We start from the raw sequence: 56613 nt of genomic DNA, 5'->3' as shown, positions 1-56613 counted from the left end.
TGCGGCATCGCCCGTGCCCGGCACCAGTTGCTCGATGGCGGCGAAGTCTTTTCCGACCCGCTGGCCCTCGACATCCTGGGCCCCGAACTGGCAGCGCAGGTGCACCAATGGGCCCACGACCACGGGCCAGAGGGCCGCCTCAGCGACCGGGGCAGTTTCTCCGAGGCCATGCGCGGCGCCCTGGCCGCCCGCAGCCGCATCGCGGAAGACACCTTGCGCGCAGCCGTGGCCGATGGTGCCACCCAGTATGTGGTGCTGGGCGCCGGCCTGGACACCTTTGCCCTGCGCCGCAGCCAGTGGCCGCAAGGCCTCGCGCGGGTGTTCGAGGTCGATCACCCGGCCACCCAGGCGTGGAAGCAGCAGTTGGCCGGCGCGGCCGGGCTGGGCATGCCTGCGGGCGCCAGCCATGTGCCGGTGGACTTCGAACGGCAGGACTTCATGGAGCAGCTGCTGTCCTGCGGCCTCGACCCGCGCGAGCGCACGGTGTTCGCCTGGCTGGGCGTCAGCATGTACCTGGCGCCTGCGGCGGTGCGTGCCACCTTCGCGCGCATCGGGGCGCGCATGGCGCCGGGCAGCGTGCTGGTCTTTGACTATGTGCGGCGCCCGGCCCCCTGGGAGCTGGGGCGCCGGCTGGCCCTGGGCCTGATGGCGCGCCGCTTTCGCCGCATGGGCGAGCCCTGGCACTGCTTTCTGGCCGATGCCGAGCTGCAGGCCCTGCTCGCGGAGTGCGGCTTTGCGCCGGCCGACGTCATCAGCGCACAGGACATCATGCGCACCCTGCTCGCGGCCCGCCCCGCCTCACGGCTGCAAAAGGCCATGGGCGGATTGCTGGGCGGGGTGGTGCGCGCCCGGGTCGCTGCCCGGTCCGGGACCGTCAGTCCTCCTTGAGGTACTTGCGGAAGGTCTTGCGGAATTTCTCCACCTTGGGGCCCACCACGAAGGCGCAATAGCCCTGCCCCGGGTGCTTGGCAAAGTAATCCTGGTGGTAGTCCTCGGCCGTGCTGTAGTTGGCCAGGGGCTTCACCTCGGTGGTGATGGGCGCGCCGAACAGCTTGTCCTGCCCCATCTGGCGCACCATGGCCTGGGCCAGCTCGCCATGGGCCGGGTCCTCGTAGTAGATGCCGCTGCGGTACTGCGTGCCCACGTCGTTGCCCTGGCGGTTGAGCGTGGTCGGGTCGTGCGTGTGGAAGAAGATCTCCAGGATCTCTTCGAGGCTGATCTCGTCGGCATCGAAGGTCAGGCGCACCACCTCGGCATGGCCGGTGTCACCCCCGCAGATCTGTTCGTAGGTCGGCTGCACGGTATGGCCGTTGGTGTAGCCGCTTTCCACGTCGGTGATGCCGCGCACGCGGTCGAACACGGCCTCGGTGCACCAGAAGCAGCCGCCGCCCAGGGTGATGGTTTGCAGTTTCTCTGCCATGAAGGTCTCCATGCGATGAAAGTTTCCATGGCATGGTACGCGGCCCCGGGTGCCGCAGTGCGGGCGGGGCTATTCGTACTTGCGGCCCTGCTCCATCAACTCAGGCGTCCCAATCAACGCATTGAGCCCGTCGAAGTCCAGCATCCGCTCTCTGTACGGCGCCGTGGTCTGGTGCGTGTGCAGGCTGGCGTAGTAGCCCTGCAGCGTGTGGGCCACGGCCCGCGCCGTGCCGCCGGGGAAGATGGCGATGCGAAAGCCGCGCCCGCCCAGCTCCTGCGCGTTCTGCACGGGGGTTTTGCCGCCCTCGACCATGTTGGCCAGCAGGGGAATGCGGTGGGCGAAGCGCTGGCAGGCGGCGTCCATCTGCCCGGGCGTGCGCAGGGCCTCGATGAACAGTGCGTCCACCCCGCATTCGAGGTAGCGCTCGGCGCGCTCGAAGGCGGCCTCGATGCCCTCGACCGCGATCGCATCGGTGCGCGCCAGGATGAGGGTGCGGGCATCGCGCCGCGCGTCGAGTGCGGCGCGCAGCTTGCCGCACATCTCGGCAACGGGCACCACGGTCTTGCCGTCCAGGTGGCCGCAGCGCTTGGGAAAGCCCTGGTCCTCGATCTGCACCATGGCGGCGCCTGCGCGCTCGAAGCCGCGCACGGTGCGCTGCACGTTCAGGGCGTTGCCGAAGCCGGTGTCGGCATCCACGATGACATGTGTGCGCACGCGCTCGGTGATGCGCGCCAGCGTGTCCTCCACCTCGGTGTAGGTGGTCAGGCCCACGTCGGAGCGGCCCAGCCGGGTGTAGGCGATGGAAGCGCCCGAGAGATACAGCGCCTCGAAGCCCGCCTGCTCGGCCACCAGGGCGCTCAGCGCGTCGTAGATGCCAGGGGCCAGAAGGATGTTCGGCTGCTGCAGCCGTTCGTTCAAGGAGGTCGCGGTCATGGAGTGGTGCCGTTGGTGGGTAGCAGTTGGCGGGCGGCGGTGTGGGCGGCAATGAAGCCGCCGGCCACGGCGCTCAACAGGCCGTTGCCGGAGAGATAACCCCAGACGGCATCGCCCGAGACGCCGCGCGCCGCACCGCCGGCAGCCAGCAGGTTGGGAAACGGCCGGCCCATCGCGTCGAGCACCCGGCATTTCGCATCGATGTCGAGCCCGCCCTGGGTATGGAACAAGGCACCCGTGACCTTGACGGCGCAGAACGGCGCCTGCAGCGGCCGTGCCGCCGCACGCGGCTGCGGGTCCTGCCCCGCCAGCGTGGCCGCCAGCGCCGACTCGTCGCAGCCGATCACGGCGGCCAAGGCCGTCACGCTGTCGCAATGCTTGACGGCACCAGCCGCCTCGGCATCCACGAAATCCGGAAAGCCGCGCGCCAGCGCCAGGATGGGCCCATCGAACACATTCCAGGCCACGCCACCGGGCTGGGCCAGGACATGGACCGAGGCCTCGGAATAGCCCTGTGTCTCGTCATGGAAGCGCCGGCCCAGGGCATTGACCTGGATCCCGCCTTCCATCATCAGCGCCCAGGAAATCAGCGCTCCCTGGGGGATGGCCCAGGAACCATGGCCCTGGTAGCCGCCCAGGTCGGCCAGGCGGGCACCCAGCGCACGGCCCCAGGCGATCGCGCTGCCGTCGTTGCCCGTATGGCCTGCGAACAGGGCGTCGCGCATTTCGGGCAGCAGTTCGCGCACCATGGCGGCATTGCCGCCAAATCCGTTGCAGGCCAGGATGGCAGCGTCGCACGACAGATGCTCCAGCGTGCCATCGGGCCGCTCGTAGCCCACGCCGATCACCAGGCCCGTGTCATCGGCCCACAGCTCGCGCACGGTGGCGTCGGTCACCAGGGGAATGTCGGCCGCCGCCGCGGCATTGGCCAGGCGGCCCATCAGGCCTACGCCGGTCTTCTCGGGCACGGCATGCATGCGCCGCACGCTGTGGCCGGGGTACAGAAAACCATCGAGCACCTGCCATTGCAGGCCATGGCGCTGCTGCAGCGCGTCCAGCGCCGGGCCGATGGCCCGGGCATAGGCCTGCACCAGGTGCGGCGCCGCCCTGCCCTTGGCCTTGGCACCGATGTCGGCGGCAAAGCGCTCGGGACTGTCGTCAATGCCCAGCTCCCGCTGCACCTGCGTGGCCGGTGCGGGGATGAAGCCCGAGGACAGAGCCGAGGAGCCGGTGGGCGTGGCATCGCGCTCCAGCACGGCGCAGTCCACCCCCAGGTCGTGCAGCACCAGCGCGGCCGTGAGGCCGCAGGCCCCGCCGCCGATGATGGCCACGGGCACATGGTTGTCCTGCGCGGCCGCAGGCATGCGGTCGGCGCGGCGGATGGTGGGCGACAGGCCCGTCATGGTGTGCCGGCCGCCAGGGCCGCAATGAAGTCCGCGCAGCTCAGCACCTGCGCCACGTTGGCCATGTCGGCCAGCGCGGTGTCGTGCACCTCCTGGCGGAAGGCGGCGCAGCCGTCCGACAGCACCAGCGTGCGGTAGTCGCGCATGTGGGCGTCGCGCACCGTGCTGGCCACGCCACCATTGGTGACGATGCCGCACACGGCCACGGTGTCGATGCCCGCGCGGCGCAGCACCCAGTCGAGCTGGGTGTTGAAGAACGCCGAATACGCCACCTTGCAGACCGAAACGTCCACCCAGGGCGCGATCTCGGGCACATGGGCCTGGCCCGTGCCGCCGGGGGCGAAGTCGCCGCGGCGCAGAAAGGGCCGCAGTTCCTTGAGGTGGGGCGAGACCATGGGCTCGCCCTCAGCGTCCGGCCACAGCGTGAACTGGCTGCCCGCCACCAGGCCGCCGCCCGACTTGACGGCCTGGGCCACCTGGGCCACGCGCGGCGGCAGCAGCTGCGCGGCCGGGCTCACGGCGCCACCGCGCGCATAGGCGCCATCGGGCGCGAGAAAGTCGTTTTGCAGGTCGATCACTACCAGCGCCACGCGCCGGGGGTGCAGGGGAGCGGCGGCGCTGCTCATGCTGCACGCACCAGCAGGTTGCCCAGCGTGTCCACCGTGGCGTGAAAGCCCGGCTCCAGCCACACCGTGGTGTCGGGTTGCTCCAGGATGGCCGGTCCTTCGATGCGGGTGCCCACGGGCAGGTCCAGCCGCGCGTGGCGCACGGCGTCCCACCACTGGCCGGCATGGAACACGCGCTGCACGCCCAGCGGCGGGTTCAGCGTGGTCGATTGCGGGGCGAGCACCGTGAGGTCGAATTTGGGGCGCACACCCACGCGTGCGTAGCGCAGGTTCATCACCCGCACGGCGATACCGGCCAGCACGCGGCCGAAGGCGGCGCGGTAGGCGGCCTCGAACGCTGCCTGGATGCCCTCGCGGTGGAGTGCCTCTGCGGCGAGCGGCACCTGCACCGTGTGCGTCTGCCCGGCGTAGAGCATGTCCAGCGCAATGATCTCCTGCACCTGCACGAACTGCACGCCCGCCGAATCCAGGCGCTGCTGGCAGGCCTCGGACAGGGCCTGCACGCGCTGGCGCAGGTCGGCCACGTCCAGCTCGGCCAGGGGCTTGTTCAGGGTCTGCACGGCGTCGTGGCGCATGTCGGCCATCACGCAGCCCAGGGCCGAGGTGACGCCCGGGTAGCGCGGCACGATGCCCGTGCCCACGCCCACCTCGCGCATCATGGCGCACACATGCAGGGCGCCACCGCCTCCAAAAGGCATGTAGGCGAACTGGCGCGGGTCGTGCCCCCGCTCGATGGAGACCACGCGCACGGCGCCGGCCATCTTGGCATTGGCCACGGTGAGGATGGCCTCGGCAGCGGCCATCACGTCCAGGCCCAGGGGAAGTGCCACATGGGTCTCGATGGCATCGCGCGATTTGGCAGCATCCATGGCGGCCAACAGGCCGCCACCCAGCGGCCGGTCGGCCGCGATGCGGCCCAGCAGCACGTTGGCATCGGTCACCGTGGGCCGGGTGTTGCCGCGCCCGTAGCAGGCGGGGCCGGGCACGCTGCCGGCCGACTCAGGGCCCACCTGCAGCATCCCGCTGGCGTCCACCGAGGCGATGGAGCCGCCGCCCGCGCCAATGGTCTCGATCTGGATCATGGGCGAGCGCACCACCATGCCGAATTCGATGGAGGTCTGCGCCGCCAGGGCCGCCTCGCCGCCCGTCACCAGCGACACGTCGAACGAAGTGCCCCCCATGTCGCCCGTGATCGCATCGGGGAAGCCCGCCGCCCGCGCGATGGCCGCGCAGGCGATCACTCCCGCCGCCGGGCCCGACAGCGCCGTGCGCACCGGCACGTCGCAGGCCGTCTGGCGCGACATCACACCGCCGTTGCTCTGCACGATGAGCAGCTCGCCATCAAAGCCCTGGGCGCGCAGGTCACCCTCCAGCCGCTCCAGGTAGCTGCCCACCACGGGCTGCAAGGCGGCATTGAGCGTGGCGGTGGAGCAGCGCTCGAACTCGCGGATCTCGGGCAGCACCTCGCTGGCCGCGGTCACGTGGGCATTGGGCCAGAGGCTGCGCACGGCGGCCACGGCTGCCTGCTCGTTGGCCGGGTTGGCATAGGTGTTGATGAAGAACACGCAGACGGCTTCGCAACCAGCATCGAGCAATGCCTGGGCCTGGGCTTTCACCTGGTCCAGGTCGACCGGTGTGTGCACCGTGCCGTCGGCCAGCACGCGCTCGTCCACCTCCAGGCGCAGGTCGCGCGGCACGATGGGCTCGAAGCTGCCGCGCAGGCCCCAGGTCTGCGGGCGGTCGCGGCGGCGCATCTCCAGCACGTCGCGAAAGCCGCGCGTGGTGATGATGCCGGTGCGCGCCACCTTGCGCTCCAGCAGCGCATTGGTGCCCACCGTGGTGCCGTGCACGATGGTGGCGATTGCGCCCGCCGAATCTGCCACGCGCGCCACGCCGTTCATGAAGCCGCGCGCCTCTTCCCCGCGGGTGGAGGGCACCTTGACGATGCGGGCGCTGCCGTCCGCCTCGTCGAGCACGAAAAGATCGGTGAAGGTGCCACCCACGTCCACCCCCACCACAAAGGAAGCCTTGCCGCTCATGCTGCGCCTTTCACTGCTGCTGCGCTATCGCCCACCACATAACCCATCGCCGCGTCGCTCTGGCGCGCCATCGCTGCCCGCGCCGCCGGTGCACCATAGCCGCCCCCGCCCGGGGTCTCCAGGCGCACGCGCTCGCCCTGTTTCAGCTTGATGCCGATCATCTTGGAGCGCATGGGCGGGGTCTTCCACTCGCCCGCGTTCTCGTAGCTGAAGACGTTCAGGGCACCCTCCCCGCCCCCGGCAATGCCCTGGGGCGCGGCTTTGCCGCGCTCGCCGAAGATGAAGACCTCGGCATCCTGCTCCAGCAGCTCGATCTCGTAGATGGCCCCCAGGCCGCCCCGGTGCTGGCCGTCGCCGCCCGAGCCCGGGCGCAGCGCCCACTGGGTGAAGCGCACCGGGTAGGCCGCCTCCAAAATCTCCAGCGGCGGAATCGTCGCGGTAGAGATGGGCGCATTGCCGTGGCTCATGCCGTCGCCATCCGAATGGCCGCCGTGGCCGCCGCCGAAGAAGCTGAACATCACCCAGCGCTGGCCCTTGCGCGCTGGGTCTGTTCGGTGCCCGGCGATGGACAGGGCGTTGATGGTGCCGTAGGCCTGGGCCATGGCGCGCTCGGGCGCGGCCAGGGCCGTGGCGCTGAAGATCACGTCGATCATGCGCAAGATGGTCTCGGTGTAGCCACCCACCGGGCGCGGGCGCGCGGCGCTGATCAACAGGCCGTCGGGCAGCACGAAGTCCACCGCGTCGAGCACGCCGGCATTGGCCGGCACATCGGGAAACAGGTGCTTGAGCGCCACGTAGCAGGCCGCGATGGCCGTGGCGCGCGAGATATTGACCGGCCCGGCGCACTGGGGCGATGTGCGCGAGAAGTCGAGCGTGAGCCGGTCGCCGTGCACCGTCATGTCCAGGGCGATGGTCAGCGCCTCGTCCTTCACGCCGTCGTTGTCCAGCATGTCGCTGAAGCTGTAACGCCCGTCGGGCAGCGCCGCGATGTGCGAGCGCATGAGCCTGACGGCGCGCGTGCGCAGCTCGCCCATGGCCTGCAGCACCACGCCGTCGCCGTACTGGTCGAGCAAGTCATGCAGGCGCCGCTCGCCCAGGTCCAGGGCCGAGAGCTGGCCGTTGAGGTCGCCCCACAGGCTGTCGGGCAGCCGGGTGTTGGCCTTGAGGATGGCCAGCACGTCCTCGTCGAGCGCGCCGCCGCGCACGATGCGCACGGGCGGTATCTGCACCGCCTCCTGCCAGCACTCCGTGGCGGCGGGGTTGTAGTTGCCGGGCACGTTGCCGCCCACGTCGTGCCAGTGCGCGGCCGAGGCGAGAAAGCAGTACAGCCTGCCGCCACGGAAGAACGGCCGCACCAGCTTGAAGTCGTTGGCGTGCGTGCCGCCCTCGTAGGGGTCGTTGAACAGCCAGGTATCGCCCTCCACCATGCCACCCCGCCCGCTGGCGGCCTGCATGGCCGCACGCACGGCAAAGGCCATGGCCCCCACGAAGACCGGCAGGCCCGACTTGCCCTGCACCAGGGTGTCGCCGCTGGTGGCGTCGTACAGGCCGTGGCAGGCGTCGTGCGCCTCGGCGATGATGGGGTTGAACGCGCTGCGGTAGAGCGTGGCGTCCATTTCGTCGGCGATCTGTTCGAGCCGCCCGCGCAGCACCGCGAGGGTGACGGGGTCCATGCTGCTGGTAGTGGTTGTGTGTTCAGCCATTCACGGCCTCCTTGCCAAATCGGGCGCGCAGCTGGTTCATCAGCCCGCCAGCGCGCACCATGTCCATGAGAAACGGGGGAATCGGGTCGCACGCCAGACGCGTGCCGTCTGCGGTGAGCGCCGCCGGGGCCTGCCAGTCCAGTGCGATCCGCTCGCCCTCGGCCACGCGGCCCGCCTCGGGGCAGGTCAGCAGCAGCAGGCCCAGGTTGAAGGCGTTGCGAAAGTACAGGCCGCTGAACGAGGGCGCGACGACCGCCACGATGCCCAGGCGCACCAGCACGGCGGCGGCCTGCTCGCGCGAGGAGCCGATGCCGAAATTGGGTCCGGCCACGATCACGTCGCCCTGGCGCACGCCGCCCACGAAGTCCGGGCGCACCGACTCCAGGCAATGGCGCGCCAGCACCTCGATGCCATGCTTCATCGCGTGGCCCGGGGCCAGCACGTCGGTGTCGATGTCGGCACCGAGCTTCCAGACCCTGTGCAACGGTGCGCCGCTCATGCCAGCACCTCGCGCGGGTCGGCAATCCGGCCCCTGAGGGCCGATGCGGCCACCGTGTAGGGCGAGGCCAGGTACACCTGGGCCGTGGCCGAGCCCATGCGCCCCTTGAAGTTGCGCGCCGTGCTGGAGATCACGGTGGTGCCGTCGCCCACCGTGTCGCCATAGCCGGCGCAGGCGCCGCAGGTGGTCGGGAACAGCTCGGCCCCGGCGTCCTGCAGCACCTGCAGCACACCCTCATCGCGGGCCGCAGCCTGGTCCTGCTGGCTGGCGGGCGCCACCATCAGCCGCACACCGCTGGCCACGCGCTGGCCGCGCAGCACACTGGCTGCGGCGCGCAGGTCGTCGAGCTTGGCGCCCGTGCAGGCGCCGATGTAGGCCACGTCGATGTGCGTGCCCGCATGCTGGCCCACCGCAGCGGTATTGGCGGGACTGTGGGGCGCCGCCACCTGGGGTGCCAGGGTATCGGCGTCGAAATCGTGGCGGGTGAGCGGCGCGCCGGGGTCGGTCCTCCAGGCGTCCAGGCCTTGTAGGTCCGACGGGGGCACGCCATGGGCCGCCAGCCAGTCGCGCGTGGTCGCGTCGGGGGCGATCAGGCCAGCCTGCGCGCCCAGCTCGGCGCTCATGTTGGAGAGCGTCATGCGCTCCTGCATCGACAAGGCCTGCACGGCCGGGCCGGCAAACTCCACCGCCTGGTACTGGCCGCCGTTCATGCCGAAGCGGCCGATCATGTGCAGCATCATGTCCTTGGCGGTCACGCCGGGGGCCAGGTGCCCGCCCCAGTGCATCTGCAGGGTGTGCGGCACGCGCAGCCAGATCTCGCCGGTGACCACCACGCCCAGCATCTCGGTGCTGCCGATGCCGAACATGTAGGCGCCAAAGGCCCCGCCCGTGGGCGAATGCGAATCCCCGCCCACGCAGAACATGCCGGGGCGAATGTGGCCGTGCTGCGGCACCACCACGTGGCAGATGCCCTGGCCGTCGTAGACGTGGGGCAAGGCCTGCTCCTGTGCCCAGTCGCGTGCGATGCGCACGATGCGGCGCGACTCCTCGTCGCGCTCGGGCAGGTAGTGGTCCATGACCAGCACCACGCGCGACTTGTCCCAGATACGGGCCCCGAGCTCGTCGAGCATGGGCTTGAGCCGGCGCGGGCCGGACGAATCGTGGAACATGGCCAGGTCCACGCTGCAGTTCACGATCTCACCCGGCGTGACGCCAGTGCGCCCGCTCGCGCGGGCCACCAGCTTCTGTGCCAGGGTGCTGGGCGGGGAGCTCATTCGGGCTTGGCTCCGGCAAAGCGCACGACCTTGGCCCAGCGCGGAATCTCGGCCTGCACGAAGCGCGCGAATTCCTCGGGGCTGTTGCCCACGGGCACGGCCCCCTCAGTCTCCAGGCGCTTCTTCACCTCGGGCGTGGCGATGGCCTGGCGGGCCGCGTCGCTCAGGCGCTTGGCCAACTCGGGGGCCATGTTCCCCGGCCCGAACAGGCCGAACCAGGCGCTCGACTCGTATCCCGGCAGCACCTCGGAAATCGCGGGCACGTCCGGGAAGGCCGGCAGGCGCCTGGCGCTGGTGACGCCGAGCGCCCGGAGCTTGCCCGCCCGCACCTGGGCCTGGGCATTGCCCACCGCGGCGAACATCAGCTCCACCTGCCCTGCCAGCACATCTTGCAGCGCCGGGGCCGTGCCGCGGTAGGGAATGTTGACGATGTAGGCGCCCGACTGCATCTTGAAGGCATCGCCCGCCAGGTGCAGAGAGGAGCCCACGGCGCCGATCGCGAAGTTGAGCTTGCCCGGCCGCGCCTTGGCCAACGCGATCAGCTCGCGCACGTCCCTGGCCGGCACCGAGGGGTTGGCCACCAGGATCGAGGGCGAGGTGGCCACACAGGTGAGTGGCGTGAAGTCCTTGATCGGATCGAAGGGCAGCGAGGGGTACAGGCTGGCGTTGATGGCATGGCTCGTGAAGCTCATCAGCAGCGTGTTGCCGTCGGGCGCGGCCTTGGCCACGGCCTCGGCGGCGATGTTGCCGCCCGCGCCGGGGCGGTTCTCCACCACCACGGTGCGGCCGAGCTGGCGGCCCATCTCATTGGCCAGGTTGCGCGCCAGGGTGTCGGTGGAGCCGCCGGCGGGCGCGCCCACCAGGATGCGGATGGGCGCGTTGCTCTGGGCCAGGGCGTGGCTGAAGGGGAGCACTGCGGGCAAGGCCAGCAGCAGGTTGCGGCGTGGAATGGTCATGTGGTTGTCTCCTTTTTGTCAGAGGCCCAGGTAGGCCCGGCGCAGTTCGTCGCTGCGCAGCAGTTCGTCAGGGGCGCCGGCAAAGCGGATGCTCCCGTTTTCCATCACATAGGCGCGGTCGGCGATCTCCAGCGACTGGCCGACGTTCTGCTCGACCAGCAGCACGGCCAGGCCGGTTGCGCGCAGCTGGCGTATCAGGCCGAACATCTCTTCGACCAGCAGGGGCGACAGGCCCAGCGAGGGCTCGTCCAGGATCAAGAGGCGCGGCTCGGCCATGAGGCCGCGGCCGATGGCCAGCATCTGCTGCTCGCCGCCGCTCATGGTGCCGGCCAACTGGCCGGTGCGCTCCTTCAGGCGCGGGAAGGTCGCGAACACCTTGTCGATGTTCTCGGCCCGGCGTTCGCGGGCGCGGGTGAAGCTGCCCAGCGAGAGGTTCTCCAGCACGCTGAGATTGGGGAAGATCTTGCGCCCCTCGGGCACCTGGATCAGCCCGGCCTTGACGACCTCGGTGTAGTGCGCGCCGCTCAGGTCCGTGCCGCCGAAGGCGACCGTGCCGGCCCAGGCCTTGTAGATGCCGCAGACCACGTTGTTGAGGGTGGACTTGCCGGCGCCATTGCTGCCCAGCAGGGCCACGGTTTCGCCAGGGTTGACCGTGAGGTCGACACCGCGCAGCACCTCGACGCGGCCATAGCCGCCGCGCAGGCCGGTGATGCCGAGCAAGGGAGCCGTGTTCATGCGGCCTCCTTCGCGGCGGCGGCGCGCAGGCGCGCGGCCGTGCCATGGCCCAGGTAGGCCTCGATCACGCGTTCGTCGGAGGTCACGGCCGCGGGGCTGCCCTCTGCGATCAACTGGCCCTGGGCCAGCACCCACACGTGCTCGGCCAGGTTCATCACGGCCTGCATGACGTGCTCGATCATCAGCACCGTCACGCCGCCCTCTGCAATGCCGCGCACCACGGGAATCATCTCGGCAATCTCCTGCGGGTTGAGTCCGGCCAGCACCTCGTCGAGCAGCAAGAGGCGCGGCCGGGTGGCCAGGGCTCGCGCCAGCTCCAGCCGCTTGCGCCCGGCCACGGTGAGGTCCGAGGCGGGCTTGTCCAGTTGCGCGGCCAGGCCCACACGTGCGGCCACGTCGGTGGCCAGTGCCAGGGCGGCGGCGCGGCGCGGCTCGTGCAGGTGGGCGCCCACGGCGATGTTCTCGCGCACGGTCTGGGCAGCGAAGGGCTGCACGATCTGGAAGGTGCGCGCCATGCCCAGCCGGGCATTCAGGTACGGGGCCTGGCCGGTGATGCCCTGCCCGGCCAGGCGCACGCTGCCCGTGTCGGGCCGCACGAAGCCGCTCATCAGCGCGAACAAGGTGGTCTTGCCGGCGCCGTTGGGGCCGATCAGCGCCGTCAGCGTGCCTTCGGGCACGGCGAGGCTCACGTTCTGCACGGCCTTGAGGCCGCCGAAGGACTTGCCCACGCCGCTAAGGGTCAACAGTTCATTGGCCATGGCGGCCTCCCGATCGTTTCCACAGGTCCACCACCGACTGGCCCAGCCCCGCGATGCCGCGCGGCAGGAACATGACGATGAGCACCAGCACCGTGCCGTAGATCACCATGTTGATCCCGGGCAGTTGGCCGAACAGGTTGCGCGTGAGGTCCGCCAGCACGTGCAATACCAGGGCGCCGAGAACCGGACCCCAGACGGTACCGATGCCGCCCACGATGGCCGCCACCAAGGCCTCCACCGACGTGGCCGAGCCGTAGGCGATGCCCGGGTCGATGTACTGGAACACCTGCACATAGAACGCCCCGGCCGCGCCCATGAAGCCGCCCGACAGCGCGATGGCACCCAGTTTGACGCGGAAGGGGTTGACGCCCACGGCGCGGGCCGCATCCTCGTTGTCGCGCACGGCCTGCAGCCAGGCGCCGAAGCGCGAGTTGCGCAGCCACCAGCTGGCCAACAGCGCCAGGGTGACCAGCGCCAGGATCAGGAAGACATAGCCCTTGCGCGAGCCGAACTGCATGTTGGAGAGCGATTCCTTGAGCGGCAGCATCAGCCCCACGCCCGCGCCGGTGAACGGCACCGACAGCGCCAGGATGCGGAACACCTCGGCGAACGCCAGCGTGACCAGCGCGAAGTACGAGCCCTTGAGCCCATAGCGGAACGACAGCCCGCCCACGAACAGCCCCACCAGCGCGCTGCCACCCACCGCCATGGGCAGGGCCAGCCAGGGGTTGATGCCGCCCTGCATCTGCGCGATGGCCTGGATGTAGGCCCCCGTGCCGAAGAACAGCGCGTGGCCGAACGAGAACTGCCCGCCGAAGCCGCCCAGGATGTTCCAGGCCTGTGCCAGCAGCGCCGCGTACAGGGACATCATGACGAAGTTGAGCAGCACGCCCGAATCGGACGCCAGGGTGATGGCCGAGACGGCCAGCACGAAGACTGCGATGGATGCGAGCTGTTTCATTGCCGGGCTCCGAACAGGCCCTGCGGGCGGAACAGCAACACGGCAATGAAGATGGCGAAGATGCCGATCTGTCCCAGCGACTCGCCCAGGTACAGGCCACCGAGCGACTCCACCACCCCGATCAACAGCCCACCCACCAGCGCACCGGCAAAGCTGCCCATGCCGCCGAGCACGACGATGGTGAAGGCCACCAGCACGAAGCCGCTGCCCACCTGCGGGTTGACGTAGTAGGCCGGCAGCAGAAAGCATGCGGCCGCGCCCAGGCAGGCCAGGCCGATGCCGAAGCTCATGGCGTAGACATGGTCCACATGGATGCCCATGAGCTTGGCGCCGTGCTTCTCGCGCGCCACGGCGCGGATGGCGCGGCCCAGGTCGGTGCGCCCCACGATCCACAGCAGCAGGCCCGAGACCACCAGCGCCCCGGCGAAGGACACCAGCTTGGGCAGCGCGATCATGGCCGGGCCGATGGCCACGGTGGTCAGGGTGTAGGCCGTCTCGATGGTGCGCGTGTCGGACTTGAAGAACAGCAGGGCCAGGTTCTCCATCACGATGGAGATGCCCAGCGTGACCAGCAGGATGTTCTCGTCCTTGCCGTGGCTGGCGCGGTTGATGACCACGCGCTGCAGCCCATAGCCCAGCACGAACATGCCGGGCACGAGGATGGGCAGCGCCAAGTAGGGGTCGATCCCCCAGTGCTGCTTGAGCAGGTAGACGGCGTACAGCGCCAGCATCAGCGACGCGCCGTGCGCGAAGTTGATGATGTGCAGCACGCCGTAGATCAAGGTGAGGCCCAGTGCGATCAGCGCGTAGACCGCGCCGGTCGTCAGCCCATTGAGGACCGAGGGGAAGAGAATGCTGAGATCGAACATGGAGGTGGTGTGCGCGGCATTCAGGCGAAGGCGCGGCCGGGCACCAGCGATTTCTGGTGCCTCGCGAGCCTGTGCATGGCCGAAAAGTGGGAGTTCTCAGGCTTTCAGCGGGAAGAGCGGGTCCGCTTCGCGGTAGTCGCGCGGGATGATGACCTTGATGTCCTTGTTCAGCACCTGGGTCATCAGCGGCTGGGCGCCCTGGTTCTGCCCGGCCACGAACTTCGTGGGGCCGTAGGGCATGATGTGCTCGGCAAACGTGCTCTTTTCCAGCGCGTCGATGATGGCGGCGCGGTCCGCGGACTTGGCGCGCTCCAGCGCATCGGCCAGCAGCCACATGCTGGTGTAGGTCATGAACAGCTCGTAGCTGAAGAACAGGCCCTTGGCCTCCACGCGCTTCTTGAGGTCCTGGGCGCGCTTGTCCTTGGGGTTGAACCAGTGGTTGCAGTCGATGATGCCGTTGGCTGCCTCCGGGAACTCCTTGACGAACTTGTAACTCGACGCGGCACCACCCAGCACCGAGTAGATGGCCTTGGGCGTGACCTTCTGCTGCTGCATGGTGCGCACCAGCAGCGCGTACTCGTTGTAGTAGTTGGCGGGGATCACGATGTCGGGGTTCACCGCCTTCATGCGCAGCACGATGTTGTTGAAGTCGCGCGTGGGGTTGGCGTGCTTGACCACCTCCTTGACCTCGTAGCCATAGCCCGGCAGCTCGCGCGACAGCAGCTGCGCCGTGCCCGAGCCGAACAGCGACTCCTCGTGGATCACCATCACCGTCTTGGCGGGCTTGCCGGCCGCGGTGTTGAGCACGTGCAGGTTGGCCATGGCGGTCTCGGTGCACTTCTTGTAGCCGGGGCCGAAGCGGAAGGTGTTCTTCAGGCCGCGCTCCACGATCTGGTCGGCCACGCCCACGTCCACGATGTGCGGCAGGTTGTACTTGGCGGCGGCCTGCGTGGTCGCCAGGCAGATGGCGGAGGCAAAGGCGCCCACCACGGCGGACACGCCGGCCTCGTTCATCTTCTCGACCTCGGCCGCACCGGCCTGGGGCTGCGACTGCGCGTCGCCCAGCAGGGCCTCGAGCTTGGCACCGCCCAGGGACTTGATGCCGCCGGCCTTGTTGATGTCCTCGATGGCCATCACCGCGCCCTCTCGGCACTGCTGGCCCGAATAGGCCAGCGCGCCCGTCACCGGGTGCAGTACGCCCACCTTGACGGCCTTGGCCTGCGCGCCGCCCACCAGGGGGAAGGCCAGGGCCGATGCGGCGGCGGCCGACTGGGACAGGAAATGGCGGCGATTGCTCATGGGCGTACTCCTTGGATGGTGGGTCGGGGTGGTTGTTGTGTTCTTCAGTGGAACTGGGCCGACAGCTCTTTGCTGACCCAGACCTTGGCATCGATGCTGCCCACGCGGGACAGCTGCATTTCGTATTCGTAGCGGTCCGGCCGGTACAGGCCGTGCAGCCATTGCACGGGGCGCTCCTGGTCGTCGTAGATCAGGCGGCGCACGGCCAGCAGGGCCGAGCCCACCGCCACGTCGAGGTGGCGCGCCACCACGGCGTCGGCCAGCTTGGCGGAAATGGTCTGGTGGGCACGCCCCACCCTGACGCCCGATTCCTCCAGCAGCACCAGGATGGGCTTGCGCGCCAGCTCGCGCCGGCCGAACTGGCGGGCGATGTCGGCCGGCACATAGGTGGTGATGTGCGAGAGCGGGCCTTCGCGCGTGCTGCGCACCCGCACCGCCTTCTGCACGGCATCGCCCACGGCGATCTGCAGGGCACCGGCCACGGCGCGCGAGGCGGTCACGGTCTCCACGTCGAGCACCTTGACCGAGGTGCGCAGGCCCATGCTGACCAGGTTTTCCAGCAGGCCGGTGAGCTGGGCGCGGTTGCTGTGCAGGCTGCCCTGGGGCAGGCCCTGCTCTGCAGCGGACGCGACCACGGGGCGGGTGCCCCGGCCGGGTTCGCGCGAGATCAGGCCCTCGCCCTGCAGCAGTTCCAAAGCGCGGCGCACTGTGACACGGGCCACCGAGAACTGCTGCATCAGCGCCAGTTCGCCCGGCAGGCCGGCGGCGAAGTGGCCCTCCTGCAGCTGCTCGCGCAGCACCAGGTAGATCTGGTGGTACTTGGGCAGCGGCAGCTTGGACGACGAGGACATGGCCCGCATGGTGGTACATGCCTAATGTCCTGTCAATAAGACATTTAAGCCTGATTGGTCCTGTTTTAAGGACATTTGCGCAAGAGAGTGGCAAGGCCCAAGGCGCTCCCTTTTTTGGAGCATGATTGCGCACACGGATAGGGCTTTTCGAGACCTGCTGCACTGTCTTGGGGCGGGCTGCTGCCGGGCCCACAAGCGGCCTTGCGGGCAGCTTGGGTGGATGGCCCGGGGTTTACCCGAACCCGTGCGCCCTCAATGCTTTCTGCATGGGCGATGGCATCGCTCAATTGACGCGCCCGGCGGTGCTTGCTATATTACTAACCAGTCAGTCATTAATTTAGAAGGCCCTTTGAGCACCGCCCCCACCACCCCTTCTGCCGGCACCAAACGCGAGCGCCGCAAGGAAGCCCGCCCCGGCGAACTGCTGGAAGCGGCGCTCGACCTGTTCGTCGAGAAAGGCTTTGCCGCGACCCGGGTGGACGACGTGGCTGCGCGCGCCGGGGTGTCCAAGGGCACCCTGTTCCTCTACTTTCCGAGCAAGGAAGAGCTGTTCAAGGCCGTGGTGCGCCAGAACATCGCCGGCCGTTTCGAGGAATGGAGCCACGAACTCGAAACCTTCGAGGGCACGACCGGCGAGCTGCTGCGCTACTGCTACCAGGTCTGGTGGGAGCGCATCGGCGCCACCAAGGCGTCGGGCATCACCAAGCTGATGTTCAGCGAATCGCAGAATTTTCCCGAGATCACGCTCTTCTACCAGCAGGAGGTGATACGGCCGGGCCAGGACCTGGTGCGACGCATCCTGCGCCGTGGCGTGGAACGGGGAGAGTTCCGCCCGGTGGACCTCGACCACGCCGTGCACGTGGTGCTGGCGCCCATGATCTTTCTCATGCTCTGGAAGCACACCATGGCGGCCTGCATGCCCGATGCCCTGGATCTCGCGCCCGAGAAGTTCATCGATGCGCAGGTCGACAACGTGCTCTACGGCCTGTGCGCCCGACCGGAAACAGGGCCTTTCGCGCCCGCGTACTCCTCCCCTCCCCCCTCCTCTTCCTCTGCGGCCTGACCATGAAACGCTGGATTCCCTGGCTGGCTGCGGCCGCCGTTGTCGTGCTGGTGGGCGGTGGCGCATGGCGCGCCATGGCCGCACGCCAGGCCCAGCAAAAGGCCCTGGCGCAGGCCGCCAGCCAGCGCGCCGAGGCGCCCATGCAGCTGGCCGCCAGCGAACTGGTGGGCGTGGTGCGCAGGAACCTGGTGCTGGGCATCCCGGTGTCCGGCTCGCTGCGCGCCACCGAATCGGCCATGGTCAAGGCGCGCGTGGCCGGTGAATTGCAGGGCCTCACGGTGCGCGAAGGCGACAGCGTGCGCGCCGGCCAGGTGCTGGCCCGCATCGAGGCCACCGAATCCCAGGCCCGCCTGCGCCAGGCGCAGCAGCAGGCCGATGCGGCCCGGGCGCAGGTGGACATCAACCAGCGCACGGTCACCAACAACCAGGCGCTGGTGAACCAGGGCTTCATCTCGGCCACGGCGCTGGTCACCTCGCAGGCCAGCCTGGAGTCGGCCCAATCGACCTACCGCGCCGCGCTGGCCGCCGCCGACGTGGCCAAGAAGTCGCTGGACGACACCGTGCTGCGCAGCCCCATCACGGGACAGGTGTCGCAGCGCCTGGCCCAGCCCGGCGAGCGCATGCCCATCGATGGCCGCGTGCTGGAGGTGGTCGACCTGTCACGCCTGGAACTCGAAGCCCTGCTGAGCCCGGCCGACTCGCTGGCCGTGCGCGTGGGCCAGAAGGCGCAGTTGCAGATCGAAGGCAGCACCGAGCCCGTGGTGGCCACGGTGGCCCGCATCAACCCCAGCGCCCAGGCCGGCAGCCGCACGGTGCCGGTGTACCTGGCCATCGCGCAGAACCGCGGCGCACCCGTGCTGCGCCAGGGCCTGTTCGTGCAGGGCCTGCTGGACACCGGCCGCGCCGAGGTGCTGACCGTGCCGCTGGACGCAGTGCGCACCGACAAGCCCGCGCCCTACATCCAGGCCGTGCGGGACGGCAAGGTGTCCTACCTGCCGGTCAAGGCCGGCGCTCGCGCCGTGGTCGATGGCCAGACCGTGGTGGCCATCGAAGGCGCGCCCGAAGGCACGGTGGTGGTCTCGGGCCGCATGGGCCAGTTGCGCGAAGGCACGGCCGTCACCACGGCGGCGGCCCCCGCTGCAGCGGCCTCCGCCGCGACCGCCGCATCGCGCCCCGCGCCCTGATCCGCCATGTGGTTCACCAAGGTCAGTCTCAAGAACCCGGTGTTCGCCACCATGGTGATGCTCGCCATCGTCGTGCTGGGCCTCTTTTCGTACCAGCGCCTGAAGGTGGATCAGTTCCCCAACATCGACTTCCCGGTGGTGGTGGTCACGGTGGACTACCCGGGCGCCTCGCCCGAGATCGTCGAGAGCGAGGTCACCAAGAAGATCGAGGAAGGCGTCAACTCGATCGCCGGCATCAACGCCCTGACCTCGCGCAGCTACGAGGGCACGGCCGTCGTCATCATCGAGTTCCAGTTGCACATCGATGGCCGCAAGGCCGCCGAGGACGTGCGCGAGAAGGTGGCCACGGTGCGCCCCCTGCTGCGCACCGAGGTCAAGGAGCCACGCGTGCTGCGCTTCGACCCCGCCAGCCGTGCCGTGTGGTCGCTGGCCGTGCTGCCGGACGAGAAGGCAGGCACCACGCGCAGCGCGGTGGAACTGACCACCTGGGCCGAGCAGATCCTCAAGAAGCGCCTGGAGAACGTGCGCGGCGTGGGCGCCGTGAACCTGGTGGGCGCCACCAAGCGCGAGATCAACATCTACCTGAACCCGCAGGCGCTCGAAGCCTTCGGCGTGACGCCGGACCAGGTGGCCAGTGCCGTGCGCAACGAGAACCAGGACCTGCCCGTGGGCGCCATCCGCTCGCTGGCGCAGGAGCGTGTGGTGCAGATCGACGCGCGCATGCAGCGGCCCGAGGATTTCGGCCGCATCATCGTGGCGCGTAAGAACGGCGCGCCCGTGCGCCTGGACCAGGTGGCGCGCGTCAACGATGGCGCGCAGGAGGTGGAGAGCCTGGCCCTGTACAACGGCCAGCGCACGCTGCTGCTGTCGGTGCAGAAGTCGCAGGGCGAGAACACCATCGAGGTGGTGGACGGCCTGAACGCCGCGGTGGTGGAGCTGCGCAACCAGTTGCCACCCGGCGTGCGGCTGGAGACCATCGGCGACAGCGCCCGTCCGATCCGCGTGGCGGTGAACAACGTGCGCCAGACGCTGATCGAGGGCGCCATCCTCACGGTGCTGATCGTCTTCCTGTTCCTGAACTCCTGGCGCTCCACCGTCATCACCGGGCTGACGCTGCCGATCGCGCTGATCGGCACCTTCCTGTTCATGAACATGTTCGGCTTCACCATCAACATGATCACGCTGATGGCGCTGAGCCTGTGCGTGGGCCTCTTGATCGACGATGCCATCGTGGTGCGCGAGAACATCGTGCGCCACGTGCAGATGGGCAAAGGCGCCTACGACGCGGCCATGGACGGCACGCAGGAGATTGGCCTGGCGGTGCTGGCCACCACCCTGTCCATCGTGGCGGTGTTCATGCCCATCGGTTTCATGGGCGGCATCATCGGCAAGTTTTTCCACGAGTTCGGCATCACCATCGTCGCGGCGGTGATGATCTCGATGTTCGTGAGCTTCACGCTCGATCCGATGCTGTCGAGCATCTGGCACGACCCGAGCATCCACAGCCATGGCCAGAAGACCGAGCCCGTCACCTTCTACGACAAGTCCATCGGCCGGGTCACGGGCTGGTTCGACCGCGCCACCGATGCGCTGGCCGAGGGCTACCAGCACATTTTGCGCTGGTCGCTGGTGCACAAGCTGACCACCATGGCGATCGCCGTGGGCATCTTCGTGCTGAGCATCTTCATGGTGCCGCTCTTGGGCACCGAGTTCGTGCCCAAGGCGGATTTCTCCGAGACCTCGATCAACTTCTACACGCCCGTGGGCTCGTCGCTGGAGGCCACCGAGGCCAAGGCGGCCCAGGTGGAGGCCATACTGCACGAGATGCCCGAGGTGCGCTACACGCTGTCCACCATCAACACCGGCAATGCCCAGGGCAAGATCTACGCCAGCATCTACGTGCGCCTGGTGGACCGCAAGGACCGCGAGCGCAGCGTGGACGCCATGTCCGACGTGCTGCGCGAGCGCCTGAAGACCGTGCCGGGCATCACCGTCACGCACGTGGGCCTGCTCGACGCCGTGGGCGGGCAAAAGCAGGTGGAGTTCTCGCTGCAGGGCCCCGACCTGCAGGAGCTGGAGCGCCTGACGCGCGCCGTGACCGAGAAGATCCGCACCATCCCCGGCCTGGTGGACCTCGATACCAGCGCCAAGCCCAACAAGCCGGTGATCGCCCTGGACATCAAGCGCGACGCGGCCTCGGACCTGGGCCTGTCGGTGGCGCAGATGGCGGCATCGCTGCGCACCCTGGTTGCCGGCACCACGGTGGGCAACTGGCGCGCGCCCGATGACCAGACCTACGACGTGAACGTGCGCCTGGCACCCGAGGCCCGCACCGCCCCGCAGGACCTGGAGCGCCTGCCCTTTGCCATGGCCTCGGCCGCCGATGGCAGCTCGCGCGTCGTGCGCCTGAACCAGGTGGCCGCGGTGAGGGAGTCCACCGGAGCCAACCAGATCAACCGCCGCGACCTGACGCGCGAGGTCGCCATCAACGCCAACGTGTCGCAGCGCTCGGCCGGCGAGGTGTCGGCCGACATCAAGAAGGCGCTGGACGAGGTGCACTTCCCGCCCGGCTACCGCTACCAGTTCGGCGGCTCCACCAAGAACATGGCCGAATCCTTCGGCTACGCCATCTCGGCCCTGGTGCTGGCCATCGTCTTCATCTACATGATCCTGGCCAGCCAGTTCAGGAGCTTTCTGCAGCCGCTGGCGCTCATGACCTCGCTGCCGCTCACGCTGATCGGCGTGGTGCTGGCGCTCATGATGTTCCGCTCCACCCTGTCGATGTTCTCCATCATCGGCGTGGTGATGCTCATGGGCCTGGTGACCAAGAACGCCATCCTGCTGGTGGACTTCGCCATCCGCGCCCGCGAGGAGCATGTGGACGACAGCGGCGCCACCGTGCCCGGCCTGCCCCGGGCCGAGGCCCTGCTGCTTGCCGCCCGCGTGCGCCTGCGCCCCATCCTCATGACCACGCTGGCCATGATCTTCGGCATGGTGCCGCTGGCCTTCGCTTTGTCGGAGGGTTCCGAGCAGCGCGCGCCCATGGGCCAGGCCGTGATCGGGGGGGTCATCACCTCCTCGCTGCTCACTTTGGTGGTCGTGCCGGTGGTGTATTGCTACATGGACGATCTGGCGCGCTGGGCCCTGGCGCGCATGGGTCGCGGCCAACCGACCCCGGAGGCCCGTAAAATCGAGGGTTTGTCCTGACACCCGCCCCACGGAGAACTTCCATGACCTTGCCCCTGAACACCTCGGCCAACCCCAACGATCCCATCGTCCAGGCCCGCTACAACATGATCGAGCAGCAGATCCGCCCCTGGAACGTGCTCGATGCCGACGTGCTCGACCTGCTGGCCGTGGTGCGCCGCGAAGACTTCGTGCCGCCGGCTTACCGCAGCATGGCCTTCATGGACATCGAGGTGCCTCTGCAGGGCAGCGATGCCGAGGACGCCGTGCGCGCCGGCCACAGCATGCTGCAGCCGCGCGTGGAAGCCCGCATGCTGCAGGACCTGGCCATCAAGCCGACCGACCGCGTGCTGGAGATCGGCGCCGGCTCCGGCTACATGGCCGCCCTGCTGGCCGCCCGCGCCCAGAGCGTGGTGTCGCTGGAAATCGTGCCCGAACTGGCCGAGATGGCCCGTGAGAACCTGCTTGGCGCTGAAGTGCGCAATGTCGAAGTGCGCCTGGCCGACGGCTCGCAAGGCGCCACCGATGGCCCCTTCGACGTGATCGTGCTCAGCGGCTCCGTGGCCGAAGTGCCCCAAGCCCTGCTCTCGCAACTGCGCGATGGCGGCCGCCTGGGCGCCATCGTGGGCAGCGATCCCGTGATGCGCTTCACCCTGACCCGCCGCAGCGGCGACCGCTTCGAGACCACGTCGCCCTGGGACACCATCGCGCCGCGCCTGGTGAACTTCCCCGAACCCTCCGGCTTCACTTTCTGACCTGCCTTTTCTGGAGTTTTTTGCATGATCGAGCACATCCGCCCCGCCCAACTCGCCGCCTGGTTCGCCACCGCCCCCGCTGGCAGCCGGCCCGTGGTGCTGGATGTGCGCGAGCCCTGGGAACTGCAGACGGCCAGCGTGCGCGCTGACGGGTTCGAGCTGGTGGCCATCCCCATGGGCCAGCTCACCGGCCGCCTGGCCGAACTCGATGCCGCCCGCGATGCGGGCACGCCCATCGCCTGCCTGTGCCACCACGGTGCGCGCAGCCTGCGCGTGGCGGCGTTCCTGGAGCAACAGGGTTTCGAGCGCCTGGCCAACATCAGTGGCGGCATCGACGCGTGGTCGCACGAGCGCGACCCGGCCGTGCCCCGCTACTGAGATGCGCGCCCGCTTTCGCACCCCTTCGACATGCAGACTCTCCTGAAAGGCACCCATGACACCGTTGTTTCGGTTACTTCCCCTGTCCCTTGCGCTGGGCATGGCCTTGTGCGCTCCCGCACAGGCCCAGAGCCTGATGGAACTGCTGGAGTCCGCGCGCACCTATGACACCTCCTGGCAATCGGCCCGGCTGCAGCTCGATGCGGCCGCGCGCCGCGCCGACCAGGCCCGCGCCGGCCTGCTGCCCAGCGCCGGCCTCTCGGCCGGCCTCTCGCGCGCCAACACCGATGTGAGCCGCCCGCCGGTGGAGAAGACCGCCACCACCCAGACCCTGGGCGTGAACGCTTCGCAGCCCCTGTACCGCCCGGCCAACCGCATCAACCTGGAACAGGCCCAGCGCGGCGTGGACGTGGCCCAGGCCCAGCTCGATGCCGCCAGCCAGGACCTGCTGGTGCGCGTGAGCCAGGCCTACTTCGACGTGCTGGCCGCGCAGGACACGCTGACCTTCGTACAGGCGCAGAAGGCCGCCGTGTCGGAGCAGCTGGCCTCGGCCAAGCGCAATTTCGAAGTCGGCACCTCCACGGTGACCGACTCGCGCGAGGCCCAGGCCCGCTACGACCTGGTGATCGCCCAGGAGATCGCGGCCGAGAACGACCTGCGTGTGAAAAAGCTGGCGCTGGACCAACTGGTGGGCATTACCGGCACCCAGCCCAAGCCGCTGGCACTGCCCCTGCAACTGCCGCCCGTGCAGCCCGACAACGTGGTGACCTGGGTGGACACGGCGCGCGAACTGCAGCCCGGCGTGCGCCAGGCCCAGATCGCCCTCGATATCGCGCGCCTGGAAACGAAGAAGGCCGAGACCGGCCACCTGCCCACCGTGGACCTGCAGGCCGGCTACAACATCCAGCGCAACCCCACCGGCACCATCACCACCCCGGGCATCAACAGCCGCACCAACAACGCCAGCGTGGGCCTGGCCCTGAACCTGCCGCTGTTCGCCGGCTTCTCGGTGCAGAACCGCATCAAGGAAACCCTGGCGCTGGAAGAAAAGGCCAGCGCCGACCTGGAGACCACGCGCCGCAACGTCGCCCAGGCCACGCGCGCCGCCTTCTTCGGCGTTCAATCGGGCCAGGGCCAGGTGCAGGCCCTGCAGGCCGCCGAGGCATCGAGCCAGAGCGCGCTCGACGCCAACAAGCTCGGCTACCAGGTGGGTGTGCGCATCAACATCGACGTGCTCAACGCCCAGAGCCAGCTGTTCCAGACCAAGCGCGACCTGGCCCAGGCGCGCTACAACGTGCTCTTGGGCACGCTCAAGCTGCGCCAGGCCGCCGGCACGCTCACGCTCGAAGACGTGCAGGCCATCAATGCGCTGCTGACGCCCTGAGCGTACGTAGATTTCAGATCCGGCGAAAACGGGGCGGCTCGCCGATATTGGCGAGCGCCTTCTTCGTCGCCTTGACCACCCCCTCGCGGCGCGCCGCCAGCCAGCCGACGCTGAACCAGGCCTGGGGATCGCTGGCGGCCATCTCGCGGTAGATGCCGCTGGCCACCTGCTCGTCGTTGAGCCGCCCCAGCGCCGACAGCGCCGGCTGCAGGCTTTCCAGGAACTTGCCCCCCTCCCCTTCGAGCACGGGCGCCACGAATTCGGCCAGGAAGCGCAGGCGCTTCAAGCGCTTGCGCACGCTGTGCTGCTCCTCGGCCGAGAGCGATGCGAAGCGCCTGGTGTCCTTGTGGATCTTGCCGTGCAGCGCATGCAGCCGCTTGTCCAGGCATTTGCGGGCCTGTCCCGGGCCCAGCGCCTCGTCTTCCTGCGGACCCGAACCCTGGGCCGTGAATCCCATCAACGCAACCAGCGCGGCCTGCAGGGCCGGTGCGCTGACGATATCGAACGGGGATGCGCTGGCTGCCCTGGCGGCTTGTTCTCCCACGGGCGGTGCGCCCGCCTCGCGAAGTTCGGCACCGATCGCGTCCAGCGCCTGGTCGCGGTCGCGCAACTCGCCCAGGCCCCGGAAGGCATCCACCAGGGGCGCCTCCCAGGCAGGGGCGAAACGGCCCGGGGCCAGGGCGTCGAGCTCGCGCAAGGCCGTGCGCAGGCGGCGGATGCCGATGCGCAACTGGTGCACATGGGTGGCGTCGCCCGAACCCTCCACGATCTCGCTGGCATTGGCCAGGATCTGCGCCAGGCAGTTGGCCACCGCAGCACGCTGCAAGTTCGGGCCCTGGAGAAACTGCTTGCGGCTTTTGGCTGACGCCATGGGGCGTGCCTTGGCGGCCGGCCTGGCCCAGTGTTCGGCCATGAGCCGCTCGCCGCGTTCGGCTTTGGACACCGTGTTCAGCACCAGCCCATACTGGGCCGCCCACTGCGTCGCCACCTCCACCAGGCCCGCCACCGGGCCCTCCTTGAGCTCCAGCTCGAGCTCGCAGACCGGTGTCTCTTTTTCCTGTGGCGAGCCGCCGTGGGCGACGATGCGGCCCAGGTCGAAAGCCAGTTCGACCACGCCGCCCCGGAAGGCCAGATCGCGCGTGGTGCGGTCGATCTCGGTGCGGTAGGTTTCCACCAGGGGGCCGTCCGCGCTGTCGAGCGCGGCGCGCAGGCGTTCGCCCGCCCTGGTCCCAGCATGCAGCGCGGGGCGCGCCAGCGGCGACGGGGCATCGAGCGTGACGTTGTGCTCCTCCCGGTCCAGCGGGCCATCGCCCATGGCTTTGACGGTCTGCACCCATTGCTCGCCCTCCTTGCGCAGGCGCAGCGCGATGCCGCGCGAGGACAGCGCCTTCTCCGCCGTGTCGAAATAGCGCGCCTCGAGGCGGATGGCCGAGGAGCCGCCGCGCCGCGCCGCCGCCTTCACAGCCGCCAGGCGCTTGGGCGGGATGCTGAACTTGAATTCGATTTCCATGGGCCTATTGTCCCCCTGGCGCAACAGGCCCGCCTGTCATCAATCTGCCATTTTCGTATCCTAAGCTGGCGGCTCCAGGTATGCCCTGTGCCGTGATATCTCGCGCCTGCGGCCCCGTGGACACCGCGAGAGAAACCGGCAATGAGAATATCGGAGGGGTCGCCGCTGAAAAGAAGGGCCGTCCTGCGCTCGGTTGCGGGTGCCTGCGGCATCCTGTCATTGCCTTGGCGGGCGGCCACCGCCTGGGCGCAGACCGCACCGCAGGCCCAGCGCCCCACCCTGGCCAAGGGGGTCATGAGCGGCGACGTGGTTCCCGGCCGCGCCATGGTCTGGAGCGCTACCGACCGGCCCGCGCGCATGCAGGTGCAATGGGACACGACGCCGCGCTTTGCCGACGCCCGCACCGTCAGGGGCCCGCTGGCCCTGGACGTGAGCGATTGGACAGCCCGGGTGGACCTCACGGGCCTGCCTCCCGGCCAGACCATCTTCTACCGCGTCCAGTTCCAGGATGCCGGGCAGCCCACCCTGGCCAGCGAATGGGTGGCAGGCCACTTTCAAAGCGCGCCCGCCATGCGCCGCAACGTCCGCATCATCTGGTCGGCCGACACGGGCGGCCAGGGCTTCGGCACCCACCCCGACATGGGCGGCATGGCGCTGTACGAGACCATGCGCCGCGCCGAGCCCGACCTGTTCCTGCATGCGGGGGACACGATCTACGCCACCACGCCGCTGGCGGCGCAAAAGGTGGTCGAAGACGGCCGGGTCTGGAAGAACATCGTCACGCCGGCACGGTCCCGGCCCGCACAGACCCTGGCCGAGTTCCGCGGCTGCCACAGCTACAACCTGATGGACGAGCACCTGCGCCGTTTCAATGCCGAAGTGGCGCAGGTCTGGAACTGGAGCGACCACGAGGTGACCAACAACTGGTCCCCATCCAAGGATCTGGGGCCCTGGCAGGACTACACCGAAAAGCAGTTCGGCATCCTGCAGGCCTACGGGACCCGGGCCTTCCTGGAATACGCGCCCATGCGCTGGCATGCGCAGGATGAGGCCGAACGCATCTACCGGCGCATTCCCTACGGTCCCCTGCTCGACGTGTTCGTGACGGACATGCGCAGCTACCGGGGTGGCAACAGCAGCAACCTGCAGCCGCAGGAGAGCGCGGACACGGCCTACTTCGGCAACACCCAGGTGGACTGGCTGCTGCGTGAACTCAAGGCCTCGCGTGCACTGTGGAAGGTGATTTCGCTGGACATGCCCCTGGGCACCCTGGTGCGTGACGGCCAGTTGAAGGACGCGCAGGGCAGCCAGGTCATGGAAAACAATGCCAACGGAGACGGTCCGCCCCTGGGCCGCGAACTGGAAATCGCCCGCCTGCTGCGCCAACTGGCGCGCGGGCGGGTGCGCAACGTGGTCTTCACCGCAGGTGATGTGCACTACGCGGCAGCACATTACTACGACCCGGCGCGCGCGCAGTTCCGTGACTTCGAGCCTTTCTGGGAGTTCGTGGCCGGCCCCATCCACGCCGGCACGGCGGCGCCGCTGCCCATGGACAACACCTTCGGCCCGCAGGTCGTCTTCAGCAAAGGCGCTCCGCCCGGCCAGACGCTGTCGCCGCTGGCGGGCCTGCAGTTCTTCGGCCAGATCGACGTCGATGCCCGGAGCCAGGCTTTGACCGTGCAGCTCAAGGATGCATCGGGCGAGGCCATCTACCGCCAGACGCTGGAACCCCGGCGCGCATGAATTTCCCGTTCCCCCAAAAGCAATCCCGCCCACCCCACTGAGAGACTCCCATGGCAAAAGACTTCGATTCGATGGAAGACAGCAACCGCTCGGCCAACCCGAGCATCCACGAGGTGTCGGCGCTGCGCCGCCGCACCCTGCTCGGCGGCGGCCTGGCATCGGCCGTCGGGGGCCTGCTGGCGCCGCTGGCCGCCGTATCGCTGCCCGGTTGCGCCAGCGGTACCGGCATCCCCAGCGGCCCACTGCTGGGCTTCAAGAGCGTGCCCATCGGCACGGCCGACCGGGTCGTCGTGCCCGAGGGCTATGTGGTGCAGATCATCGCGCCCTGGGGCGACCCGGTGGGCCTGTCGGGCGAGAACCCGGCGTTCAAGGAAGACGGCTCCAACACCGCGGCCGACCAGGAAGCGCAGCTCGGCATGCACCATGACGGCATCCACTTCTACGCCCAGGAAGGCAGCCGCCAGGGCCTCCTGGTGATGAACCACGAGTACACCGACGATGGCCTGCTGCACGCCGACGGCATGAAGACCTGGACGGCCGAGAAGGTGCGCAAGGCCCAGGCCGCGCACGGTGTCTCGGTCATCGAGGTGGAGCAGAAGGCCGATGGCCAGTGGGACATCGTGCGCCCCTCGCCCTGGGCGCGCCGCATCACGGCGCGCACGCCCATGGTCTTCGGCGGCCCGGCCGCCGGCAACGCCATGCTGCGCACCGCAGCCGATCCCGAGGGCATGCGCCCCCTGGGCACGCTGAACAATTGCGCCAGCGGCATCACCCCCTGGGGCACCTACCTGACCTGCGAAGAGAACTTCATCAACTACTTCAAGGGCCCGGACGCTCCGAACGCCCATGACACGCGCTGGGGCCTGCGCAAGGGCGAGCCCGCCGGCTACCGCTGGGCCGAGCACGATGCGCGCTTCGACGCCACCAAGAACCCCAACGAGCCCAACCGCTTCGGCTGGATCGTGGAAATCGACCCGTTCAACGCCAGTTCCACGCCGGTCAAGCGCACGGCGCTGGGCCGTGCCGCCCACGAAGGCGCCACGGTGGCCGTGACCAAGGACGGCCGTGCCGTCGTCTACTCGGGCGAGGACTCGCGCTTCGAGTACATCTACAAGTTCGTGAGCCGTGACAAGATCCGCAAGGGCGGCGCGCGCGAGAATGCCGAGCTGCTGGACCACGGCACGCTCTACGTCGCCAAGTTCAACGCCGACGGCAGCGGCCAGTGGCTGGCGCTGACGCACGGCCAGGGCCCGCTGACGGCCGCCAACGGCTTTGCCGATGCTGGCGAGGTGCTGATCAAGACGCGCCAGGCCAGCGACCTGCTGGGTGCCACCAAGATGGACCGCCCCGAGTGGATCGCCATCGGCAAGGACGGCGCGGTCTACTGCACGCTGACCAACAACAGCAGCCGCGGCACCCCGGGCCAGCCCGGTGTGGACGCGGCCAACCCGCGCGCCAACAACAGCATGGGCAACATCATCCGCTGGAAGGAGGCCGGAGACTTCGACGGCGCGCGCTTCCAGTGGGACCACTTCATTCTGGCCGGCGACCCGGCCAACGAGCGCGCGGAGGCCAAGGGCAGCGTCAAGGGAGACGCGTTGGCCTGCCCCGATGGCCTGTGGGTCGATGGCCGCGGCGTGCTGTGGGTGCAGACCGACATGTCCACATCGGCCATGGGCAAGGGCGACTTGGCGCGCATGGGCAACAACGCCATGCTGGCGGCCGACCCGCGCACCGGCGAGATCCGCCGCTTCCTGGTCGGCCCTTCGGGCTGCGAGATCACCGGCGCGACCATGACACCCGATGGCAAGACCATGTTCATCAACATCCAGCACCCTGGCGAGAGCCCGAGCGAGCGCAGCGACCCCGCCGAGCCACGCAAGTTCTCCAACTGGCCCGATCAGCGCCCGGCCGGGCGCCCACGTTCGGCCACGGTGGTGATCCGCAAGGCGGACGGCGGTGTGGTAGGCACCTGAAAAAGAAGCGGGGCGGAGCAGCCCTGCTGCTCCGCCCCGCTTCGGGCTGGTTTCGGCCTCGAAAAAGTCAGCCCAGGTAGGCCAGGTCCCGGACATCCGAGCGCAGTGCAGCCCGGTCCGGGTCGCGCATCGGCAGGCTGGAGAGGATTTCCAGCCGGCGGCGCAGCGACATCAGCATCGCGTTGGCGGCCTTGAGGGGGTCCTCCTCGCCGGTGGCCCCGCCCACCAGGTCCGGGTAGGCCCACAGCGCCGTGTCCGGCTGGCCGCTCCACTTGGGGGTCAGGTTCTGGATACCTTCGTCCATGGTGATGACGAAGTCCGCCTTGGGTGCGCCCAGGCGCGCGAACTCGTTCCAGTCGTACTGCTTGTCATCCCGCAGCGCGATGCCGGCAATCTGGATGGCCTGCAGGGCCAGCTCGTGCGGGCCCGTGGCCAGCATGCCCGGCTTGCCGCAGGAATAGGCGCGGAACCGGCCCTTGCTGACGTGCTCCAGGCAGGCCCGCGCCAGCACGCTGCGCAGGGAATTGCGCGCAGAAACAAAAACCACCACGTGAACATCTGACATTCGACCTCCGAAGTTGCACCAACACCGGTTTAAGCCTGGCCTTGGTGGATCTTACCGCGATGCAGGGATTGCATCCATCATGGGTTATTTGGAATGGGATTACCTTAGGACACGCCCGTCGCTGGCAATCACGGTCTGGGTGACATAATGGCTGATGCGGGATTTTCCGTCGAAAATGACATTGAATCCGCCCAGATCGCTGTCTTCCCTTTTCTTGAGTGCAATCAACAGAGAAGACCGGGTCACCGGCTGTGCCGACCGGGAAATGGCATTTTCCGTGAACTTCGCGGCGATAAACCCTGCCAGGCCCTGCGGCGTCGGCTCTTCATCGAAAAGGCGCCCCAGGGCTTCCCGGTATTCGCGGGCCACGGGCATACCGGCCGTGACCGGCGGTACCACCTGGGTGGCAACCACCGATATCTGCCGGGGTATTTTCGACATTTGTGCAAGTACCTGCAGATTCACATCGGCCAGGGCAATGACGTAGCACTGCCTGCCCGCCGGCATGGCCAGTTGCTGGATGAATTCGTGCAATTGCAGCGTATCGCCCAGGAAAAGGACCACCGGCACTTCCGGCTGGTATTTGTACCCGTTGGTACTGAAAGTGGAAGCCGGCACATGGTTGACGCTGATCCTGGTCGCCAGAGCCGCTCTCTCGACCGAGCTCCTCGATTGCTGCTCGTACAGGGGGGATGCGAAGACCGTCACCACCCGGGGCACGCCCATGACGGCGAGCGAGCGCACGGCAAACTCGATCTGCTGACGATGCCCCGCAAATATGTCGAAGGAGCCCTCAAGATTGCCTTTTTCGGCAGGGTTGTGCATCCAGGGCGCGATAATCGGCAGCGATCTGGCAATGCCTGCCGATTTCTGCAGTGCGCACAACTGCTCGGAAAGGTTGTTTCCCACACAGCCGGAAATGGCCACGCAGCGCGCATCGGAAATAATGCCATTCCAGGCATTTTTCACGGACTCTGGCGTCCCATCCACCTCCATTACCAGGTGCTGTATCTTTTTGCCGCGAATACCGCCCTTGGCATTGAGGTTCTGCCATGCCACCTTGGAGCCTGCCATGAAATCGCGGCTGACCTCCTGCTGGCCAGCCGACATATCCACCACCTGGGCAATGGCAATCGCATCCGGCTGCGCGGCCCTGGGCAATGATGAACTCCACCCCATTACCGAACCGGCCATGGACGCTGCGCAGTATTTAACCAGCTTTCTCCGGTTCGAACTGATCTGCATGGAGGCTCCGTCGCGATGGGTAAGTCCAGCCTCTCTCACTGCGAGAAAGGTGTTTCATTCTGTAATTTCTTTGTTGCAAAATAATGACCTGGGATTTACCCTGAAAGACCCTTCAAGTCACGAATGTTTAATGAAGCCGCCGTAGGCTGGCCGTCAGGGCGTGCCTTGCGGGCGCGCTGGCGCTCAGCCTGGCTGCCCAGGCTGGATCCAGCGTCCCTTGGCTCTTGTCTTTTACTGCGGGCGCACCAGCTCCCGGATGGACTGGTAATCCGCGTCCGACGCCGGCACGAAGCGCCGCCCACCCAGTTCGTTGAACATGGGCTGCAGCGCGGGAGAATCACCCAGAAATACCGCCCGGATCTTGTCCACGACGGGCGGGCACAGGCTGCTGCGGTAGACGAAAGGGTCCGTCGGTATGGGCGGCGACTTCCACAGGACCGCCAGCTCCCGGGGCGAGGCCGTCTTCTTCTGTCCATACTCCTCCAGCCGCCTGCTGGACACGAAGGTCGCATTCACCAGGCCCTTGTGGACTGCCTCCAGGGCGCGCAGGTGCGAGCCTGCGTAGGTGACCCGGCTGAAGTACTTCTCCACCGGCTGGCCGGTCAGTTTCTGCACGGCCTGCATGGGCAGCAAGGCCCCCGAGGTGCTTACAGGGTCGGTCAGGCTGAGGGTCTTCCCCTGCAGGTCCTTGAGCGACTTGAAACCGCTGTCTGCACGCACGACGAGGACCGCCCGGTAGGTTCCGGGTGCTGCGGCATCGGCGCGCAGGCCCTCGGACAGCACGGCAAACGCCGTGACCGACGGGGCGCGCTCCATCAGCAAGGCATACGAGGCCGGCCCCAGCTCGGCCAGGTCGATGGTGGCGGCATGCAGGCCTTCGACCACGGCCCCATAGGAATTGCTGCGCACCACCTCCACCCTTTTTTGCAGCACGCGCCCCAGCTCCTTCATCAGGGGGCGCAAGGCCTGTTCCTGCTGCGCGCCGTCGGCCTTGGGGATCGAGGCAAAGCGCAGCACGGAAGGATCGTCACAGCCCTGGGCCAGGCAGGCGGCGCTTGCGGATGCGATCAGGCAGCACACTGCCAGTCTGTGGAGGGGGGAGGAGATCATCATTCGGGCACGATGGTGGGCTGGTTCAGCAATCGAAGCGCTTCGTCGGCAGGCACGGGACGGCTCAGGTAGTAGCCCTGCACCTCGTCGCAGCCCGCGGTCTTGAGCTGGACGAGCTGGTCGAGCAATTCGACGCCTTCGGCGATGACCCGCATGCCCAGGCTGTGCGCCAGGGTGATGATGGAGGTCACGATCACGCCGACTTCCTTGCTGGTGCGGATGTCGTTGATGAAGGATCGGTCGATCTTCAGGCTGCTGATGGGCAGATGGCGCACCTGGCTCAGGTTCGAAAAGCCGCTGCCGAAGTCGTCGAGCCCGACCAGCACGCCCATGTGCTGCAGTTCCTCGAGCACCTGGATGGCCATGTCCAGGGGTTCGACCAGCGAGCTTTCGGTGATCTCCATTTCGATGTCGCCGGCGCCCAGGCCGTGGGCATACAGCAGTTCGGCCATGCGCCGGGGCAGCCCCGCATCGCGCAGCTGGCGGGGCGAGACGTTGAAGGCGAGCGGGACCACGTCCACTCCCCGCTGCCGCCACAGGGCCTGCTGGGTGCAGCAGGCCTGCATGACCCAGTCCCCGAGCGGGACGATCAGGCCGGATTCCTCGGCCAGAGGGATGAAGTCACCCGGGAAGACCAGGCCCAGCTCGGGATGCTCCCAGCGCACCAGCGCCTCAAACCCGACGATGCGGTAGTCCGACAGCCGCACCTTGGGCTGGAAGTGCAGCACCATCTCGCCTTTTTCGATGGCCTGCGGCAATTCCTCCTGAAGCCGCATGGCCCGGTCGGTCTGGGGACGGAGCGCCGCGTCGTAGTACGAGAAGCAGCCGCGCCCCCGGCGCTTGGCCGCGTACATGGCGGAATCGGCATTGCGGCACAGGCTGCTCACATCGTGCCCGTCGCGCGGGAAGAAGGCGATGCCCATGCTGGGGCTGGTCTGCACCTCGTGGCCTTCCAGCTCCGCGTAGGGCTGGCTCAGCTGGTGCAGCAGCTTGGTGGCGATGGCATCCACCGACTCGGCCGAATCCAGCTCGGTCAGCAGCACGGCGAATTCGTCGCCGCCCATGCGGCCCACGATATCGGCGCTGCGCAGTCCGTTTCGGAGCCGTTCCGCCACGGCCTGCAGCAGGCGGTCCCCGACATGGTGCCCCAGCGTGTCGTTGATGGACTTGAACCGGTCCAGGTCCATGTAGACCAGTGCGTAGTGCTTGCGGCTCCTGCGCGCGACTTCCAGGTGGCTGGCCGCGAGTTCATTGAACAGGCGCCGGTTGTGCAGTCCCGTGAGGTGGTCGAACGATGCCAGCGCCACCGCGCGCGCCTTCTCTTCTTCCAGCTGCGCGATCAGCGAACGCTTCTCGCCGTCCGCGCTCACCAGTGCCAAGAACAGCGACTGCTGGCGCCGAAACCCCCGCGCCAGGCCCCAGCTCGCCACCGCCAGCACCCCGGCCAGCACGGCGATGGTGGCCCAGACACGGATGCTGCTGCGCACATGGCTGGCGCGGATCTCCGACAGCTCCTTGCTCACCACCACGATGAACGGCGCACGCTCCACCTGGCGGGCGCTGGCGATGTGGCCGCCAATGCCCTGGGTTTCACCCGCGAAACTGGTTCCATCGGCCACTGACGCCAGCGCGGCAAGTTCCTCGAACCGGCGCCGCTAGCGCTGGTGCGTCAGGCCCTCGGCGCGGGCCTCTGCCAATTCCGTGCCGTCCCGCCCCAGGATGCGGATGACGCCGCTGCGCCCGATGTCGATGTTGCGGTACAGGCCGAGGAAGTAGCCCATGTCCAGCGTGATCAAGAGAAAGCCCTTGCTGACCCCGTACTCGTCGGCAATGGGAAACAGGACCGGCACCGCCCACAGGTTTTCCTGCGCGCGAACCGAGGCCAGCACCGCCACCGCGCGGGTTTCGGTGCTGTCGCTGCTGAGCACGATGGATTCCAGCTCCTCGCGCGTGGGCGCATTCGTGCCGGTGGGCGACGAGCTGTACACACGCCGCAGCGAGGTGTCGTAGAGCGAGAAATTCAGGAAGATCTGGTCGATGGCCAGCATGCTCACGAGGCGCTGCTCGGCTTCCATCCGGTCCCCGCTGAGCCAGGACTCCGCGGCCACGGCCACCGTGCGGCCCCGGTCCATCACCTGGGTGAGGTTTTCCGAGATGATGGTGGCCAGGCTTTGCTGCTGGGCTTGCGCATTGCTGTCCAGCAGCTGTTCTTCTGCCCGCAGGCGCTGCCAGGTCAAAAGGCAGATGAGCAGGACGGCGCACACGGCCAACGCCATGCTCGCCCACCGTATGCGCAGCCAGCCGTCCTGCCTGGATATCGTGTGCCGCGCCAATGGACCGGTAGATGATGGGTTGCGCACGCGGCGGAAGACTCACTCGGAAAACCGGTATTTTCGCAGTGCGTGCGCAACCATCTGTGACATTTTCATGTCACAGATGGTTATTTCATGTCATCAAGCAGACGCCGCTTGCGTGGGGCGGCACACCTGCCTCAGAAGCTGGCGCGCAGGCCCACGGTCACGAGGCCGCCCTTGGCGGCGCGCGAGAGCTTGCCGAAGTGGTCGTAGTCGGCGGTGATGGCCAGGCTGCGCGACAGGCCGTACTCCAGACCGCCGCCCAGCATCAGCCCACGCTCGCGCCCGATGGGATTGGCACTGGCGGGCAGGACATTGCGGCCTGACACCCGGCCCTGGGCAATGCCGGCCCGGGCGTTGATCGCAATCGCATCGGTGACCGGAATGCGCCCGGTGGCCGCGGCATACAACACGCGGCCCTTGCCCTGCTGCTCGATCTCCGTCCCGCCCTGGCGCACGCGTTCGCTGAACTTGCCCAGTTGCGCATAGCCGGCCTCGGTGCCCAAGTTCTCGGTGAAGCGCAGGCCGCCATAGAGCTGGAGGCCGGTGCGTCCTTGCTGGCCACCGGCGCGCCGGGATCGGCCGGACGGTAGCGCGAGACGCCTGCCGCGCCACCGACGTACAGGCCCGTATGGGGCGCCGGTTCGGCCTGGGCGATGCCGGTCATGGCCGTGCGCAGTGCCAGGGGCACGAGCAGCGACATGCAGGCTGATGACCCCGGCCGCACTCCGTCCACCTCGGCCTGCAGCACACGGTCGAAGGCGTGGGCGGCCAGGATGCCAAGCTTGCGGGCGCTCAGCGCCTCGCCGGCCTCGTAGCCCATTTGCCCCATCAAACCGGCAATGGCGGGTGCGTCGGCCAGCATTGCCGTGCGGATGGACGGCAGCGCCGGCTCAGACATCGGAGTCTTCGATGCGTCCCACGGTGCGCCTGCGCACCAGCTGCAGCAGCTCCTGCACCGTGGCACGGGCGGCGCCCCGGTGCTGGCGTGCAAAGCGGGCCGCACGTTCGCTGGCGGCCGCCTGCTGCGCGGGGTCGCGCACCAATCGCATGGCCTGCGCGACGCCGGCCGTGAGGTCGGGCACACGCTGCGCTGCTCCGGCTTCGCACGCCAGCTCGGCAGCCTCGGCAAAATTGAAGGTGTGCGGGCCCAGCACCACAGGGCAGCCGCAGGCAGCCGCTTCGATGAGGTTCTGCCCGCCCAGCGGGGCGAAGCTGCCGCCCAGCAACGCCACGTTGGCCATGCCGTAGTACAGGGCCATCTCGCCCAGCGAGTCACCCAGCCACACGTCGGCCGGCTCGGGCTGCAGGCTCCAGGTGCTGCGGCGCGACACCGTGAGGCCTGCCGCCTGGAGCAGTTGCTGCACCTCGTCGAAACGCTGCGGGTGCCGCGGCACGATGAGCCATTGCACGGGTTGCGCCGCATCCGCACGCGAGGTGCTCCAGGCACGGATCGCGTCGAGCCACTGCGTCTCCTCGCCCTCGCGGCTGCTGGCCAGCATGGCCACGGGGCGCATCGCCTGCACGCGCCAGGCGCGCCCCAGCTCCAGCTGCGCCGCATCGGGCACCACGTCGAACTTGAGGTTGCCGAACACGCCCTTCACGTGGGCGCCGATGGCGCGCAGCCGTGCGGCATCGTCGTCGGTCTGGGCGTACACGGCCGCCAGGGCCCCATAGGCGGGCCGCGCCAGGGGCGACACTCGCTTTGCCTTGCGCAGCGAGTGCGCGTTGAAGCGGGCATTGGCCAGCACCAGGGGCACGCCACGCTGGCGGCACGCGGCCACCAGGTTGGGCCAGACCTCGGTCTCCATCAGGATGCCGATGGCCGGGCGGAACTGGCGCAGAAAGCGCAGCACGGCGCCCTGCGTGTCCCAGGGCTGCCAGACCTGCACATCGCCAGCCTGCAGCAGCTTCTCGCCTTCGGCCCGGCCGGTGGCCGTGCCATGCGTCAGCAGCAGGCGCATGCCGGGCAGTTGCGCGCGCAGCTCGGCCAGCAGGATGGCGGCGGCGCGCGTCTCGCCCAGCGACACGGCGTGGATCCAGACGAACTGGCCCAGCGGATCGGTGCTGCTGTGCAGCACCAGGCTGTCGATGGGCTGGGGGTAGCGGCCAAAACGCTCGGCCACGGCCACGGCATAGCCGGGCTCGGCAGCCGCGCGGCGGCGCAGCTTGCGGCGCAGCAAGGGCTGGGCGGCCCAGGTCACCATGGAGTACAGCGCGCGCGCGGTGCTCATGGAGACACCACGACCACCTGCCCCTGCCAGGCATCTCCCCTTCGGGAGGCGATGACCAGGCAGGCCCCAGCCCCGGGCGCCGCCGCCACCAGCTCGCCGCCTGGGGCCCAAAAGGCGCTGCGGCCGGCGCAGATGTAGCCACCCGTGGGGGCGCCATGGTTGGCCATGAGCACCGCCAGCCCCAAATCGGCGGCATAGCCTTGCAACTGGGCGGAATCCTGGGGATAGCCAGCCTCGGAGATCACCGAGCCGCAGGCATACAGGGAAGCACCCACGCCACGGGCGGCGCGGGCGTGCTCGGGGTGGGTGGTGTCGGCGCACACGGCCAGCGCCGTGGGCTGGCCTGCCAGCGGGCGCACATGGACGTCTTCGGTGCCGGCACTGGCGAATTGCTCTTCGCCAGGGTGCAGGTAACGCTTGCGGTACAGGGCAGCGCTGCCATCGGCCTCGAACACCCAGGCGCCGATGGCGGGCTTGCCGCCCGGCACGACCGCCGCTGCCGGAGCCCCCACCACCAGGGCCATGCCAGTGGCGCGGGCGGCTTCGCGCAGGGGCGCCAGCACGGCATCATCGGCGCCGAGCACCAGGTCCGCGACCAGCGCGGGCTCATAGCCCGTCAGCGACAACTCGGGAAACACCAGCAGTTGCACGCCCTGCTGCGCCGCTGCGCGGACCATGGCCAGGTGCGCCTGCACATTGGCCGGCACCTGGCCCGGCACGGAAATCGACTGTGCCGCAGCGATGCGCGGCGAGGGAGGCAGGGGGATGTTCAAGGACAAGGCATTCGCAAAGGGGGTCGGTCCGGAATCAGTGGGCAGCCGCACCCAGTTGGGCATCGGGCTTGACCTTGTGCAGCAGCGCCAGCATGGCCGCTTCGATGCGCTTCAGGGCCTCCTCGGTGTGCCCTTCGAAGCGCAGCACCAGCACCGGCGTGGTGTTGCTCGCGCGGATCAGGCCGAAGCCGTCCGGCCAGTCCACGCGCAGGCCGTCGATGGTGTTGACCTGGGCCGGCGCGCTGAAGCTGCCGGCCGCCAGGGCCTGCAGCTCGGCCGTGAGGCGGTGCGGCTCGCCTTCGGCGCAGGCCACGTTGAGTTCGGGCGTCGAAAAGCTGGTGGGCAGTGCATTGAGCACCGCGCTCGGGTCGGCGTGGCGGCTCAGGATTTCGAGCAGGCGGCAGCCGGCATAGGTGCCATCGTCGAAGCCGTACCAGCGTTCCTTGAAGAAGATGTGGCCGCTCATCTCGCCACCCAGGGGCGAGTCGAGCTCCTTCATGCGCGCCTTGATGAGCGAGTGGCCGGTCTTGAACATCACCGGCACGCCGCCCGCGGCCGCGATGGCCGGCGCCAGGCGCTGGGTGCACTTCACGTCGAACAGGATGTTGCCGCCGGGCACGCGGGTGAGCACGTCCTGGGCGAACAGCATCATCTGCCGGTCGGGGAAGATGTTGGTGCCGTCGCGCGTGACGATGCCCAGGCGGTCGCCGTCGCCGTCGAAGGCCAGGCCCAGCTCGGCATCGCTGCCCTGCAGCGCGGCGATCAGGTCGCGCAGGTTCTCGGGCTTGCTCGGATCGGGGTGGTGGTTGGGGAAATTGCCGTCCACCTCGGAGAACAGCTCGATCACCTCGCAGCCCAGGGCGCGGAAAATGGCCGGGGCCGTGGCACCGGCAATGCCGTTGCCGCAGTCGACCACGATCTTGAGCGGGCGCGCCAGCTTCACGTCGCCGACGATCCTGTCGCAGTAGGCGGGCAGCACGTCCACATGGCGCACGCTGCCGCCATCGGCGAGCTGCCAGCTTTCCTGCTCCATGGTGCGGCGCAGGGCCTGGATTTCTTCGCCGTAGATGGCGCGCCCATTGAGCACCATCTTGAAACCGTTGTAGTCGCGCGGGTTGTGGCTGCCGGTGACCTGGATGCCGCTCTGGCACAGCGTACTGGCTGCGAAATACAGGAGCGGCGTGGTGACCATGCCCACGTCGATCACCTCGATGCCTGCCTCCACCAGCCCCTTGATCAATGCGGCCGACATGGCCGGGCCGGACAGGCGGCCATCGCGGCCCACGGCCACCATGGTCTGGCCTTCGGCGCGGGCGGCGGTGCCGAAGGCACGGCCCAGGCCCAGGGCGACTTCTTCGTTCAGGGTCGACGGCACGATGCCGCGGATGTCATAGGCTTTGAAAATGGCAGGCGTGGGTTGCACGTGGAGGGCCTTTGCGGTGAGCGTTGGAACGGTGCTGGATTGTAGGGGGCGCCCCCTGCAGCTCCAGGGAGGGATCGTAACCATGTCTGCGGGGGCACATGTCCGAAAACGGCCAGACCGGATGTAGGCGCGGCCTATCATTCCACCCATGTCCACCCCCCTGCTCTCCCCTGGCCCCTCGTCCCCCGCCACCGCTGCGGCGGCGGATGACGAGGGCCGCTACCTGGCCCTGCAGACCCGTGATGCGCGCTTTGACGGCCGCTTCTTCACCGGGGTGACTTCCACCGGCATCTACTGCCGCCCGGTCTGCTCCGTGCGCACGCCCCGGCGCGAGAACTGCCGCTTTTTCGCCATGGCGGCCCAGGCCGAGAGCGCCGGTTTCAGGCCCTGCCTGCGCTGCCGGCCCGAGCTGGCGCCGCAGTCCCTGGCCTGGTCGGTACAGGATGCCACGGACATCCTGGTGCGGCAGGCGGTGCGCCTGCTCGATGCACCCGAGGGCTGGGCCAGGGACAGCCAGGGCGCCACGGTGGCCCGCCTGGCCGAACGCCTGGGCGTGAGCGACCGCCATCTGCGCCGCATCTTCGAGGCGGCGCTGGGCGTCTCGCCGCTGCAGTACCTGCAGACGCGGCGCCTGCTCACGGCCAAGCAGTTGCTGACCGATACGCCCCTGCCCATCACCCAGGTGGCGCTGTCCAGCGGTTTTGGCAGCGTGCGCCGCTTCAACGCGGCGTTTGCCGAGCACTACGGGCTCAACCCGGGCCAATTGCGCAAGAACGGCCGTGCGGAGGGCGTGCGCAGCACCGGCACGCTGCGCCTGGCCTACCGGCCACCGCTCGACGTGGCAGCCCTGCTCGCTTTCTTCGAACGGCGCAGGTTCCTCGGCGTCGAGTGGGTGCAGCAGGAGGGCGATGGTGCCCCGGCCCTGCGGCGCACGGTGCGCCTGTCGCCTGCCGTGACGGGCGCCACGGAGGTGACCGGCTGGCTCAGCGCCCGCTTCGACACCACGCGCCACCAGGTGCTGCTGCAGACCAGCGACAGCCTGTACCCGGTGCTGCCCGTGGTGATCGCCCGGGTGCGCGCCATGCTGGACCTGGATGCCGAGCCCGGCGCCATCAATGCCGTGCTGCACGAGCGTTTCCCAGAGGGTGATGGCCTGCGCGTGCCGGGCGCCTTCGACGGCTTCGAGCTGGCCGTGAGCGCCGTGCTGGGCCAGCAGATCACGGTGGCTGCGGCACGCACGCTGGGCCAGCGCCTGGTGGAACGGCTGGGCGAACCCATCGATACGCCCTGGCCCGAGCTCACCCGGCTGTTCCCGCCGCCCTCGGTGCTGGCCCGGGCCGAGGGCGAGATGCTCGGCCAGATGGGCATCGTGCGCCAGCGCCAGGCGGCCATCGTGGCCTTGGCACGTGCGGTGGACAGCGGCTCCCTGGCGCTGCATGCGGGCGCCGATGTGGCCGGCACCACGTCGGCCTTGAGTGCTCTGCCCGGCATCGGAGACTGGACGGCCCAGTACATCGCCATGCGCGTGCTGCGCTGGCCGGACGCCTTTCCTGCTGGCGACGTGGCATTGCACAAGGCCCTGGGCGTGCAGGGCCAGAAGAACCCGGCCCGCGCCGCCACCGAAGCTTCGGCCGCCTGGCGTCCGTGGCGCAGCTATGCCGTGTTGCGCGCGTGGGCGGAACTGCCCCTGCCCGGCACAGCCCAGGCCTCCACACCCCGGCCGCCGGCTGGGCAATGACCACCCACCACCGTCTTCCCGCCATGCAATTCCATCCTGCCACGGTGCAAGCACGCGCCGATTCCGCGCTGGGCCCCGTGCGCCTGGCCGCATCTCCGCTGGGCCTGGTCGGCCTGTGGTTCGACGGCCAGCGCCACCAGCCCAATGCCATGCTCGACGGCCCCAGCGCCTGGCGCGAGGTGGCTGGCCACGCCCTGATGCAGGAGGCCGCGGGCCAGTTGCAGCAGTTCCTGCACGGCGAGCGCCGCGGGTTCGACCTGCCGCTGGACCTGTCGGGCGGCACACCATTCCAGCAGGAGGTCTGGCGTGCGCTGCTGGCCATCGGCTGCGGCGCCACGTCCACCTATGGCGGCCTGAGCCGTGAACTGGGCCGGCCGCGTGCGGTGCGCGCCGTGGGGGCCGCCGTGGGGCGCAACCCGATCAGCGTGATCGTGCCCTGCCACCGGGTGCTGGGTGCGGACGGCAGCCTGACCGGCTATGCCGGGGGCCTGGAGCGCAAGGGCGCCTTGCTGGCCATCGAAGGCGCCCGTCCGCGGACGCAGGATCTGCTGGCGGCCTGAACGGCCGGCAGGCCCGCAGCCACCAAGAGGCCATCATCGCGGCCCGCAACCCCTTGTCAACCGGGCTTGTCAGGACGTGCACGGCGGCGCTGGAGGCTGTGGAACGGCCCTAAACTCTGCGCATGGGCCTTGCGTCGGTTTTTCATCTGCTTACAAGCTTTGCGGCACCGGCCCGCGCGCCCGCGGCTTCGCACGCACCGGGGGCTGGCCGCGGGCACCATGGCGCATAACACCCTGCTCGCGGGCAGCCTGTTGCTGCTGCTGACCGTTCTGGGGCTGGCGCTGCTGCCGCCCCGGGAGGTGCTGACCCCTTCGCGGCGCACCGAATGGCTGGCAGGGCTGGTGGGCGGCCTGGTGTCGGCGGCCATGCTGGCCGTGCTCAACTTCCAGGCCAGCGGCCCGGGCCTGGTGGCCTACCCTACGGCCACCGCCTTCGTCGCCCTGTGCTTCGGCGTGCGCGCGACCGCCCTCTCCGCGGGGCTGGCCTTCCTGGCCGCCACCTGGATCCAGGGCTCGCCCTCGCCCACGGGGGCCCTGGTGCTGGCCAGTGGCTGGGCCTGCGGAGCTCTGTGGCGGCGCGTGGCGCTCTACCGCGGCAAGCGCAGCTGGCCGGAGATGCTGGGCCTGGCAGCGAGCCTGCCGGTGGTGAGCGGCCTGGCGCTCAGCGCCGCGGGCGCCCAGGCCGAGGTCCCCACCATGGCGAGCTGGTGGGAGGGCCTGCCCTGGCAGCATGGCGCCGGCATCCTGGTGCTAGGCAGTTGCCGCCTGCTGCTGATCAGCAAGGCCCAGTCGATGGATGCGACGGAATCGGCCCACCGGTTCCTGGGCCAGCGCGAGCAGCAGTTGCGCATGGCCCTCGACTCGCTGAACGGCGGGCGCTGGGAGTGGGACGTGGACACGCGCCAGTTCCGCTGTGAAGGCGATTTCTATGCCCAGTTCGGCCTGGGCGAAGACGCGCTCAAGGCGCCTGGCCTGTGGCAGCGCTGGTACGACCTGCGCCACCCGGTGGACCGGGAACGCAACGCCGCCAGGCTGGCCCGGGCCATGGACGGGCTCGAGGACACCTACGAGGCTGAATTCCGCGTGCGCGACACCACAGGGCGCTGGCGCTGGCTGATGTCGCGCGGCATGGTGTCCCTGCGCGATGCGGGCGGCAAGCCGTTGCGCCTGATCGGCATGGACGTGGACATCTCCGCGAACCGCGAGGTCCAGCAGGCGCTGCGCGACTCGGAAGCCAAGTACACCTCGTTCTACCAGACGCTGCCCGATCCGGCGGGCATCACCCGCATCGCCGACGGCTGCTACGTCGACGTGAATCCGGCCTTCTGCGAGATGTTCGGCCTGTCGCACGAGCAGGTGGTGGGCCAGACCTCGACCGGCCTTCGGATCTGGGCCAGCGATGAGGAGCGCAAGCGCCTGCTGGACACCTACCAGCGCCATGGCAAGGTGGACCGCCTGCCCCTGGTGGCGCAGAGGCACGGTGTGCGCATCCCGGGGCTGATGTCGGCACGGTCCGTGCTTGTGGATGGCGAAAACTGTTTCGTCTTCGTTTTCCACGACATGACCGAAGCCCAACGCACCAGCGACGAACTGCGCGCACTCAATGGCCTGCTGCAACAGGCCGGCCGGCTGGCACGCCTGGGTGCCTGGGAGGATGTGCGCGGCAAGGGCCTGGTCTACTGGTCGGACGTGTGCTTCGACATCCACGGCATGCCGCCCGGCTCGCCGCTGCCCACCGACTACATCGACCGCATGGTGGCCCCGCCTTACCGCGAGCTGCTGCGCAACCATTTCCGCGCGAGCATCCTGGATCGCGCCGAATGGAGCCTGGAGCTGGAGGTGCACCACACCGATGGCCGGCTGGTCTGGGTCCGCGCCCGCGGCGAACCCGTTATCGAAAACGGCCGTGTCACCCGCGTGCGCGGGGTCATGCAGGACATCGACGAGGCCAAGCGCGCCAACGAACGCCTGCGCCAATCCGAGGAGCGGTTCTCGCGCATCTTCCAGCTCATGCCCTTCCCCATGGGCCTGTCGCGCCGCGCCGACGGCCAGTACCTGGACGTGAACCCGGCCTGGGAGTCCTTGCTCGGCATACCGCGCCAGGAGGCCATCGGCCAGACCGCCGTGCAACTGGGCATCTTCACCGCCGAGGACCGGCGACAGCTGATGCAGGCTTTCGAGCAGAAAGGCCCACAGGCCAGCCACGAGGTGACCCTCCATGGCCGCCCCAACACCCGGCTGACCGTGCTGCAGTCCATGCGCGCCATCGATTTCGACGGCGAACCCTGCTGGCTGTTCTCGGTGCATGACATCACCGACCGCAAGCGGTACGAAGAGCAGATCCGGGAGCGCGAAGAGCTGCTCTCGCTCACCATCTCCGCTGCTTCCCTGGGCCTGTGGGACTGGGACATGGCGCGTGGCACCATCACCGGCGACAGCCGCTGGGCCACCATGCAGGGCAGGACGCCGGGCACCATCGCGCAGACTTCGGTGCGCTGGACCAGCGCAGTGGCGGCGGAAGACATCGACCGCATCACGGCCGAAGTGGCGCGCCATGCGGCGCGGCCGGCCACGCCCTTCGATGCCACCTGGAAGGTGCCCGCACCCCATGAGGGCACGCGCTGGGTGCGCAACCTGGGCAAGATCGTCAGCTTCGACGCCGACGGTCAGCCCCTGCGCATGCTGGGCGTGGCGCTCGATGTGACGCCGCAGCGCGAGCAGGAGGTGCTGCTGCAGAAGATGGCGCACTTCGATGCCCTCACCGGCCTGCCCAACCGCGTGCTGCTGGCGCGCAGGCTGCAGGAATGCCTGGACCAGGCGCGCGAACGCGGTACCCTGCTGGGCGTGGGCTACCTGGACCTCGATGGCTTCAAGCCCGTGAACGACCGCCTGGGCCACGGCGCTGGCGACCGCCTGCTGGTGATGGTGGCGGGCCGCCTCACGCGCGCCCTGCGCCCCGGCGACAGCGTGGCCCGCCTGGGCGGCGACGAGTTCGTGATGCTGCTGCCCGACCTGGCCGACACCGCCGAGTGCGAACGCATGCTCTCCCGGGTGATGGAGAACATCTCCGCCCCCTACGCGCTGGACACCGAGCGCGTGCTCGTCACCGCCAGCATCGGCTACACCGTGTTTCCGCTGGACGAGGCCGATGCCGATACCCTGCTGCGCCATGCCGACCAGGCCATGTACGCGGCCAAGCAGGCCGGGCGCAACCGCTTCCACCAGTTCGATGCCGCGCAGGAACGGGCCCTGTTGGCGCAGCGCGAGCAGGGCAAGCACCTGCAAGAGGCCATCGCCGGCGCGCAGTTCGTCCTGCACCTGCAGCCCAAGGTGGACATGCGCAGCGGCGCCGTGGTGGGGGCCGAGGCCCTGGCACGCTGGCAACACCCCGAGCGCGGGCTGCTTGCGCCCGGTGCCTTTCTGCCGCTGCTGGAGGGCACCGAGCTCGAGATCAGCTTCGGCCAATGGGTGGTCGGGGCGGCCCTGGACCTTCTCAGGCGCCTGAACGGCCATGGCCTCGCCCTTCCCGTGAGCATCAACATCTCGGCACTGCACCTGCAGCACGCCGGCTTTGCCGACTGGATGGCCCGCACGCTGGCCGAGTGCCCCGACATCGATGCGCGCCAGGTGGAGATCGAGATCACCGAAAGCGCCGCGCTCTACGACCTCAGTGCCGTGGCCGCCACGCTGACGCGGCTGCGCGAGCTGGGCGTCACCGTGTCGCTCGACGACTTCGGCACCGGTTATTCGTCGCTCACCTACCTGCGCCGCCTGCCCATGGACACGCTCAAGATCGACCAGAGCTTCGTGCACGGCATGATGGGCGACCCCGGCGACCTGGCCATCGTGCAGGGCGTGATCGGCCTGGCCCGCTCCTTCGGCTACCGGGTGATCGCCGAAGGCGTGGAAACCATCGAACAGGGCCAGATGCTGCAGCAGCTGGGCTGCGCCCAGGCCCAGGGCTACTGCATCGCGCGGCCCATGGCGCTGGAGCAGTTCGTGGACTGGGCGGCCCAGTGGCAGACGCCGGCTGGCTGGCAAAGGCAGCGACCGCATTGATGCCGGGCATCTGGCACACTGCGGCCCATTTTTCTGGCGATCTGTTCCGATGCCCCTGGAAACCACCCTGCACTACACACCTGACCTGGTCCGCCACGCGGTCGCCTGCTTCTGGCGCCGCTCCACGGGCATGCGCACGCTGCTGGTCACTGCCGCCATGGCCACCTGGTTCGGCGTGCTCCTGGCACGCGGGGACCGGTCCTGGCAGATCGGCGTGACCGGTGCGGCCGTGGCCATCAGCCTGCTGGTATGCGCGACCGTCTATGCCGTGCACTACCGCAATGCCATGGGCAAGCTGCGTGATATGGGCGGCACGGCACAGGCCACCCTGCGGGCGGATGAGACAAGCTTCACGCTGCAGTCGAATGCGGGCCTGGCCACGCTGCCCTGGTCCAGTGTGAAGGAAATCTGGCAGTTCGAGCGCGTCTGGCTGCTGCTGTTCTCGCCCGCGCAGTTCAGCACCCTGCCGGTGGCCGATTTGCCGGCGGACCTGCGCGAGCGCATCGAATCCAGCGTGCGCGAGGCAGGCGGCAAGGTCCGGCAGATCCGCTGAACCGGGCTGGATCCGCCTCAGGCCGGGGAATCTCCCACCAGTTCACGCACCTGCTGCAGCGCGGCCGGGTCTTCCATGGTGGTCAGGTCGCCCGGGTCGCGCCGCTCGGCCACGGCCTGCAGGGCGCGGCGCAAGAGCTTGCCGCTGCGCGTCTTGGGCAGTACGGTCACGAAGTGCACGCGCGAAGGGCGTGCCACGGCGCCCAATTGCTGGTCCACGCGCTGCATGACCTCGCCCTCCAGCTTCAGCCGCGCGGCCGGCTCGCCCAGCGCGCTCGCGTCGCGCGCCACGGCAAAGGCCATGGCCACCTGGCCCTTGAGCGCATCGGCCACGCCGACCACGGCCACCTCGGCGATATTGGGGTGCGAAGCGATGCTCTCTTCGATCTCACGTGTGCCCAGGCGGTGACCGGCGACATTGATCACATCATCGGTGCGGCCCAGGATGAAGTGGTAGCCGTCGGCGTCGCGGATGCCCCAGTCGAAGGTGCTGTAGATCAGCTTGCCGGGAATGCTCTTCCAGTAGGTGTTGACGAAGCGTGCATCGTCGCGCCACACAGTCTGCATGCAGCCGGGCGGCAGCGGCCCCTCGATGGCGACCACACCCTTCTGGCTGGCGCCCGTGAGCTCTTCGCCCGTGGATTCATCGATCAGCTTGACGGCATAGCCGTACATGGCCTTGCCCGGGCTGCCGAAGCGCGTGGTCTGCGGCTCCACGCCATTGGCCAGCGTGAGTATGGGCCAGCCGGTCTCGGTCTGCCAGTAGTTGTCGATGATGGGCACCTGCAGCGCATCGCTGATCCACCGGGCCGTGGGCTCGTCCAGCGGCTCGCCGGCCAGCCACAGCGCCTTGAGGCTCGATACGTCGTACTTGCGCAGCCAGCTGGCATCCTGCTTCTTGAGCACGCGCACCGCCGTCGGGGCCGAGAACATGTGCGTCACCCTGTACTTCTCGACGATGCTCCACCACACGCCCGCATCGGGGCGGATCGGCAGGCCCTCGTACATGATGGTGGTCATGCCCGCGATCAGCGGACCGTAGACGATGTAGCTGTGCCCCACCACCCAGCCGATGTCGCTGGTGGCGAAGTAGGTGTCGCCGGGCTTCGCGTCGAAGATGTGCTGCATGCTGGCCGCCAGCGCCACGGCATAACCACCGGTGTCGCGCTGCACGCCCTTGGGCTTGCCCGTGGTGCCGCTGGTGTACAGGGTGTAGCTCGGGTGCGTGGCATCCACCCATTCGCAGGGCACGGTGGCATCGAGATGCTGGGCACGCAGGGCCGCCCAGTCATGGTCACGTCCCGGGTGCAGCTGCATCGGCGCCAGGCCGCGGTTGACCATCAACACGGCCTGGGGCTTGTGGCGCGACTGGGCGATGGCCTCGTCGAGCAGCGGCTTGTAGGGCACGACCTTGCCGCCGCGCGAGCCGGCGTCGGCGCTGACCACGGCCACGGGCTCGGCGTCCTCGATGCGCGAGGCCAGCGAGCCCGAGGCAAAGCCCCCGAACACCACCGAATGCAAAGCGCCAATGCGCACGCAGGCCAGCATGGCGAACGCCGCCTCGGCCACCATGGGCATGTAGATCAGCACCCGGTCGCCCTTCTTCACCCCCAGGGCCAGGAGCACGGCCGCCATGCGCTGCACCTCGGCATGCAGCTCGGCAAAGCTGTAGCTGCGCTCCGTATCCGTCTCGGTGGAGATGGCCACCAGGGCCGGCTGGTCGGCGCGCCCGGCGAGGTGCCGGTCCACCGCGTTGTGGCACAGGTTGGTGGTGCCACCCGCGTACCAGCGCGCAAAGGGCGGGTTGCTGTAGTCGCAGATCTGCCCCGGGGGCGTGTTCCAGTCGATGAGCCGGGCCTGTTCGGCCCAGAAAGCCTCGGGCTGCTCCATCGACTGGCGGTAGAAATCTGCGTAGCGCGTTGTGGTCATGCGGTGTCTCCTGCATCTCGTCTGCGCACCTCGGCTGGGGCGCATTTCTGAATTCATAATTATTCATGACGGGCTTGCGGGAAGCTGACGCACAGCGCGCGTCCGCGCCGTGCGGCGCAGGGGCCGCGGCACGGCGGTCCGGGGCGGGCTGTTTACTTGATCAGCGCCAGCACATCCTTGAAGTCCGGGTGCTCGCAGCTGCCCAGCCACTCGAAGGCGACCATTTCCGTGGTGACCAGCTCTGCTCCAGCGCCCGCCAGGCGGTCAAAGGCGGCGTCGCGGTTGCGGTCGGTGCGCGAGCCGCAGGCATCGGTCACGACCCAGACGTCGAACTCGTCCTCGATCAGGTCCAGCGCCGTCTGCAGCAGGCAGACATGGGCCTCGCAGCCAGCGATGACGATGGTGCCGCGCTCGGGCGCCTGCTGGGCAGGCTTTTGCAGGTGCTTGGGCAGGCTGCGCGCATTGCCGCCCTGCTGGGGTTTGGCAGGGGGGCGCAGCCATTCGCCCAGGCCTTCTTCCGCGGCGCTGAAATGCATCTTGGCCAGGGTGCGCTGGCAGAGCGCGCGCAGGGCTGCGTCGTTGGCGCCCAGGCGCGAAGGATTCTGCTCCGTGCCCCAGACCGGCACCTCCAGCAACTGCGCGATCTGTGCCAGGCGGCGCGCGTTGGCCAGCACGGCAGCAGCATCGGCAATGGCGGGCATCAGGCGTTCCTGGTAGTCCACCAGGACGAGTTGGGATTCAGAGGCGTCGAGCAGCATGGGCGATCTGGGGGGAATTCAATGGGAATGCCCCATATTGTCGCAGCCTCAGGCTGGGTCAGGATGCCGGTGCCAGCCGCAACAGGCGCCCCTGCGGGCTGTCCGTCAGCAGGTAGAGCCAGCCGTCCGGCCCCTGGCGCACGTCGCGGATGCGCTCGTTGTTGCCCTGCAGCAGCTTCTCTTCGCGCTGTACCTTGCCACCCGCCACCTCGATCCGGTGCAGCGTGCCGAACTTGAGCGAGCCCACGAACAGGCTGCCGCGCCAGGCGGCGCCATAGCGCTCGCTGGTCAGGAAGGCCATGCCCGATGGGGCGATGGAAGGCACCCAGTAGTGCAGCGGCTGCTCCATGCCGGCCTTGGCCGTGCCCTCGCCCACCTTGCCGCCGCCGTAGTTCTCGCCGTAGGTGATGACCGGCCAGCCGTAGTTGCGGCCCGGCTGGGGCAGGTTGATCTCGTCGCCGCCCTGGGGGCCGTGCTCGTGCATCCACAGCTTGCCGTCGGGTGCGAGCGTGGCGCCCTGGGCGTTGCGGTGGCCGTAGCTCCAGATCTCGGGCAAGGCGCCAGCACGCTCGCGGAACGGATTGTCGGCCGGCACCGTGCCATCGGGCGTGATGCGCACGATCTTGCCGTGGTGGTTGTCGAGCTTTTGCGCGTCGTCCTTGCGGTGGTAGCGCTCGCCCAGCGCCAGGAACAGGTTGCCGTCGCCCGCCTGCACGATGCGGCAGCCAAAGTGCAGGTTGCTGGCCACCTTGGGTTTCTGGCTGAAGATGACCTTGACGTCCTGCAGCGAGCGCCCGTCAGCCGCCAGCGTGGCGCGCGTCAGGGCCGTGCTGTTCTCGGAGGCTCCGGCGGCGCCGGGCTCCGAGTAGCAAAAGAAGATGCGCCGGTTCTTCGCGAAATCGGCATCGGTCACCACGTCGAGCAAACCGCCCTGCCCTCCGGCAGCAATGCTGGGCAGCCCGGACAGTGCGGGCCCCAATTGGCCGTTGGCTTCGACCACGCGCATGCGGCCCGGCCGTTCGGTGACCAGAAAGCGGCCCTCCGGCAGAAACGCCACCGCCCAGGGGTTGACCAGGCCCGTTGCCACTGACGCCAAGGTGACACCCTTGGCTGGCTGGGCGGCAGCCGGCATGGCGAGCATGCCCCCGCAGGCCAAGGCAGCGAAAAACCCCAGAGATGCAGGAGAAATGGTGCGTTTTGGCGTCAGATTCATGTCAACCATCGTAACAGCGGCCCCATTTTCTCGGGTTTCCGTACGGGAATCGGGAGCGCATGTCCAGCCAGGCCGTCACCACATACGTGACTTCCCTCACAAAATGTGCCAATTCGCGTGGTACCCTCCGCACCCATGTCCAAATGGTTTTGCACCCTCCTCATGGCTTGCGCTGTCAGCGCACAGGCTGCACCATCCACCGGTCAAGCGGATGACATGGAAAAAATCCTGATGGACAAGGGTCTCATGTCCCAGTTGAAGGACGTGCAGCACACCGTGGCAGACAAGGCACACACGGTGGCGGACAAGGCGTCCGATCTCGTGGGCAATGCCATGGGCTTCCTCGGGGTGCGCTACAAGCGCGGTGGCAACAGCGCCGAGACCGGATTCGATTGCAGCGGTTTCGTCCGCGCGATGTACGAGCAGACGGTGGGCCTTTTGCTGCCCCGCCGGGCGGACCAGCAGGCCGCCACCACCACGGTGATCGACAAGAAGGAACTGCAGCCGGGCGATCTGGTGTTCTTCAACACCATGCGCCGTGCATTCAGCCATGTGGGTATTTACGTGGGTGATGGCAAATTCATTCACTCTCCTCGCAGTGGATCGGAAGTGCGGGTCGAAGACATGCGTGTTTCCTACTGGCAGCGCCGTTTCGACGGGGCACGCCGCGTCACCCCGGCAGCCGCTGCGGTCGAAGCCAACACCCCAGCTGCCAAGTAAGCCGAACGGCCTGCTTCAATCCGCATGACAAAGCGCGCCAACGGCGCGCTTTTGCGTTGTGCGCTCATGGTTTGACCACGTAGGTGGATTCCGTGCTGCGGATCGGGCCGCCTGTCACGTTCACCGGCCGGGCATTCGGGTTGCGCAGGAATTCCTTGGCGGCTGCCATGTCTGCCTGGTAGCGCGCCCGGGCCTGGGCCTCGCAGGAGCGGCGCTCGGCCCCCGCCTGGGCACGGCACTCCTCCAGCGCCACCTTCATGCCGCCGCCCGCCTCGCGGATGGCGGTGTTGTAGCGCTGCTGGGGTGTCATGTCTGCCACGGCACCGCGCTGCAGCGATGCCTCGTCGCCCTGCGCATGCGTGGTCGACGGTGCTGCGAAAAACACTCCCACCACGAGCGCTGCCGCCGCGACAAGGGACGTCGGACCAATGGGTGGGGTCAATGGCTTGCGCATGGCGGGCCTCCTTGGGGGCAGATGCAGGACATGCGAGTCACTGTAGACACGAAGCCGGGCGGCCGTCATCAGCGGCGCGCGCGCCGCCCTGTGCGGCAATTCCTACACAGGCACCCGTATCCATTGTCAACAACTGCGAGCCGTGCATCCAATGGCTGCTGTCCGACAGACGGGGGGCACGCTGCGCGGCTACAGTCGGCCATTCCTTCTTTCACTTGCATACAAAGCGATAAACCATGTTTTCACTGATAGGAACGCTGCTCATCGGATTGGTCGTTGGCTTCATTGCGCGCGCCATCAAGCCAGGAAACGACTCCATGGGCTGGATCATGACGGCCCTGCTGGGCGTGGCAGGCTCGTTCCTGGCCAGCTATCTGGGTGTGGCCATGGGCTGGTACCAGCAGGGCGACGCAGCGGGCTGGATCGCCTCCATCCTGGGTTCCATCGTGCTGCTGATCATCTACGGCCTGATCAAGGGAAAGAACTGAGCACCGTGCCGTTGTCCTCGGGCAGGTTCGGCCCCAGATCAGTCAGGCAAGACACTTTGAGGATTTGACCGATGCCCACTGCCCGACAAATGGCCGCTGACGATCCCGCGCTCACTGCTGCCGTGCAGCGCAGCCAGCGCATGCTGCACCGGCGTGCCCTGGTGGCGGCTGCCGCCAGCACGGTTCCCGTGCCAGGCCTGGATTGGGCCGTGGACGCAGCCCTGCTCTCACGCCTTCTGCCCCAGATCAGCGCAGAGTTCGGCCTGTCGGCCGAACAGCTCGACCGCCTGGATCCGGAAAAGCGCGAGAAAGTCCAGAAGGCCGTGGCCCTGGTCGGCTCGGTGCTGATTGGCAAGTTCATCACCCAGGAACTGGTGCTGCGCGCCGCCCGCACCGTGGGCCTGCGCCTGACCACCAAGCAGTTGGCCAAGTACGTGCCCATTGCCGGGCAGGCGGTGTCGGCCGCCATCGGCTATGCCACGCTGCGCTACCTGGGCGACCAGCACATGCGGGACTGCATCCGTGTGGTGCAGGAGGCACAGCTGCAGCTGCCAGCCCCTGCGGCCAAGGGCTGACCTTTTGCTCACCTACTCAGAACAGGTGAAGTTGCCGGCATCCTCCACGCTGCCCGACCCCTTGTACTTGGCGAACTTCGGGTAGGCGCACAGCGGCCGTGTGCGGTTCGGGTAGTCTGCCTGGGTTGGCAACGCCTTGGCGGCGATGGTGTCCGGAGCAACACCCTTTTCCACCCAGTCGACCATGGTCTGGATCGAGTCGAAGGTGTCCGTGGCCGGGCCGCCCGAGCAGTGGTTCATGCCCGGTACCAGGAAGGTCCGTGCAAAGCCCTGGGTGCTGGCCATGCCGCCATTGTTGGCGGCCAGCCGCTCGTAGTAGTCCACCGTGTCCTTGGCCGAGAAGATCGGGTCCGACATGCCATGGATGAACAGCAGCTTGCCGCCGCGCTGGCGGTAGGCGGTGAGCTTGTCGTCCGCATAGGTGTCGTAGATCGCCGAGTAGGCGGCCATGCGCGCCGGGTCGGTGTCGAAGTTGAAGCCCAGCGGGTTGAACGTGAGGTCGGGCGGGGTGAAAAACTCGTTGACGAGGGCATCGACCATCAGCGTGATGTAGCGCGCGTCGGGCGTGGCCGTGGTCGAGCTGCCCAGCGTCCAGGCACGCCAGCCGGGCGCGGCCAGGCCCGGGTCCCAGGGCTGGCCGGCATACAGCGCTTGCCCGGCCGAGTTGCGTGGCCCGGTGAACACCTTGGTGAGGGCACCCACCTGGGCTGCCGACAGGCATTCAGCCCCCTTGGCACCGCTGCACTGCAGCACGGCCGGGTTGAACTGGCAGGCCTTGGTGTTGCCGACCATGCCATCCACCACGCCGTCGGCCGCATCGCACGAGGACTTCACTGCATTCGCCACCAGGTTCAGGTCGGCATTGCTGAAGGCCTGCGAGAGGATGCGGTTGCCCGCGGAATCCTGCGGTGCGATGGCGTTGAAGGCGATGGTGTTCCACATCGCGGCCACCGTGGCGCCGCTGGACACCCGCATGGCCGGCGCGCCGGCCGTGATGGCGTCAAAGTAGTCCGGAAAGCGCTGCGAGAACACCATGCCCTGGCGGCCCCCGCCCGAGCAGCCCGAGAAGTACGACCGGTCGGGCTTGCGGCCGTAGTGCGTGGCGATCAGCGACTTGGCCGACACCGCCGTCTTGTCGTAGGAGTTGTAGGCATGGTCGATGCGCGCCTGCGGATCGGCGCCGAAGCTCGCCGTGGTACCGCTGTGCCCCGCGTCGGTGGACACGACTGCAAAGCCCTGGCCCAGCGGCGATGGCGTGCCGCCCGAGATGCTGGAGCTGAGCGAGGTATCGCGCAGGATGCCGTCGTTGCCGCCGCCGCCGATGAACAGGAAGCGGCCGTTCCAGTTGTCCGGCAGGCTCAGCTGGAAGCCGATGGCGTAGTTCTTGCCATCCACCCCGACACGCGGGTTGATGCTGCCCGTGACCACGCAGTGGCCCGGCAGCAAGGCGCCCGTGGCCGCACCGCCTGGGCGCTTGGTGTCGGGCGGTACATAGCTGGTCGCCAATGTGGTGGCCGCCAGCCTGGCGCTGGCGACCAGGTCGGTACAGGCGGCCGCATAGGCGCCATTGGCGGGCGGCCAGACGGGCCCGTCGTTGCTGCCGCCGCAGGCGGCCAGGGCGAAGGGCAGCAGCACCGTGGCGGGCAGCGCCGCGCGGCGCACGGCGTGTGCGCGAACAAGGATGGATGGCATGGTCTGTCTCCTGGGCTGTTTTGTGGTTCTCGGTGGGGTCTAGTCCGCCTTGAAGCCCGTGGCGGCCACAGCCTTGCCCCAGGTCACCGTGTCGGCGGCGATGATCCTGGTGAACTCCTGCGAGCCGGTGCCCGTCACGCGGAAGCCGGCCTCTTCCATCTTGGCCTTGCCCTCGGGCGACTGGACGGCCTTGACGATGTCGGCACTGAGCTTGGCCACGATTTCGGGCGGGGTCTTGGCGGGCGCCACGATGCCGAACCAGGACGAGAACTCCAGGTTGGCATAGCCCTGCTCCTTGATGGTGGGCACATCGGGCAGCGCATTGGTGCGGGTGGCACCGGTGCTGCCCAGGGCCGCCAGCTTGCCGGCCTTCACGTTGGGGGCAGCCAGGCCCACGCTGGCGAACACGCCCTGCACGTCGCCGCTGAACAGGCCGCCCAGTGCGTCGGTGGTGTTCTTGTAGTGCACCGGCTCGGGCTTGAGCTGCACGGCATCACCGAACATGAAGGCGCCGAAGTGCCCCGGCGTGCCCGCGCCGAAGGTGGCCAGGAACAGGCCCTTTTGCTGCTTGGTCCAGTCGACGAAGTCCTTGACGTTGCGTGCCGGCACCTTCTGCGGGTTGACCAGCAGCACGAAATCCGAGGTGACCACCTGGCTCACCGCCACGAAGTCCTTTTGCGGCGCGTACGGCAGCTTGGTGTAGCTGCTGGGCGCAATGCTCAGCTGGCCGGTCTCGCCCAGCATCAGGGTGTAGCCGTCGGGCTGGGCGCGTGCCGCCTCGGTGGCGGCGATCAGCCCGCCCGCGCCGGGCTTGTTGTCCACGATCACGCCCTGGTTGCCCCAGGCCTCGGAGAGCTTTTGCGCCAGCAGCCGCGCCACGATGTCCGGCCCCGTGCCGGCCGGGAAGCCCACGATGATGCGCACGGGCTTGTTCGGGTAGCCGGCAGCGGCGTTCTGGGCCTGGGCGGTCGCCCAGGGGGCGGCCAGGCCGGCCACCGCAACGGCGGCCAGCAGTGCGCGGCGTGCAGGGGTGAAAGAAGGCTTCATGGTGATGGTCTCCATTGGTTTTTTGTGAGGAAGGTCGGGAAATACTCAGGCCAGTTCGAAGAAGCGCATGGCCACGGCGTCGGGATAGCGCGCCCCCGAGCCCACGAACATGCGCTCGGCGATCCAGGCCAGTGCGGGCGAGGCGGTCTCGAAGCTCGGGCTGCAGCGGAAATAGATCTGCCCCGGGTCCACGGGCTCGCCGCGCACCAGGCGCGCGATCAGCTCCGGCGGGCCCGAGCGCACGGCGCGGTTCTGCACATAGATGAAGTCGCCGCCATCGGTCTCGAGCACATAGCGCGCATCGAGCTCGGAGAGCCGGCCGTTCACGATGAGCTGGAAGTCGGCGCCGCCGGGCAGCACCCGGGCCGTCCAGCCCTCGCCCGTGGCGGTGCCGCCGGTGATGGGGATCAGGCGCCGCAGGCCGTGGGCGGTCTGCCCCACCTCCTGCGGCACGCCCACCTGCACGCGCAGGTCGGCAAAGAATTTCAGGCGGGGTTCGGGCAGGGATGAGGGGTCGGACATGGCGCTGATTCACGGCAAAATTGGTTATGAACCTAGCGTAAATCCGGTTGTGTGCGGGGCCTGTCATCCCTGAGGATGACAGCGCGATGACACGGATCTCCCACACCCCTACCCCAAGCCCATGAGGCAATGGCTCCCCTCCTCTCCCCCCGCAGTGCAAGGCCAAGGCAGCCGTGCGGTGGCGGGCATGGTGCAGCGCCTGGGCGAGCCCGGCTTTGCCGGCGGTTTGCTGGAGGAACTGGCACCGGTGCTGCCCGCGGCCTCGTGGTCGGTGTACCGTACGGGCCAGCGCTGCAAGCCCACCCTGTTCATGTCCGCCAGCCGGGGCGTGCCCGACACCACGCAGGACTGCTGGTGGGCCTACCTGTCAGGCCCCTACCGCCAGGACCGCACCTGGGGCCGCGCCTTCGAGGACGTGCCTGCCGAACCGCTGACCCGCCTGTGCCACGTGGCGGCCAGCGAGGTCGAGGGCGAGCACCGCGCGCGCGTCTACGAGGCGCATGGTGTGGCCGAGCGCGTCTCGGTGGTCGACTACGAGAGCGACGGCTCGGTCTTCGCCGTCAACTTCTACCGCCACCAGCACCAGGCACCGTTCCGCGATGGCCAGATCAGCGACTTCGAAGGCATGGCGCCGGTGCTGCTCGCCCTGGCACGCAAGCACATCGCGCTGGCGCGCCCGCCATCCCTGCCCGTGGTGCAGGAGCATGCCGGCATGGACGAAGTGCTGCCCGCCATCGCCGCGCTGCCCCAGGGGGTGCCTGCCCTGCGCGAGCGGCTGCTGCGCCTGCAGCCCGACCTGACGGACCGCGAACTCGATGTCTGCGCCCGCGTGCTGCAGGGCATGACGCACGAAGGCATCGCGGCCGACCTGGGCCTGGGGGTGCCCACGGTCAAGACCTACCGCAACCGCGCCTTCGCGCGCATGGGCATCCACTTTCGCAACGAGCTGTTTGCGAAAGTACTGGGCCGCTGATCCAATCTATCCCGGCAGGAAGGGCGGCGGGCGGCGCCGTATCGTCTGCGCCTTCACCACGGCCGTGCTGGTCTCGGCCTTGTCGGCAATGCGGTCGAGCACGCTGTCAAGCTGCTCGATGGAG

The 56613-nt window shown here is 68.6% G+C and carries 50 protein-coding genes (2 of these 50 running past the window's edge); 17 read left to right on the top strand and 33 right to left on the bottom strand.

Translation table 11 applies throughout. The annotated features are described in order from the left end of the window. On the top strand, positions 1-888 hold the 3' portion of the coding sequence (locus AC07X5_RS09910) for a class I SAM-dependent methyltransferase (protein WP_494769979.1). Its footprint begins 81 nt before the window's first position; only the last 888 of its 969 coding nucleotides appear in the window; its start codon lies beyond the left edge, outside the window; the stop codon is at positions 886-888. Here the strand turns inward: AC07X5_RS09910 and msrA are convergent. From msrA to AC07X5_RS09835, 15 genes are all read right to left on the bottom strand, one after another. Beyond that, a complete protein-coding gene (gene msrA, locus AC07X5_RS09905; RefSeq protein ID WP_409957190.1) occupies positions 875-1420 on the bottom strand; it encodes a peptide-methionine (S)-S-oxide reductase MsrA in 546 nt (181 codons plus the stop codon). The two genes, AC07X5_RS09910 and msrA, sit on opposite strands and share 14 nt — an antisense overlap. Before the next feature lie 69 nt (positions 1421-1489). Then, a complete protein-coding gene (locus AC07X5_RS09900; RefSeq protein ID WP_494769978.1) occupies positions 1490-2353 on the bottom strand; it encodes an isocitrate lyase/PEP mutase family protein in 864 nt (287 codons plus the stop codon). Then, a complete protein-coding gene (locus AC07X5_RS09895; RefSeq protein WP_494769977.1) occupies positions 2350-3756 on the bottom strand; it encodes an FAD-dependent oxidoreductase in 1407 nt (468 codons plus the stop codon). Before AC07X5_RS09895 ends, AC07X5_RS09900 begins: the two co-directional genes overlap by 4 nt. Next, positions 3753-4382, bottom strand: a complete 630-nt coding sequence (locus AC07X5_RS09890; RefSeq protein WP_494769976.1) for a cysteine hydrolase family protein — start codon at positions 4380-4382, stop codon at positions 3753-3755. The genes AC07X5_RS09895 and AC07X5_RS09890 overlap by 4 nt, the downstream gene beginning before the upstream one ends. Continuing rightward, on the bottom strand, positions 4379-6421 hold the full coding sequence (locus AC07X5_RS09885; protein WP_494769975.1) for a hydantoinase/oxoprolinase family protein: 2043 nt from the start codon (positions 6419-6421) through the stop codon (positions 4379-4381). Before AC07X5_RS09885 ends, AC07X5_RS09890 begins: the two co-directional genes overlap by 4 nt. Beyond that, positions 6418-8124, bottom strand: a complete 1707-nt coding sequence (locus tag AC07X5_RS09880) for a hydantoinase B/oxoprolinase family protein (protein WP_494769974.1) — start codon at positions 8122-8124, stop codon at positions 6418-6420. Before AC07X5_RS09880 ends, AC07X5_RS09885 begins: the two co-directional genes overlap by 4 nt. Next, positions 8117-8623 (bottom strand): LeuD/DmdB family oxidoreductase small subunit, encoded by a 507-nt coding sequence (locus AC07X5_RS09875; RefSeq protein WP_494769973.1) that lies wholly within the window; start codon positions 8621-8623, stop codon positions 8117-8119. Before AC07X5_RS09875 ends, AC07X5_RS09880 begins: the two co-directional genes overlap by 8 nt. After that, positions 8620-9897, bottom strand: a complete 1278-nt coding sequence (locus AC07X5_RS09870) for a 3-isopropylmalate dehydratase large subunit (RefSeq protein ID WP_494769972.1) — start codon at positions 9895-9897, stop codon at positions 8620-8622. Before AC07X5_RS09870 ends, AC07X5_RS09875 begins: the two co-directional genes overlap by 4 nt. Further along, entirely contained in the window at positions 9894-10853 is a 960-nt protein-coding gene (locus AC07X5_RS09865) for a tripartite tricarboxylate transporter substrate binding protein (RefSeq protein ID WP_494769971.1), read from the bottom strand. The genes AC07X5_RS09870 and AC07X5_RS09865 overlap by 4 nt, the downstream gene beginning before the upstream one ends. Positions 10854-10871: 18 nt before the next feature. Next, entirely contained in the window at positions 10872-11588 is a 717-nt protein-coding gene (locus tag AC07X5_RS09860; RefSeq protein ID WP_494769970.1) for an ABC transporter ATP-binding protein, read from the bottom strand. Beyond that, positions 11585-12346, bottom strand: a complete 762-nt coding sequence (locus tag AC07X5_RS09855) for an ABC transporter ATP-binding protein (RefSeq protein WP_494769969.1) — start codon at positions 12344-12346, stop codon at positions 11585-11587. The genes AC07X5_RS09860 and AC07X5_RS09855 overlap by 4 nt, the downstream gene beginning before the upstream one ends. Continuing rightward, entirely contained in the window at positions 12336-13307 is a 972-nt protein-coding gene (locus AC07X5_RS09850) for a branched-chain amino acid ABC transporter permease (RefSeq protein WP_494769968.1), read from the bottom strand. The genes AC07X5_RS09855 and AC07X5_RS09850 overlap by 11 nt, the downstream gene beginning before the upstream one ends. Continuing rightward, positions 13304-14176, bottom strand: coding sequence for a branched-chain amino acid ABC transporter permease (locus AC07X5_RS09845; RefSeq protein WP_494769967.1), 873 nt, complete (start codon positions 14174-14176; stop codon positions 13304-13306). Before AC07X5_RS09845 ends, AC07X5_RS09850 begins: the two co-directional genes overlap by 4 nt. A gap of 96 nt (positions 14177-14272) precedes the next feature. Next, entirely contained in the window at positions 14273-15475 is a 1203-nt protein-coding gene (locus AC07X5_RS09840; protein WP_494769966.1) for an ABC transporter substrate-binding protein, read from the bottom strand. Between the two features lie 44 nt (positions 15476-15519). After that, positions 15520-16335, bottom strand: coding sequence for a GntR family transcriptional regulator (locus AC07X5_RS09835; protein ID WP_494769965.1), 816 nt, complete (start codon positions 16333-16335; stop codon positions 15520-15522). Positions 16336-16675: 340 nt separating this feature from the next. Between AC07X5_RS09835 and AC07X5_RS09830 the strand changes: the two genes are divergently transcribed. Genes AC07X5_RS09830 through AC07X5_RS09805 form a run of 6 tightly spaced genes read left to right on the top strand, consistent with a single transcriptional unit; the run spans position 16676 to position 24276 of the window. Next, a complete protein-coding gene (locus tag AC07X5_RS09830) occupies positions 16676-17389 on the top strand; it encodes a TetR/AcrR family transcriptional regulator (protein WP_494769964.1) in 714 nt (237 codons plus the stop codon). Positions 17390-17391: 2 nt separating this feature from the next. Next, positions 17392-18573, top strand: a complete 1182-nt coding sequence (locus AC07X5_RS09825) for an efflux RND transporter periplasmic adaptor subunit (protein ID WP_494769963.1) — start codon at positions 17392-17394, stop codon at positions 18571-18573. Positions 18574-18579: 6 nt separating this feature from the next. Beyond that, positions 18580-21780 carry an efflux RND transporter permease subunit gene (locus tag AC07X5_RS09820; protein WP_494769962.1) on the top strand — a complete coding sequence of 1067 codons (3201 nt, stop codon included), beginning with the start codon at positions 18580-18582 and terminating at the stop codon, positions 21778-21780. Positions 21781-21803: 23 nt separating this feature from the next. Then, positions 21804-22514 carry a protein-L-isoaspartate O-methyltransferase family protein gene (locus AC07X5_RS09815; RefSeq protein ID WP_409957228.1) on the top strand — a complete coding sequence of 237 codons (711 nt, stop codon included), beginning with the start codon at positions 21804-21806 and terminating at the stop codon, positions 22512-22514. A gap of 24 nt (positions 22515-22538) precedes the next feature. Further along, positions 22539-22892: a rhodanese-like domain-containing protein gene (locus AC07X5_RS09810; RefSeq protein ID WP_409957229.1), complete on the top strand. Its 354-nt coding sequence runs from the start codon at positions 22539-22541 to the stop codon at positions 22890-22892. Between the two features lie 55 nt (positions 22893-22947). Next, positions 22948-24276: a TolC family outer membrane protein gene (locus tag AC07X5_RS09805; protein ID WP_494769961.1), complete on the top strand. Its 1329-nt coding sequence runs from the start codon at positions 22948-22950 to the stop codon at positions 24274-24276. Between the two features lie 13 nt (positions 24277-24289). Here AC07X5_RS09805 and AC07X5_RS09800 read toward each other — a convergent pair whose 3' ends face one another. After that, positions 24290-25786 carry a CYTH and CHAD domain-containing protein gene (locus AC07X5_RS09800; protein ID WP_494769960.1) on the bottom strand — a complete coding sequence of 499 codons (1497 nt, stop codon included), beginning with the start codon at positions 25784-25786 and terminating at the stop codon, positions 24290-24292. 219 nt (positions 25787-26005) lie between these two features. Between AC07X5_RS09800 and AC07X5_RS09795 the strand changes: the two genes are divergently transcribed. Together AC07X5_RS09795 and AC07X5_RS09790 are read left to right on the top strand one after the other, a co-directional pair. Next, positions 26006-27529, top strand: coding sequence for an alkaline phosphatase D family protein (locus tag AC07X5_RS09795; RefSeq protein ID WP_494769959.1), 1524 nt, complete (start codon positions 26006-26008; stop codon positions 27527-27529). A gap of 50 nt (positions 27530-27579) precedes the next feature. Then, a complete protein-coding gene (locus AC07X5_RS09790; protein ID WP_494769958.1) occupies positions 27580-29505 on the top strand; it encodes a PhoX family protein in 1926 nt (641 codons plus the stop codon). A 67-nt stretch (positions 29506-29572) separates the two neighbouring features. On the opposite strand, the gene AC07X5_RS09785 is transcribed toward AC07X5_RS09790, so the two are convergent. The 9 genes from AC07X5_RS09785 to AC07X5_RS09745 all read right to left on the bottom strand — a co-directional run bounded on the left by AC07X5_RS09785 (position 29573) and on the right by AC07X5_RS09745 (position 39209). Further along, positions 29573-30070: an arsenate-mycothiol transferase ArsC gene (locus AC07X5_RS09785; RefSeq protein ID WP_494769957.1), complete on the bottom strand. Its 498-nt coding sequence runs from the start codon at positions 30068-30070 to the stop codon at positions 29573-29575. Positions 30071-30169: 99 nt separating this feature from the next. Continuing rightward, on the bottom strand, positions 30170-31315 hold the full coding sequence (locus AC07X5_RS09780) for an ABC transporter substrate-binding protein (protein WP_494769956.1): 1146 nt from the start codon (positions 31313-31315) through the stop codon (positions 30170-30172). 231 nt (positions 31316-31546) lie between these two features. Further along, positions 31547-32428, bottom strand: coding sequence for a phosphate/phosphite/phosphonate ABC transporter substrate-binding protein (locus AC07X5_RS09775; protein WP_494769955.1), 882 nt, complete (start codon positions 32426-32428; stop codon positions 31547-31549). Beyond that, positions 32425-34044: a putative bifunctional diguanylate cyclase/phosphodiesterase gene (locus AC07X5_RS09770; protein WP_494769954.1), complete on the bottom strand. Its 1620-nt coding sequence runs from the start codon at positions 34042-34044 to the stop codon at positions 32425-32427. The genes AC07X5_RS09775 and AC07X5_RS09770 overlap by 4 nt, the downstream gene beginning before the upstream one ends. Before the next feature lie 36 nt (positions 34045-34080). After that, positions 34081-34701 carry a cache domain-containing protein gene (locus tag AC07X5_RS09765; RefSeq protein WP_494769953.1) on the bottom strand — a complete coding sequence of 207 codons (621 nt, stop codon included), beginning with the start codon at positions 34699-34701 and terminating at the stop codon, positions 34081-34083. A gap of 215 nt (positions 34702-34916) precedes the next feature. Continuing rightward, on the bottom strand, positions 34917-35486 hold the full coding sequence (locus tag AC07X5_RS09760; RefSeq protein ID WP_494770094.1) for an outer membrane beta-barrel protein: 570 nt from the start codon (positions 35484-35486) through the stop codon (positions 34917-34919). A 186-nt stretch (positions 35487-35672) separates the two neighbouring features. Next, positions 35673-37013: a 3-deoxy-D-manno-octulosonic acid transferase gene (locus AC07X5_RS09755; RefSeq protein ID WP_409960757.1), complete on the bottom strand. Its 1341-nt coding sequence runs from the start codon at positions 37011-37013 to the stop codon at positions 35673-35675. Then, on the bottom strand, positions 37010-37792 hold the full coding sequence (locus AC07X5_RS09750) for a carbon-nitrogen hydrolase family protein (protein WP_494769952.1): 783 nt from the start codon (positions 37790-37792) through the stop codon (positions 37010-37012). The genes AC07X5_RS09755 and AC07X5_RS09750 overlap by 4 nt, the downstream gene beginning before the upstream one ends. A gap of 28 nt (positions 37793-37820) precedes the next feature. Next, positions 37821-39209, bottom strand: coding sequence for a phosphomannomutase/phosphoglucomutase (locus AC07X5_RS09745; RefSeq protein ID WP_494769951.1), 1389 nt, complete (start codon positions 39207-39209; stop codon positions 37821-37823). 148 nt (positions 39210-39357) lie between these two features. Between AC07X5_RS09745 and AC07X5_RS09740 the strand changes: the two genes are divergently transcribed. The 4 genes from AC07X5_RS09740 to AC07X5_RS09725 all read left to right on the top strand — a co-directional run bounded on the left by AC07X5_RS09740 (position 39358) and on the right by AC07X5_RS09725 (position 46119). Beyond that, on the top strand, positions 39358-40947 hold the full coding sequence (locus AC07X5_RS09740) for a DNA-3-methyladenine glycosylase 2 family protein (protein WP_494769950.1): 1590 nt from the start codon (positions 39358-39360) through the stop codon (positions 40945-40947). A 23-nt stretch (positions 40948-40970) separates the two neighbouring features. Then, a complete protein-coding gene (locus AC07X5_RS09735) occupies positions 40971-41507 on the top strand; it encodes a methylated-DNA--[protein]-cysteine S-methyltransferase (protein WP_494769949.1) in 537 nt (178 codons plus the stop codon). Positions 41508-41726: 219 nt separating this feature from the next. Beyond that, complete coding sequence (locus AC07X5_RS09730) at positions 41727-45566, top strand: sensor domain-containing protein (protein WP_494769948.1); 3840 nt, start codon at positions 41727-41729, stop codon at positions 45564-45566. 49 nt (positions 45567-45615) lie between these two features. Further along, on the top strand, positions 45616-46119 hold the full coding sequence (locus tag AC07X5_RS09725) for a YcxB family protein (RefSeq protein ID WP_494769947.1): 504 nt from the start codon (positions 45616-45618) through the stop codon (positions 46117-46119). 17 nt (positions 46120-46136) lie between these two features. On the opposite strand, the gene AC07X5_RS09720 is transcribed toward AC07X5_RS09725, so the two are convergent. From AC07X5_RS09720 to AC07X5_RS09710, 3 genes are all read right to left on the bottom strand, one after another. Beyond that, complete coding sequence (locus AC07X5_RS09720) at positions 46137-48092, bottom strand: propionate--CoA ligase (protein ID WP_494769946.1); 1956 nt, start codon at positions 48090-48092, stop codon at positions 46137-46139. A 107-nt stretch (positions 48093-48199) separates the two neighbouring features. After that, positions 48200-48805, bottom strand: coding sequence for an isochorismatase family protein (locus AC07X5_RS09715; RefSeq protein ID WP_409956317.1), 606 nt, complete (start codon positions 48803-48805; stop codon positions 48200-48202). A 58-nt stretch (positions 48806-48863) separates the two neighbouring features. Continuing rightward, a complete protein-coding gene (locus AC07X5_RS09710) occupies positions 48864-49946 on the bottom strand; it encodes a PQQ-dependent sugar dehydrogenase (RefSeq protein WP_494769945.1) in 1083 nt (360 codons plus the stop codon). A 207-nt stretch (positions 49947-50153) separates the two neighbouring features. Here AC07X5_RS09710 and AC07X5_RS09705 point away from each other — a divergent pair, with 207 nt between their 5' ends. Further along, entirely contained in the window at positions 50154-50738 is a 585-nt protein-coding gene (locus AC07X5_RS09705; protein WP_494769944.1) for a C40 family peptidase, read from the top strand. A gap of 64 nt (positions 50739-50802) precedes the next feature. Here the strand turns inward: AC07X5_RS09705 and AC07X5_RS09700 are convergent, their stop codons facing one another. Continuing rightward, positions 50803-51192, bottom strand: a complete 390-nt coding sequence (locus tag AC07X5_RS09700; protein WP_494769943.1) for a hypothetical protein — start codon at positions 51190-51192, stop codon at positions 50803-50805. Positions 51193-51428: 236 nt separating this feature from the next. Between AC07X5_RS09700 and AC07X5_RS09695 the strand changes: the two genes are divergently transcribed. Continuing rightward, positions 51429-51680 (top strand): GlsB/YeaQ/YmgE family stress response membrane protein, encoded by a 252-nt coding sequence (locus AC07X5_RS09695; protein ID WP_494769942.1) that lies wholly within the window; start codon positions 51429-51431, stop codon positions 51678-51680. Between the two features lie 71 nt (positions 51681-51751). Next, complete coding sequence (locus tag AC07X5_RS09690) at positions 51752-52255, top strand: hypothetical protein (RefSeq protein ID WP_494769941.1); 504 nt, start codon at positions 51752-51754, stop codon at positions 52253-52255. Between the two features lie 12 nt (positions 52256-52267). On the opposite strand, the gene AC07X5_RS09685 is transcribed toward AC07X5_RS09690, so the two are convergent. From AC07X5_RS09685 to AC07X5_RS09675, 3 genes are read right to left on the bottom strand one after another with little or no spacing between them, the layout of a single operon-like run. Beyond that, positions 52268-53947, bottom strand: a complete 1680-nt coding sequence (locus tag AC07X5_RS09685) for a tannase/feruloyl esterase family alpha/beta hydrolase (protein ID WP_494769940.1) — start codon at positions 53945-53947, stop codon at positions 52268-52270. A gap of 39 nt (positions 53948-53986) precedes the next feature. After that, entirely contained in the window at positions 53987-54994 is a 1008-nt protein-coding gene (locus tag AC07X5_RS09680) for a Bug family tripartite tricarboxylate transporter substrate binding protein (RefSeq protein WP_409964211.1), read from the bottom strand. 45 nt (positions 54995-55039) lie between these two features. Then, positions 55040-55516, bottom strand: coding sequence for a DUF3237 domain-containing protein (locus tag AC07X5_RS09675; protein ID WP_409964210.1), 477 nt, complete (start codon positions 55514-55516; stop codon positions 55040-55042). Between the two features lie 121 nt (positions 55517-55637). On the opposite strand from AC07X5_RS09675, the gene AC07X5_RS09670 reads away from it, so the two are divergent. Then, positions 55638-56489, top strand: coding sequence for a helix-turn-helix transcriptional regulator (locus tag AC07X5_RS09670; RefSeq protein WP_494769939.1), 852 nt, complete (start codon positions 55638-55640; stop codon positions 56487-56489). A 6-nt stretch (positions 56490-56495) separates the two neighbouring features. On the opposite strand, the gene AC07X5_RS09665 is transcribed toward AC07X5_RS09670, so the two are convergent. Further along, positions 56496-56613, bottom strand: the 3' portion of a protein-coding gene (locus AC07X5_RS09665) for an Lrp/AsnC family transcriptional regulator (protein WP_409964208.1). The gene runs 323 nt beyond the window's last position; 118 of the gene's 441 nt are visible here — the last part of the coding sequence; the start codon falls outside the window, past its right edge — the gene reads right to left on this strand; its stop codon occupies positions 56496-56498.

The organism is Acidovorax sp. GW458-11-26-14-TSB4 (genome assembly GCF_059423865.1).
The sequence above is the reverse complement of the archived record's forward strand: the minus strand, read 5'-3'. Positions and strand labels throughout refer to the sequence as shown.

Bases quoted from the DNA above. Each gene is read 5' to 3' on its own strand.
- msrA (WP_409957190.1), bottom strand. From the start codon at position 1,420: ATGGCAGAGAAACTGCAAACCATCACCCTGGGCGGCGGCTGCTTCTGG.
- AC07X5_RS09900 (WP_494769978.1), bottom strand. From the start codon at position 2,353: ATGACCGCGACCTCCTTGAACGAACGGCTGCAGCAGCCGAACATCCTT.
- AC07X5_RS09895 (WP_494769977.1), bottom strand. From the start codon at position 3,756: ATGACGGGCCTGTCGCCCACCATCCGCCGCGCCGACCGCATGCCTGCG.
- AC07X5_RS09890 (WP_494769976.1), bottom strand. From the start codon at position 4,382: ATGAGCAGCGCCGCCGCTCCCCTGCACCCCCGGCGCGTGGCGCTGGTA.
- AC07X5_RS09885 (WP_494769975.1), bottom strand. From the start codon at position 6,421: ATGAGCGGCAAGGCTTCCTTTGTGGTGGGGGTGGACGTGGGTGGCACC.
- AC07X5_RS09880 (WP_494769974.1), bottom strand. From the start codon at position 8,124: ATGGCTGAACACACAACCACTACCAGCAGCATGGACCCCGTCACCCTC.
- AC07X5_RS09875 (WP_494769973.1), bottom strand. From the start codon at position 8,623: ATGAGCGGCGCACCGTTGCACAGGGTCTGGAAGCTCGGTGCCGACATC.
- AC07X5_RS09870 (WP_494769972.1), bottom strand. From the start codon at position 9,897: ATGAGCTCCCCGCCCAGCACCCTGGCACAGAAGCTGGTGGCCCGCGCG.
- AC07X5_RS09865 (WP_494769971.1), bottom strand. From the start codon at position 10,853: ATGACCATTCCACGCCGCAACCTGCTGCTGGCCTTGCCCGCAGTGCTC.
- AC07X5_RS09860 (WP_494769970.1), bottom strand. From the start codon at position 11,588: ATGAACACGGCTCCCTTGCTCGGCATCACCGGCCTGCGCGGCGGCTAT.
- AC07X5_RS09855 (WP_494769969.1), bottom strand. From the start codon at position 12,346: ATGGCCAATGAACTGTTGACCCTTAGCGGCGTGGGCAAGTCCTTCGGC.
- AC07X5_RS09850 (WP_494769968.1), bottom strand. From the start codon at position 13,307: ATGAAACAGCTCGCATCCATCGCAGTCTTCGTGCTGGCCGTCTCGGCC.
- AC07X5_RS09845 (WP_494769967.1), bottom strand. From the start codon at position 14,176: ATGTTCGATCTCAGCATTCTCTTCCCCTCGGTCCTCAATGGGCTGACG.
- AC07X5_RS09840 (WP_494769966.1), bottom strand. From the start codon at position 15,475: ATGAGCAATCGCCGCCATTTCCTGTCCCAGTCGGCCGCCGCCGCATCG.
- AC07X5_RS09835 (WP_494769965.1), bottom strand. From the start codon at position 16,335: ATGCGGGCCATGTCCTCGTCGTCCAAGCTGCCGCTGCCCAAGTACCAC.
- AC07X5_RS09825 (WP_494769963.1), top strand. From the start codon at position 17,392: ATGAAACGCTGGATTCCCTGGCTGGCTGCGGCCGCCGTTGTCGTGCTG.
- AC07X5_RS09820 (WP_494769962.1), top strand. From the start codon at position 18,580: ATGTGGTTCACCAAGGTCAGTCTCAAGAACCCGGTGTTCGCCACCATG.
- AC07X5_RS09815 (WP_409957228.1), top strand. From the start codon at position 21,804: ATGACCTTGCCCCTGAACACCTCGGCCAACCCCAACGATCCCATCGTC.
- AC07X5_RS09810 (WP_409957229.1), top strand. From the start codon at position 22,539: ATGATCGAGCACATCCGCCCCGCCCAACTCGCCGCCTGGTTCGCCACC.
- AC07X5_RS09805 (WP_494769961.1), top strand. From the start codon at position 22,948: ATGACACCGTTGTTTCGGTTACTTCCCCTGTCCCTTGCGCTGGGCATG.
- AC07X5_RS09800 (WP_494769960.1), bottom strand. From the start codon at position 25,786: ATGGAAATCGAATTCAAGTTCAGCATCCCGCCCAAGCGCCTGGCGGCT.
- AC07X5_RS09790 (WP_494769958.1), top strand. From the start codon at position 27,580: ATGGCAAAAGACTTCGATTCGATGGAAGACAGCAACCGCTCGGCCAAC.
- AC07X5_RS09785 (WP_494769957.1), bottom strand. From the start codon at position 30,070: ATGTCAGATGTTCACGTGGTGGTTTTTGTTTCTGCGCGCAATTCCCTG.
- AC07X5_RS09780 (WP_494769956.1), bottom strand. From the start codon at position 31,315: ATGCAGATCAGTTCGAACCGGAGAAAGCTGGTTAAATACTGCGCAGCG.
- AC07X5_RS09775 (WP_494769955.1), bottom strand. From the start codon at position 32,428: ATGATGATCTCCTCCCCCCTCCACAGACTGGCAGTGTGCTGCCTGATC.
- AC07X5_RS09765 (WP_494769953.1), bottom strand. From the start codon at position 34,701: ATGGCGTTGGCCGTGTGCGCCGTCCTGCTCATCTGCCTTTTGACCTGG.
- AC07X5_RS09755 (WP_409960757.1), bottom strand. From the start codon at position 37,013: ATGAGCACCGCGCGCGCGCTGTACTCCATGGTGACCTGGGCCGCCCAG.
- AC07X5_RS09740 (WP_494769950.1), top strand. From the start codon at position 39,358: ATGTCCACCCCCCTGCTCTCCCCTGGCCCCTCGTCCCCCGCCACCGCT.
- AC07X5_RS09735 (WP_494769949.1), top strand. From the start codon at position 40,971: ATGCAATTCCATCCTGCCACGGTGCAAGCACGCGCCGATTCCGCGCTG.
- AC07X5_RS09730 (WP_494769948.1), top strand. From the start codon at position 41,727: ATGGCGCATAACACCCTGCTCGCGGGCAGCCTGTTGCTGCTGCTGACC.
- AC07X5_RS09725 (WP_494769947.1), top strand. From the start codon at position 45,616: ATGCCCCTGGAAACCACCCTGCACTACACACCTGACCTGGTCCGCCAC.
- AC07X5_RS09720 (WP_494769946.1), bottom strand. From the start codon at position 48,092: ATGCGCCCCAGCCGAGGTGCGCAGACGAGATGCAGGAGACACCGCATG.
- AC07X5_RS09715 (WP_409956317.1), bottom strand. From the start codon at position 48,805: ATGCTGCTCGACGCCTCTGAATCCCAACTCGTCCTGGTGGACTACCAG.
- AC07X5_RS09710 (WP_494769945.1), bottom strand. From the start codon at position 49,946: ATGCTCGCCATGCCGGCTGCCGCCCAGCCAGCCAAGGGTGTCACCTTG.
- AC07X5_RS09705 (WP_494769944.1), top strand. From the start codon at position 50,154: ATGTCCAAATGGTTTTGCACCCTCCTCATGGCTTGCGCTGTCAGCGCA.
- AC07X5_RS09700 (WP_494769943.1), bottom strand. From the start codon at position 51,192: ATGCGCAAGCCATTGACCCCACCCATTGGTCCGACGTCCCTTGTCGCG.
- AC07X5_RS09695 (WP_494769942.1), top strand. From the start codon at position 51,429: ATGTTTTCACTGATAGGAACGCTGCTCATCGGATTGGTCGTTGGCTTC.
- AC07X5_RS09690 (WP_494769941.1), top strand. From the start codon at position 51,752: ATGCCCACTGCCCGACAAATGGCCGCTGACGATCCCGCGCTCACTGCT.
- AC07X5_RS09685 (WP_494769940.1), bottom strand. From the start codon at position 53,947: ATGCCATCCATCCTTGTTCGCGCACACGCCGTGCGCCGCGCGGCGCTG.
- AC07X5_RS09680 (WP_409964211.1), bottom strand. From the start codon at position 54,994: ATGAAGCCTTCTTTCACCCCTGCACGCCGCGCACTGCTGGCCGCCGTT.
- AC07X5_RS09675 (WP_409964210.1), bottom strand. From the start codon at position 55,516: ATGTCCGACCCCTCATCCCTGCCCGAACCCCGCCTGAAATTCTTTGCC.
- AC07X5_RS09670 (WP_494769939.1), top strand. From the start codon at position 55,638: ATGAGGCAATGGCTCCCCTCCTCTCCCCCCGCAGTGCAAGGCCAAGGC.